The following is a 57,671-nucleotide window of genomic DNA, read 5'->3' as shown; positions in this document are numbered from 1 at the left end:
AAAAATAAGCTTCCACTTTGGTATATCTTTTAATATATCAAATGCTTCATTTCTCAATTTTATATCCTACTCCCCAAACCGTATGAATTAGTTTTTCACCATTCATTACGGTTTCAAGTTTATCGCGTAAATTACTAATATGGACCATTACCGTTTTATTAGAACCATAACCGTCTTCATTCCAAACTCGTTCGAATATCTCTTCAGAGCTAAATACTCTTCCAGTATTACTCGCTAGTAAATATAAAATATCAAATTCGATAGAGGTGAGTTTAATATATTCTCCATTTACTTTAACAGTATGATTATGTTTATGTATTTCAACAGAACGAATACGAATAATACCATCTTCATTCTTTTGGGAAGTAGCATTTTGGAAAGAGGATCTTCGTAATAAAGCTTTCACTCTAGCCACTAATTCTAGTGGATTAAACGGTTTAATCATATAATCATCTGCGCCGGTCATAAGTCCTAAAATTTTATCCATATCTTCAGCCTTTGCACTAAGCATAAGGATAGGTACAGTATTATTTTCACGCACTTCTTGACAAACTTCCAATCCGTTTCGTTTTGGCATCATAATATCTAAAAGCATAAGGTCAACTTCATATGTACATATCATTTGTAATGCTTCATCACCATCATAAGCTTTATAAATGTTATAGCCTTCATTTCGTAAATAAACAGCCAGTAATTCTACAATATCTTTATCATCATCAATAATTAATATGTTTTTATTCATTTTATAGTTAGTTCCTTTCCTTACAATTAATCAACATTACTATAATATCAAACATTTATGTATTTTGTAGTAATGTTTCTACATAAAATTTCATGTATCGTATTAAAAAGGAATTAAAACATTCATAACGAATATAAAATAAGAAGGATATTTAAACTCCACATTATACTGAAAGATAGTTATAAGGGGGACTTGCTATGTTATATAATGATATATATTCATTTACTTCAACTGGAAAAATAGAAAATGATATTAAAGCTTTTCTATTAAAATACAATAAAGAATTTACATATAAACATTCAATTCGTGTGGCAAATGAGGCGAGAAAAATTGCAAAAATATTTTATGAAGATGAAGAAAAAGCAGCGATTGCAGGGTGTTTACATGATATTAGTGCAATCTTTCCGAATGAGGAGCGGATTGCAGTTGCTGAAGAATTTGGCATAGAAATATTACAAGAAGAACGAGAATTTCCAATGATTATTCATCAAAAATTATCGAGAGTAATTGCAAAAGAGGTATTTAAAGTAGAAGATAAAGAAGTTTTAAATGCTATCTGTTGCCACACTACGTTGCATAAACATGCAACGAAGATGGATTTAGTATTATTTATTGCTGATAAATTAGAATGGGATCAAATAGGGACACCGTCATATTTAATTGAGGTAAAAAAAGGATTGGAAAAATCTTTGGAACATGCTGCTTTTGTATATATTTCATATTTGTGGGAAAGAAAAGATACATTAAAAGTCATACATCCGTGGCTAGAAGAAGCATATTGGCATTTAAAAGAAATTGTAGAGTAGAAAGGGTATGAAAATGCAATTTAAAGAATATATGAATCAAACATTTCCAGGAGTTACGTTAGTACCGTACATATACTCTCAGTGGGAAAATCATCTTCATTTTGATTTTGGGAAAGATAAATATCAATTCAAAGAAGATGGTAACACGTATAATATGGAATATTTCACACAACTATATAGGTATAATAAAAATCTATTTAAAGATATATTTTCAAAAGAAGATACCGTCTTTTTAATCACAAATGTTTATCGATTTAAACAGGAAAATATAAAAAATCTGCAGAAAATAAATGTATACAATAGATTTATTAAAAAGAGCGGTTTAAAGTTTCATATTAGACAAGAAACATTACCTTTTCTATTTGAAGATGAAGAAGCTGACTTATATTGTACATATCAATTTTCTTTAAAATGTCTTGCTGAAGATATTAAATATGAACCGCTTATTCAAGCAGCTAATCATGAAGATTTCCCTGACCTATGTCCACGTCTAGGGCGAAAAAAAGAAATTTCATATCCAGATGTATTTTTTATAAATGTAACAAAGGATATTATCATGTTTATTTATGGTGATAGAGGATGTGAAGTAATTGCGAAGAATAAAGAAAAGATACGGGATTTATATGAGAAGTATAAAGAGTGGATACCAGAATATGAACGAGAGAGTATAGATGACTTATTTACATGAAAATAGGAGGAAGTGAAGTGTGTAATGAAAAGGATCGCAATTGTATCTGCATGGGAACCAGAGCTTACGTATTTGCATCAACATTATCCAAGTGAGCGTGTAGAAAAAATAGCAGCTTGGGAATTTCATTTTCATTCTATTAATGAATTAGAAGTTATTTCAGTTGTAACTGGTGTCGGTAAAGTAAGTTGTGCTAGTTGTGTACAACTATTAATAAGTGAATTCCAGCCAGACCAGTTATTTATGACAGGGATTTGCGGGAGTTTATCAGATAAGGTGAAAAATGGACACATCGTTGTAGCTCTTAATACTTTGCAGCATGATGTTACTGCGGCTGGTTCAGGAGAAGATAGTTTTAATCTATATGATGGTAGAACAGCACCTATTGAAACAACTAAATCACTCGTAAAACGAATGAAGAAATTGCGTTCGTATGACCCGGTCCATTTTGGTACATTTCTATCTGGAGATCAACGTATTCGAAGTTCAGAAATGAGGTATTTACTTCATACTGTATACGGTGCTTTAGCCGTTGATCAAGAAGTGGCAGCATTTGCTTATGTATGTCGTGTAAATAACAAACCATTTCTATGTTTAAAAGCTGCCTCAGATCAAGCGAATGACAAAACGAAAGAAGAACAAAAGGTTTTTAAAATGTTAGCATGTGAACGAGCGTGTGAGCATTTAATTACTTTTTTACGTGTTTATGAGATTACTGTAGTTAACAATGTATAGTAAGAGGAGTATAGTGATGAAAGCTACAAATAAAATAGCGATTCTTGGTGCGAATGGAAAAGTCGGAAAATACCTCGTAAATCAAGCGTTAGAAAAGGGCTATCAAGTACGAATATTAACGAGAAATTCTAAAAATATGACGATAACTAATGAAAATATAGAGACTATCCGTGGGGATGCCCGCGATTTTTCAGTCATACAGGAATTACTTCAAGGGTGTAAAGCTGTGATTAATGCGGTGGGTCAGCCGAAAAATGAACCTTATATTTTTAGTACAGTTACGAAGCATATTTTAAAAGTAATGAAGGAATATGAAATGAAGCGCTATATTCTTATTTCTGGAGGCTCCTTAAATGTAAAAGGAGATCAGAAGGGAATTGCAAATAAAATAGGGGCTAATTTGTTTCGATTATTTCTTCCAAAGATGATGCAGGATAAATATAAAGAATTGCAAATTATACAAAGTAGTGAAATAGATTGGACAATTGTTAGATTACCATTTGTTATAGAGAGAAATGGGATTGGTGATATTAAAGAGAGTTTAGTAGATATGCCAGGAATCAAAATTCAAAATGGGGATATTGCACCGTTTGTAGTAAAACAAATTAATAGTGAAAGATATATAGGAAAGTGTCCGCTCATTTCAAATTAAGAGATATCGTTAAAAATTAAAGAATAATGGATATAATGGATATAATGGATATAATGGATATAGTGGTAATAGTTTATTTCATGTGTTTGAATGTTGAGTTTAATACAAGTAAGTGGAGGATAATTCTATATGATTCAATATAAAAGGTGTAATGAAGTAAATATTGATTTAGTATATGAAGCGTTTAAAGATGGTTTTTCTGATTATATTATTAAAATGGAAGTTTCAAAAGAGGATTTTGTACAACGGTTTTTGGGACCAGAAGGTAACTCGCTAGAACACTCCTTTATTGCGTTAGACGGTGACAAATGTGTTGGTGTAATACTTGGTGGTATTAAGGTATATGAAAGTATAAAAACAATGCGCTGCGGAACATTAGCTGTTCATCCAGAATTTCGAGGCATTGGTGTAAGTCAAAAGTTATTTGAGTTACATAAAGAAGAAGCGACACAAAATAAATGTAAGCAGCTTTTTCTTGAAGTTATTGTAGGAAACGATCGGGCGATTCATTTTTATAACAAATTAGGTTATGAAAAAGTATATGATCTTTCTTATTATAATTTAAATGATTTAACTAAAATAATGAATAAAGATAATAAAAAGATTGAAGTAAAACAATTAGAATTTCCAACATTTAAAGTTGAGATTCAGAAATGGCTAAACTTCCATATAAATTGGCAAAATGATATTGATTATATCGAAAAAACAAATCATACATTTTACGGTGCATATGTTGATAGTGATATAAAAGGTTCTGTATGTGTAAATGAACAAGGAAAAATTAGTTTTATTTTCATAGACAAAGACTATAGAAATATTGGTGTTGGGACGAAATTATTACAGGTAGCAAGTGAAGAATTAAAGTTATCAAGTTTATCAATTGGGTTTCCAAACAACAATTTACTGAAAGGGTTTTTAAAGAAATCTGGATTTGAAAAGAATTCTTTAGCACAATATGAAATGTATTTATTGCTATAAAAAGCGGAAGGAATTATTCTTTTCGCTTTTTATTTTGTACTATAAACGTTTTTGCTGTATGTGGGAGGATAAGTAAAAATAACAGAAGTTTTGTTACCTATCTTATTAAGCTAACTGGCACTTTAGTTGAAGAAGGAAAAAATATAATAAACATAGAATATATTAATACATTAAAAGCTTTATGAGGTGAAAGTGATGGGAATTAAGCAAGACGAAATTAAAGTAGTAGTCGGAGCTGGAGTATTTAATAATAATCCAGGTTGGGTTCAAACTAGAGAAGATGAACTTAACTTGCTAGATAAAACTACTTGGGAAGAGCGATTTGAATATAATTCTATTTCAGCTATTTTAGCAGAGCATGTATGGGAACACCTTACGTTTGAAGAAGGTGTAAAAGCAGCTGAAATTTGTTATAAATTTTTAAAGCCAGCAGGGCATATTCGGTGCGGTGTTCCTGATGCGTTTTTCCGAGATGAAGCATATCAAAATATAGTTCAAATAGGCGGGCCTGGTCCGAAAGACCACCCAGCAGCAAGTCATAAAATTGTTCATAATTATAAAACATTAAAGAAAATGTTTGAAACTGCTGGATTTGAGGTAGTTTTACTTGAATATTGTGATGAAAATGGTCAATTTTATTACAATGAATGGGATGCAAACGATGGTGTTATTTTCCGTTCGAAAAAGTATGATTCTAGAAATAGAGGCGATAAACTTGGTTTTCCATCGCTAATTATTGATGCAATTAAAAGTTAAGTCATTCAACTAAAGCAGGTGCTGGTACTATAATTTCATGAGTCGCAAATGCGGCTTTTTTATTTGTGCTGTAATCCTAAGTTTAACATGGAAGCAAACATACATAATATGTGATTTTGAACATTACATAACTTGATTTGAATACTATATTAGCTCTTATTCACACCATTTATCTTAAAGGAAATTGCTTTTAAATATTTAATGGAAATATTATGTAAAATAAATAAATTAACGTTTTCTCATGTTGAATTTTTTGTGGAAATGTTGAGGTACGCCTATTGTAATAAACATATGGAGAGAATATATAATAAATCAATGTTCAAATTACCATTCACACATTAAATTAATATTTCATTGCCATAGAGATTTCTTTTATACATAAATTCGTGTAAAATAAGAACATACATTCTATATGCAAGTAGGAGGCAATAAATATGTTGGCTGAAATAGAGAAACAAACTGACGGCTATATTGTGAAATTTGAACGCCAATTTTCTTATACTATAGAGGAAGTTTGGTCTGTTTTAACTGAAAACGGCAAGCTTAAAAAATGGATGTCTAATTTACAGATTGAAAATCTTAAAACAGGTGGAATTATAAAGTTCGACATGATGGATGGTCCATTTTTAAATATTGATATTTTAGAGTGCCAACTAAATTCAGTACTTGAATTCACATGGGATAAAGATCGTGTCCGATTTGAAATACATAAAGAGGAAAATGGTTCTCTTTTACTTCTTAAAGAATACATTCAGGAATTAACTGATCATACACCGAAAGATATAGCTGGTTGGCATATTTGTTTAGATCTTTTTTCTTCCGTTTTAGAAGGAGAAGAGAAGGTGTTTTCAAAAGATGAGTGGAAATATTGGTTTGATAATTATRAGGTTAAGGTTGATGAGTTGAAAGATTAGGGATTAAATTCATGGTATTTATTATATAATTATTATCTTATAAAAATGATTTTTAAAAACAATAAGAATAGAGGTTAATATGAAAGTAAATCAATTAATTGCTAATAACATAAATAAACTTGATACTGTTATTCCGTTTAATAAATCACTTGGTATTGCTGGTTTATCTGGATCTGGAAAAACAACTCTTTGTCAAACAATTGGTGAAGAATCAAAGAAGCGTCTAGTTTCCTTATTGCCAAAGGCTGAATATCAATATTTATTTCCTAATATTATGGAAACTAATTTTAGTGCAATTAAAATGGAAGAAATGCCTTTAGTACTTTTTTTAGGGAAATCATCAATTTCTTCCAATCCGCGTTCGACGATTGGTACTCATACAGGTGTTTTTAAAGAGATTCGTGAAAAATTAGCGGAAGAATTTAATCTTTCTCCTGAAGTCTTTTCATTTAATAATCAATTAGGTTGGTGTGCTGGCTGTAAAGGGCGTGGTACTACTAAAAATATTGAGTGTAAAAAATGTAAGGGGAAACGTTATAGTGAAGAAGTTGAACAACGTACTATTGAGTTATTTGCTGAATCACATACAATTTCGGATATTAACGATTTAAGTGTTGAATCTATTCTTTCACTAGCAGAAGAATTAAATATTAGTGAAGCAAAACAACATATACTGCAAAATATTATCAATATGAACATTGGTTATTTAACATTAAATCGAATTATGGGTACGTTGTCAGGTGGAGAATTAACACGACTTTACTTAGCTGAATTCATGGCAGTAAGTGAAAATGCTGTAATTATTATTGATGAGATTTCCGTGGGGCTTGATCACGAAACATTATTACAAATATTAGAAGAGATCGAAAAATTAGGGTGCAAAAATCAAATTTGGCTCATTGATCATTCAGATACAGTACTGGATACAACGGATGAGCAAATGTTCTTCGGACCTGGTAGTGGAAAATATGGTGGAAAAATCGTAAAAGAATCACCAAGGCCAAAGCCAATACTATCGGAACGAAATTACGAAATGCCAACAGAATATTATACATTCCATGAATTATATTGCCGAAATATCCAAATGACTGAGTTTCAGATTCCTAAAAATAGACTTGTAACTGTTACAGGAGAGTCTGGATGCGGGAAATCTACACTTGTCAATGAGTGTTTAGCTACAGATTTCTTGAAACGATATCCAAAAGATAAACTAGTTATGGTAGGGCAAGATCGAAACCAATCGATTACAAGTCGATCAACTGTAGCAACTTTCTTAGATATTAAAAAGAAACTGACAAAGTATAGTGAAGAAATTGATGATATTTTTGAGCGCTCAATTGAGGATATTATTGAGGAAATTCCAAACGAAGATATTGCGTATAAACGCTTGAGCCTACTAATCAAATTAGGACTGGGCTATTTAACATTAGAACGAAAAACACAAACATTATCAACGGGTGAGTTTCAATGTGTTCATTTAGTTTCTGAGTTATTTGCAAAAACAAGAAATCCACATACATTGTTTATTTTTGATGAGCCTTCAAAAGGTTTATCGCAAAATATTTTAAATCAATTTATAGATAGTGTTAGAGGGATATTACAAGATGAATCAGTCTCTATCATAATGATTGAGCATAACAGTTACATGCTAGAAAGTTCTGATTATATTGTTGATTTTGGAAAAAGACAGGTTGAATCTATAGAGCATCTTGATGTAGTAAGTCATGAGGATTATTATCGTCAAAAAAGAAGTGTGAATAATGCTGAACAAGTACACATTTCTTCAACGCTTAAGCGTAAAGAAGGAGTTCACTATTTAAAAGAAAATCATATTAACTATTTTAAAAATGCTGAAAACGTTTATAAGGGTGGTATTTTAAAAAGCTTATCATCAATGGCACGATTAATTTATGGTGAATATGAATCTGATACAATGGCACCTGTTGTTGCTATTGATCTCGAAAGACATTTGTATAGTCAATATAGTTTCTTATATGAAATTGGTGGATTGATCAATCATATTGTAGCTGCTCATCCGACTAATAAAGATACGAGAATCTTCGATTTCTATTCTCAGGATAATCATTGCCCATCATGTTCTGGACGTCTTCAAATTGAAGTTTTTGATAAAGAAATTACAATTCAAGATAAAAATGTTCCATTTTGGGATGGTCTATTCGATCTGGAAATCATGAAAGTATTAAAATTTTATCAATATGAAAAAATAGAATTTCTATTTGAAGAAATTAAAAATGAGCTTGGTCATGATTTGTCAAAGAGCTATAATGATATGTCTGAGGAAGAAAAACATACATTTTGGTACGGCTATTTTGATAAGTCCTTTTATGATAAGAAAGGAAAGACACGTAGAACATGGGTAGGATTTAATACGATTATTGGCGGGTATATTGTTATTTCAAAAGCAGCTATTAAAGAAGATATTAAGACTTCTAAAGAAATGATGAAATGTCCAATTTGTAAGGGGACTTTATTAAATCACCACAAACCACTTAATTTTGGAGATACAGATATTCGTGAAATTATTAATCAGCCGCTTAACGAAGTATTAAAAATTGTAGGAGATTTGCCTGTACTCGTCAAATTGAAATCTATCGTAGGTGACGATATGATTATGACAGAAGATGTTTCTTTATTACCTAGAAATATACAAGTCGCACTGAAAATGTTTGAATTAGAACAAGCAAGCTTTTCAAATTATGAAATGGTGTTACAAAATGTTTTACCATTCTGGGATGAAATAAAAGGAAATATAGAATCCATTTGCTTCAACAATCAAGTAACTATTTGTGATTTCCCTAATGTTTATGAAACAAGAGAAACCATTATAGATAAGTATTTCACAAATGGTAAATATAAAAAACTAACATATGTATACGAAGCATTTGGTTACAAAAAATTAGTTACCCAAATTAATAAAATTAAAAAAAGCAACCCGTGTTCATTCTGTAACGGAAAAAAAGTTATAACCGAAGATAATCTACATGATGGCGTGTTTAAATTAATAATTCCATGTATAACTTGTAATGCAAGTGGTATTAACGATGAAGGACTTAAAGAAATCGTTGATGGAATAGATGTGCAAACATGGTTAACCGGAAAAGTTAGTGATGTTGTGGATGAAAGCTTACGAACTGAGGATGTTGCAGACATTCTAATATTTAATCGAATTCGTGAGTTGAATAAGCGAGAAATGATGGCAGTTTATGAATGTCTTGAGAAAAATAATTAAATTAAGAAGAATAAAAAATAGTGGTCAGTTAGGGATTAAAAACTCATTTGCAATAATCTGCAAATGAGTTTTTATGTTGAAGAAGAGTTTCTTTAAACGTGTTAAGGTAGATAAATAATAGAGCAAGAAAAATCTATTTGTAATACCAATATAAATTATTCTTAAATTTTAAACTGAAAGGTATTACAGGTTGGCATTTATGTTTAAGTTTTGTTAGTCTTTCTAAGATGTAAATAAATTTATCTGTGAGAGTTAGTTTTAAATCGTTAATTATGATCATTTATTATATAATTATTGACGTATAAAAATGTTTTTTGGGGATAATAATTTAGGTTATTTGGATAATATAACAATATAACAAAAGGAATATGCTACTTTTTTAGTGATTGTGTAATTATTAGAATTTTTAAATTTAACAGAAATATATACTTGAATGAAGTATATATTTCTGTTAAATTTATCCTATGGACAAAACAAGTTTAATTAAAGGTCATTTAGAAATGTGTGTGTTATCTATTTTGTCGAAAAAGAAAAGTTATGGTTATGAAATTATGAAAGAACTTGAAGTACACAATTTAAAATTGAAAGGAGTAGGAAGTATTTACCCTATTTTAACTAAGTTAAAAAATCAAGAGTGGGTAAATACTTATCAAGAAGTAACAGACAGTGGTAAAGTTAGAATCTATTATGAAATTAATGAAAACGGGAAAATACGTCTTGAGAAGAAAATTAATGAGTGGTTAGAATTGCAATCTGATATTAAAATATTATTAAAGAGTGGTTTGAAAGGAGACCTTCTGAAATGAGGAGTGAATTAAAAGGTAAAGAACAGCAATTTTTAACTGGCGTACTTAAGGAATTAAAGCAATACGATATAAGTTTAGAAGAAAGGGAAAATATTAAACAACAAATTTTAGAGCATATCCAAGAATGTCGTGAACATGGTGAAGAAAGTATAAATGACCTAGGAACGCCTCAATTATTTGTTCAAGACTTTTTGGAGATAAATGAAATTGATCTGCGAGTGAAAATGAAACAACTTCAAAATGAAAAGGGAAATTCGAGCACATTTATCTTAGGTGGCATATTCATCGCAGTTATTACTTACCTCATCTCACAAACTACACTTTCACTATTTTTAACTGAATCATTTAACGGAACTAATAGCAAAAATACATTTAATTATAATCTTTTATATCGTATAGCAGAGAATCAATGGTGGAACTATGTATTAATAATGTTTAGTTTTACGCTCTCTATATTAGTATTTATTAGCCTAATAAGTTATAAAAAAAGAAAGCTATCTAAAGTATAATGAAGAAAACTATCTATAAACTATTTCAAATTTGTATTCTTTGTAATGTATTAATATTATGTATCGTACATCCAAAAGTTTATGCTCAGCAAAATATTAAAGTTACATTAGATAAGTATATTGAAAAATTTATAAAGGAACAGAACATTCCTGGAGCTTCCGTTGCAATTGTACATCATAAAGATGTATTCTTTACAAAAACATGGGGGATTACTGGGGAGTCTGAAAAAAAGGTAACTAGTAAAACCCCATTTGCGATTGGCTCAATAAGTAAATCTTTAACAGCTTTAGCTATAGTCAAGTTAATAGAAGATAAAAAAATAAAATTAGAGGATTCAGTTCAACAACATCTTCCTTGGTTTAAAGTAAAAGATAATCAATCGACCTCAAATATAACAATCCAGCATCTATTAACACATTCAAGTGGAATGAGTACCTATGAAGGTTTAGCATTATCAGATAAGCAATCAAAGACTACTACGGCTATAAAAGAAAATGTAATGAAACTGTCGAATGTAACATTAACTGCTCCCCCAGGACAAAAATATCAATATAGTAATGCAAATTATCTCGTTCTTGGTGCACTTATTGAGGAAGTTTCAAAAGAGACATACTCTACTTATATGGAGAAGCAAATTTTTCAGCCATTAAGAATGAATGGTGCAGCAGCAAATAGTGAAGATTCTTATAAAAAGGGTTATTTAACAGGTTATCAATCATGGTTTGGAATACCAAGAAAAAGTACGGTGTCGTATGATAATGGTGGGACACCATATGGATATATTACAGCAAATCTAGAAGATATGATTCAATACATTAAGTTTTTGAATCATCAAGAGCATACACAATTTTTAAATAAAGATAGTATGGATCTTTATTTATCTCCATTATATAAAATAGATTCAGCGAAATATTATGGTTTTGGACTGAGGACAACAAATATAAATGGAAACGAAAAGATGGTTTGGCATTCAGGCTCAACTCCTGATTCACATGCAGAAATATTTATTTTAAATGAAACTGGCTGGGGTGGTGTGATTTTAACGAATAAAAATCATGTTTTAGAAGAAGCATCACTACCAGAATTTAAAAAAGGGATTATTAATATTTTGAATGGTGAAGAACCGGTTGATATACCAAAAAATATACCAATAGTTCAAATTGTTATGTCAATATTAATATTCGCACTTTTTATTACAGCAATTATGTTAATAATAAAGTATAAACGTAAGAAAATTTGTAAAAAAATGACCTGGCTTTTTCTAGGGAGTTTATTTCTAATATTATCTATTACTTTAATTCCACTTCTTATTTATAGTACAAATTCACCGTGGCAGACGATTAAAATGTTTTCTGCAGATGTAGCGTTGCTCATTAGTATTATAGTTACTTTATTGAATGTAAATGGATTAATATCAATATCTATTGCGTTGAAAAGCGAATTGGTAAATAAGTCGTAAGAGCTTTTAATTATATAAATATAATACATTAAATAATCGTTTAAACTGTTATAAATAGTTGACTCTCACACAATGTCATTGTTTAAGCTTAAGTTGAGCTTCGAATAATTGTAATAAATAGGAGGAACTAATGTTCAAAATAGGAGATTTTTCAAAACTTTCTTCCATTAGCATACGTATGTTGAGACATTACGATAAAGTGGAATTATTACAACCAGTAAAAGTCGATGAGCAAAGTGGTTATCGATTTTATTCAGCAGCCCAATTAAAGAAAGTAAATCAAATTCAAGTGTTAAAAGATATGGGATTTAATATTGTCACTATTAAAGAATTAGTAGCGAGTGAAAATATTGAAGTAATAAAGTCACAATTTGAAAATCGTAGTGCTCAAGTAAAGGAAGAAATGGACAATCTCAAAAAACAATTACGTCTCCTCGAAGACTCAATGAAAACGATGAGAGAGGATGTTATTGAAATGAACTATCATGTTTCATTAAAAGAAATTCCAGAAAGAAATGTAGCAAGTGTTAGAAAAGTTATTCCATCGTATAATTGCGAAGGGGATTTATGGAGTATATTGATGCAAGAAATTAATGTTAAAAATATTAGTATAGCTAATCCGAGTTATAGTATTGCTGTCTTCCATGATCAAGAATATAAAGAAAATGATGTAGATGTAGAAATACAGCTAAATATTTTAGGGGAGCATGAAAATACAAAAGATGTTAATTTCAAAAAGATAGATCCATCCTATGTAGCTTCAATAACAGTTAACGGAAGTTATGAACAAATGACAGCTGTAAATGAGGCGGCAGCAAAATGGATTGAAACGGAAGGTTATGAATTAGCTGGACCGATGTTTAATATTTATCACGTTAGTCCAGCGATGGAATCAGATCCTAATAAGTGGGTTACAGAGGTTTGTTATCTGATAAACAAATAAGCAATAAAGTAAAAAAGGCATCGTATATGCCTTTTTTACTTTATTTCTATCTGGAAATATTTAGCACAAAGGACTCGTTGATTAACCATAATAGCCTCCTTAATACTAGTTAATCTAAGGAGGCATTGAATTGTTATAAATTAATGATATGTGTATCCTCCATCAGGAAATAATACATTACCTGTAGTAAAACCATTTTGCATTAAATACAGGACAGTATGTGCAATTTCATCATTATACCCAGGTCTCTGTACAAGAGAAAGAGATTTATAATCTTCATAAGCAGCTAGTCTTTTCTCATTTTGTTCATTCTCTCTTCGTATCGTTCCAGGAGAAACAACGTTAACTCTAATAGGAGCTAATTCAACAGCTAAAGCTTTCCCTAAGCTTTCAATAGCACCATTACAAGCTCCGTAAGCAGGCGCTCCTTTAAGTGGCCGTTGACTAAATGCACCGGACATTAATACGATAGATCCAGAGTTTGAGAGAAAAGGAATTGCATATTTTACGGCATAATATTGTGGCCAAAACTTTCCGATAAAGCTGCTTTCGGCGATATCATCTGTAGCAGTTATTGATCCAAGTGTGTAAGAGGCTCCTGGTGTGAATAAATGATTAAAATTCCCAACCTTCTTGAAAAAATCTTGTAATTGCTCTTTATTTTGATTATCCAATACATAAGTTTGAAGATGGTTGTTATTTATTATTTCTCGAGCAGCCTTTAATTTTTCTTCCGAGCGCCCTGCAATAATAACATGTGCTCCTTGTTCAAGTGCTTGTTTTGCTGTTGCTAATCCAATACCAGAACTCCCGCCGATGATAACGATATGTTTATCTTTTAATACAGGAATAGACATGATTAAACATCTCCCTTAATATAAGATTTAAAATAAGTTGTGTTAATTTTATTATTCGTTAAAAAATGACTACTGAAAAGTACGCACTTTATGTGTACTTAGTCGCGAATTTCGTACTAATCGCTTGTTATATGGATACATAATATAAAAAATTATTCATTATAATTTATGATTTGAGGGGAGGGGTGAGGAAAATGAATTTAGAGGAACCGAAATTAAAAGGAGTAATAGCGACATTACAAATAATCGGTGGGAAATGGAAGCCACTCATTTTATTTATATTATTAACAGATGGAACGAAACGGTTTGGTGAATTAAAGCGATTAATACCAGGCATTTCTCAAGGAACATTAGCGAAGCAGCTTCGTGAATTAGAGCACGATCAACTAATAAAACGTGAAATTTATCAAGAAATACCACCTAAAGTGGAATATAGCTTAACTGAGCATGGAAAAACAGTCAGTATTGTTTTGGATAGTATGTGTGGTTGGGGAAGAGGACATTTAGAATATATCGATAAAAACAAACTATAATATTATTATGTAAACTAAATGTGATGTGTCGAAACATATCGTTTTAATAATTTGTATTTTATAATATATAATTAAATAGTACTACAGGTTATTATATAGGCAGTCTTCCGGATGAGGTGATATAGATGAAATGCTGTATCGTTCGAAGTAACTAGTTGTTCGGTGCTGAAAAAATACGTAGCAGATATAAAAGGAGACATAGGCCCTTTTACGATAAAATCAACTATGAGTCTATTTCAAGGATCATCATAATTAAACATTTGATGCATTTTTGCAAAGGGGAAATAATAAAATGAACGAATTAGAGTACAAAAACTTTTATGATAAAGTAGGCAGATTAAATGGATGGGATTTTAGTAAAATAAAATGTGAAACTGTAGGAGATTCATGGGACTTTTATGGCGAGGTAAAAGAAAGGTGCAAGTCATCACATATTTTACTTGATGTTGGTACAGGTGGAGGAGAAAATGTACTTAACATAGCATCTTCAGCTGCATCACTGATTGGAATAGATAATTCTAATGGAATGATCAAAACAGCACATTTTAATTTGAATAAAGCAGGTGTACAAAACGTTGAATTTCTCCAAATGGATTCTGAAGTTTTAACGTTTCCGCATGCTCATTTTGATATTGCTTCAAGTTGTCATGCGCCGTTTGTAGCATCTGAATTGGCAAAAGTAATGAAAAAAGGTGCTTTTTTCTTAACACAACAAGTTAGCGAATATGATAAATTAAATCTTAAAGAAGCATTTGGTAGAGGGCAATGCTTAGGTGAAAGAGATGGTACGTTAAAAGATAAGTATATGGGTGAACTTATTAGTGCAGGATTTGAACTCGTGCAAGTACGTGAATATGATGTAACCGATTATTACAGTACTCCTGAGGATCTCATTTTTTTATTAAAACATACGCCTATTATTCCTAGATTTGGAGAAAAAGAAGAGGACTTTAATATTTTACAAAAGTTCATTGACGCTAATAGTTCCGAAAAAGGTATTCGTACGAATTCAAAAAGGTTTATGATTATTGCTGTTAAATCATAGTGTATTTTAACGTAAAAGCTGATTTTCTTTAAAAGAAAATCAGCTTTTTTTGTGGGAAAGAATGCAGGGAAAACTTAAAAATCATAGAAATAGGTAAAGTGGTAATCTAAAAATTGAAATATAGGGGATAATTATTTTGAAACGTTACTATATTAACAACGAAAAAATAAACGCACATATTACTGAGTGGGGAAATAATGAAAAACCCGTTATCTTTTGTTTACATGGGTTAGGTAGTACGAGTTTAAGTTTTATAGAAATTGCAGAAGAATTAAAGGAAGAGTATAGATTTATCTCCATTGATGCACCTGGGCATGGTAAAACACCGCCCTTTGAAAGAATGGAAGATTATGAGATGCTGAATTTAGCAAACTGGTTAAATGAAATAATAAATGAACTGAGAATTGAACATTTCTATTTTTTATCACATTCGTGGGGAAGTTTTGTAGCACTATTTTATTTATTAAATAATCCAGAAAAAGTACTAGGAAGCATTCTTATTGATGGAGGATATCAAACAAAAAGGCTTCAAGAAGAAACGCTTGAAGAGGAAATCGCGTATTACGAAAAGGATTTTGAAGAATATATTTTTAATAATTGGGATGGATTTTTCAAAAGTGAAAAAGAAGCATATACTAGGTGGTCTCCATTGTTGGAAATTGCTGTAAAAGACCTAGGGATTGAAATGGATAATGAATTATGTTGGCATGCGAGAGGTACAACAGCTGGTAATATAATAAGAGGTATGCATAAAGATGAAACGATAGATATTTACGAGAAGTTACCGGCTAATATTATATTGCTTCGAGCTACAGTTCCACAAATATGGGATGAATATAGAGATAAAACAGTGAAAATTTTCAAGTTAAAAACTGGCGCGAAAGTAAAATTAATCTCTGATACTACACATTTGTTACACTGGGATAAACCAGAAGTTGTTATAGAGGAAATAAAAAGTAATTGGAGCTAACATATTCATACTAAAGTTGTAGTTTTTACACGAAAAATCCACCCTTCGGTTTGATTTTATCTATTTATAAGTGTAATACAATAAGAATAGATAATAAGAAACAAGGGGGAATGTAAAGTGATTACACATATATCAGATATAAAACTACAAACGGTTTCTATAGAAGGGGTAAAACAAGTTTATAAAGACATATTATCTTTTCAAATAAAAAAAGAAACCACATCATATATTCAATTTGAAGTAACACCGTATACAACAATTAGTTTTCAAGAAGTATATGAACCAATTGCACCTGCGCATTTCGCTTTTGGGATCCCATATTCAAAGTTTCATGAAACGGCAAAATGGCTTAAAGAGTCTAGATTACTCATTGTGAAATGGAAAGATGGTCATACAATTGGTGAGGAGAATGGTCTATTCAATTTATACTTTAAAGATGGTGATGGAAATCTTCTCGAAATTATTGCACATAGTTATGTTAAAGAAGATGTATTAGTCCCGCATTCACCGTTAAACATTTTATACGTAAGGGAAATTGGTCTTCCGGTTAAAAGTGTACCTGTATTTACGGAATGGTTGAAATCAAATCTAGACATGAAAACGAAGGAAGATGGGGATATTTTTAACTTTGTAATAGGTGGCACTGCATATATCGTTGCAACCTGGTGGCAGCGACCGTGGATTCCAATCGCGATGAAAGCTTTACCACCGAAAGTACATGTTTCATTTGGAACACCGGATCATGCGTTTTTACAACAAATCCAAAATAACTTTAAGAAAAATGGTGTTCCATTTGAAAGTAAACATACTGAAGTATTGTTTATTCAACAAGGGTATTCATTTTCTGTTTTGCATACACCAGAGTTTCATTCCGATATTCCTAGAAAATTAAACTTACCACTTTCTATATAATTATAGGGAGGGGTAAGTTTTTTTCATTTTCATGAAGAAGGGTTTCAATATAATTACACTGAATTTATAGAGGACTATAAGGCGTTATTTTAATTTACTGTAAGGAGAGAAATGAATTGAATCTAGGAAATCCGATAGCCAAAGGAAATACGGCTGAAATTTATCTTTGTGATAATAAAGTTGTGAAATTGTTTAAAGAATACCTCCCTAATACAGAATCTCTATACGAAGCACGAAAACAAAAGTATGCATATTCATGTGGTTTATACGTTCCTAAAGTATTTGAAGTTACAGAGATACAAGGTAGACAAGCTATTATTATGGAATATGTAGAAGGGGAAAGTGTTGGTGAGCTTTTGCTTAATAATTTGAGTAAAGCGGAGCATTTCATAAGTATTTGTGTAAGTATACAACAAAAAATTCATGCTATATCTGTGAGCTCGGATGAAATAGAACCGATGGAAGAAAGGCTTTATCGTCAAATTAACTCCGTACATGATCTGGATGAAAAACAAAAGGGAAATATATTAAAAAAGTTAGATTCAATCACATTTGAACCTAGATTATGTCATGGTGATTTACATCCGTTTAATTTAATTATGAGTAATGGTGATGTGAAAATTATAGATTGGGTTGATGCTAGTTCAGGTGATATTCGTGCAGATGTGTTTCGGACATACTTATTGTATTCACAGAATTCAGTGGAATTAGCTGAAATGTATTTACATATATATTGCAAAAAACAGGTTTATTAAGAGATGAAATTTTCCAGTGGGCTCCTATAATTAGTGCAGCTAGACTGGCAGAGACTAAACCTCTGTAAATAAAAGATGTTTTTCATGTATTTATTCTGATTCTTGTAAGGATGGTGTATCATTTGTTTTTTACTCATTGATATTCCCTGTTATTTTTTTCTTGCTAATTCTTTTCGGTTTGTCATATACTTAAAAGAGACCAAACGTTTTCTTTTAGGAGGACACAATGCGTAAAGGTGAATTAACAAAAAKAATGATTCTTGATCGTTCCTCTGCTCTGTTTAATGTAAAGGGCTATAGTGGTTCTTCAATTTCTGATATTATGCGAGAGACTGGGCTGGAGAAGGGTGGTATTTATCGTCACTTTAAAAATAAAGATGACTTGGCTGTTCAAGCCTTTCAGCACGCAACTTCACAAATGGGAGTGCGTTATGTCGAAGAGATAAAAAAAGCATCCAATACGTTGGATAAGTTAAAAACTTTTATTTCAGTTTTTACATCTCTCATTAATAATGATCCTCTTCCTGGAGGGTGTCCAATCATGAACGTAACGTTAGAAGCAGATGATTCCCATCCTCTCATGGCAGTACAAGCACAGATAGCGATGAATCAATTACTTGGAATAATTGAAAAGATTATTACGTATGGAATTGAGCAAGGAGAGTTAAAACCAGATACTCAAGCAAAGCAGATTGCTATCATCTGGATTTCTTCTCTTGAAGGAGCACTTGCCTTGTCACGCTTATACCAAGATACAGTCTATATTGATACAGTATCGTCACGACTTTTAGATGAATTGGAAAAACAAATTACGGCCAAGTAAGCCGTAATTTTTATCGCTAAAAAGAGACTGTTCGGTTTCTTTTTTGAGGGGGTGATCACTTAATAGAAATTCCATGATGGAACTATGAAAAAACGGATGAGAGAAGAATGGTACTAATACAAAATAGTAAATTGAAAAATGTGTAGAGTATGAACAATTTCGGCCTACCTGTTTCTAATTTTTGGAGGAGTGTGAAAAAGGATATGAGAGAAATAGAAACAATCTTAATTGGCTCTGGACCTGGAGGATATGTTGCTGCAATAAGAGCTTCACAATTAGGGAAACAAGTGGCAATTATTGAAAGAGAGAATCTTGGTGGCGTATGTGCTAACGTCGGCTGCATTCCATCTAAGGCACTTATTTCTGTAGGTCATCGTTTTGAGGAAACAAAGCATTCAGAAAATATGGGTATTTTTTCTTCTGGTGTAAATGTTGATTTTGCAAAAGTACAAGAATTTAAAAACAACGTTGTAAAGAAATTAGTAGGTGGTGTAGAAGGGTTATTAAAAAGCAATAAAGTAGAAGTGATAAAAGGTGAAGCTTATTTCATGGATGCTAATACTATACGAGTAACCAATAAAGATGCAGCTCAAACATATACATTTAAAAATGCAATTATAGCTACTGGATCACGCCCAGTTGAAATTCCAGCATTTAAATTTACAAAACGTGTGATTAACTCTACAGGTGCACTTAGTTTAACTGAAGTTCCAAGTAAATTGGTTGTAATCGGTGGTGGTTACATTGGTACTGAATTGGGCTCTGCTTACGCTTCCCTCGGTTCTATAGTAACAATTATTGAAGGAGGTAAAGATATTTTAACTGGCTTCGATAAACAAATGACTCAAATTGTGAAAGAAGACCTTATAAACAAAGGTGTTACAGTAATAGTAGATGCATCCGCTAAAGGTGTTGAAGAAGTTGAAAATGGTGTAATTGTTACCTACGAAATTGGTGGTGAAAAAAAGAAAGTTGACGCTGATTACGTATTAGTAACGGTTGGCCGTCGTCCTAATACTGAAAATATGGGTTTTGAAAAAATCGGTATTGAGTTTTCTGACCGCGGTTTATTAAAAGTTGATCAACAATGTCGTACTAACCTTCCGAACATTTTTGCTATAGGAGATATCATTGCTGGTCCACAGCTTGCACATAAAGCATTTTACGAAGGAAAAGTAGCTGCTGAAGCTATCTCTGGTGAACTATCATTTGTTGATTACTTGGCAATTCCAGCAGTTTGTTTCACAAATCCTGAATTAGCTACAGTTGGTTATACTGAAGAGCGAGCAAAGGCAGAAGGCATGGAAGTAAAAGTGATTCAATCCCGATTTTCAGCAAACGGTCGTGCACTTGTATCAAATGAAGGTAAAGGGTTCTTGAGGCTATTGGTGCGTAAAGAAGATGGTGTATTAGTAGGTGCTCAAATCGTGGGTAATGGTGCATCAGAAATAATTGCCGAAATGGGTTTAGCAATTGAATCAGGCATGACAGTTGAAGATATTGCATTAACACCACATGCTCAACTAACTTTAAGTGAGATTGTGATGGAAGCGGCTGAGGCCTTAATTTACAATTTTAAATAAATATTAATTAATAAAAATTGGATTTCTTCGTTTTTTAGAAATTCTAAATAAAATAAATGTAGAGATAAATAAATATGTAAAAAACAATCTTTACTAATAAACTTCTTAATAACATATTATGGCTAATTGAGCCGTTTTTTTACCGTAAAAAAGAGACTATTCGGTTTCTTTTTGTGAGAGGATTTATTCATTTATTAGAGAATAAAAAGTGAAATTATGGAAAATAAATATGAGAGGAGAATATAAATGAGTCAATTTGTTAATTCAACAATGGAAGGTAAAAATTTTAGTGCTGTTCAAGTAGGAAAGTGGGAGAATCTGCTTCAATATAAAAATGGAAATCCATTTAAAGCTCCTGGAAAGGTATTTCTTAAAGATGACTTACAATGTACAGGAATGGAAGTTTCACTAAATGTTTTCCCTCCAGGCATTTCGATGCCCTTTTATCATAAGCATAGAGAAAATGAAGAGCTGTATATCTTCGTCAAAGGACAAGGGGAATTCAAGATTGATGATGAAATCCTTGAAATCAAAGAGGGTACTGTCATAAGGGTGGCACAAAAGGGGGAAAGAATTTGGCGTAACAATTCAAGTGAACCTCTCTATTTTATTTGTATTCAAGCTAGGGCAAATACTTTGGAAGAAAGTAATATCGAGGATGGTATTAAGCTAGATAAATCCGTTGAATGGATTGAAAAATAGGTGCCACTGTACGATTAAATATCGTTTCGCTCCTTGTATTTTGTCTTTTGAAGAAAACTTATCTATAGAAAAGTACACCCAATTGTTAAACTGAATGTAACAATTGGGTGTACTTCATAGGAAACCAACTGTGTTTAAAGAATGGCTTTTTTCAATCTTTATTCTATAAAGGTTCATTATCCGTACTTGTTCCTCAGTTAACTCTTCTTTATTCCAATACATATGCATTAAACTATATTCGAATATCTCCTTTAATTTAATAAACAATGGAAGCTGCTCTATCATTTCTTTAGGTAGATCATTTTCCTCCTGGTATCCGTCGATTATTGCTTTTGTAATAGAATTCTCATAGTCGACTATGTTGCCATTCCCAACGAAAGAATATTCTATCGCACTATAGACTGGAACAGCTAAATCGAATATGTAAAAATGTTTTTCACAGTCTTGAAAATCAATCATTGTTAAATTTAAATCATTGTCCACTAATATGTTTTCTAACCATAAATCTCCATGAATTAAGCCGTAATTTGAAGTGGACTTTGGCAGCTCCTTTATAGAAGTTAAAACGTCAGATGCAATTTCTCTTATAGTAGTCTCTTCTTTTGGGATATAGTTAAGAAAATTATACTCTTCATTTTCATACCAGTCGTTTATATGTTTTACTGGTTCAATACTTTCAAAATTTTTAGATGCACGATGTAATTTACCAATTTGTTGACCAAGCCTTTTAAATACATTAGAATTCCATTCGTTTCTTGGTAAATGTATACCAGGAGCAGCTTTATATAATACAGCAAAAACTTCTTTGTCTAAGGTTATTTTCTCTACTAAATTCGCCTTTAAAGAAGGTATTATTGGCGGGACTCCTAAGCCCTTTTGATATAAAAAGTTCGTATATGTAACTTCTTCTAATTGCTCTTCATATGTTTTATAGTTTGTAATTCTAACGAAGTAAGTACCTTGTGCTGTGAGACATTGATACATTTCATTTGTTATTGGTGTCATTTCAATAAAATCCAATGGATATAGTTTATTAATTAGTTTAAGTATCTCTTTTTCTATATTATTCATTTTAACTTCCTTTCCAAACATAAATTTTCCACTCACAAAACTACTAGTTCATTAACTTACAAATTTCGTGTTTTATTTGGTAGAATCCTTTAAAAAAGATTTATCCCGTAAAAGTCCGATTAGTATGGGATAATAATCAGTGGGGAGGAACAAACTCCCCACTGATTAAAGTTTCACTTTATTGGAAAGTTAAGTAAATGTATGACAAAATAAGATAGCTGAAAAAATATGAAATGAGTAATTACATATGATATTTAAAGGTTCTAGAGGGTGGTTAATGTTATAAACCACAAGAAATATCAAAAGAAAGAAGAGGATACTTCTTATAATATTTAGTGAGGAGGGAGATAAATGAATGAACATATACAGCTAATGATTGAATGGATTGAGGACAATTTAAAAAAGGAGTTTTCATTAGATGAATTATCTGATTATATGGGGTATTCTCCTTACTTCTGTTCGTTTAAATTTCATCAAGTAACAGGGATAAGTATTAGACGATATATTCTTCTTAGAAGATTGTATTTATCAACGGAAGATTTGACGAATGATAGAAAGATAATTGATATCGCATTTGATTACGATTACTCTTCGCAAGAGGCTTATAGTAGAGCATTTAAAACTGTTTTTGGTATAACCCCAGGAAAATTCCAACTTAACAAAATACCGGTTCAATCATTTATTAAACTCTCAATCAATGATGGAAAGGAGTGGGATAGAATGAATTTTTCTAGAAAAATTGAAGTTAATCAGTTACGAAATGCGAAGAGTGAGCTGTTTGATAAAGATGTACTAAACATATTAAATGGTCAATTTATGTATGAAGAATTTAAAAGTGAAAGACTAATGGGAGAGTCTGATTACGCTCCATTTAATGAAGCTATGTGTGTAAATGCGACTACTGCACAGATTTTTGATGATGAGTTTATTAAAACAAGGGCAGAAGGACACCATGGTACTGTAGAAAATTATATGAAAAAGGTTATTCATCCTTTAGAGAATCTTTTTAAAAAAGAGTATAAATGTATCGTTTTATGGTTTGGTGAGGATATGTTTTGCCAAATGAATCTACTTACCGTACTTTCTTACCTTGAACAGTCTGATTATAAGGGAAAAGTATACTTAAATAGCTTCAGAGAGGATGAATTTAAAGTAAGTCAAATTGAACTTGAATTAGGGAACTATTTTTCTGTTTACAATGAAGTTCTAGTAAATCATAAAAAGCCATCTCATGAGATACTACCTGTAATGTATCAGGCGATAGATTTATATTTAGAGATGCTAAAAGAAAATAATGTAGTAGTAAAGTATATCTCCAAAAATAAAGATTTACCAACACAAGAGTTACTAAAAAGGTTGTTTAATCTTTTTCCAACAATAGGATATGGGGACCTACAATATATAGAGCTTATTAATAAAGCGAGATGAAAATTGAAACTAATTAGAAGAGAATACAGTAAAAAAGATGCACCTAAAAGTATAGGTGCATCTTTTTTACTTATATTTGTTCAAGTAAATTTAATTCCTCTTCTACAAATGCCATTAATTCTTTTATTGTCTCACTAGAAAAATCAAAACGAATTCCAGCTGCTTCATATACCTCTGGTAAGGATTCAGAGCTACCTAGAGATAATGCTTTTTTGTAATTTTGTAGTGCTTGTTTAGGATTCTCTTTATATTGTTTATACATTTGCAATGCACCAAGTTGCGCGATTGCATATTCGATATAATAGAATGGTATTTCGAATATGTGTAGTACAGGTAACCAGCCAGTTGCTATCCAGTTTTCATAACCTTCAATATTTACCACATTCGATTGGTAAGTGTTATGTAATTCTAAATATTTTTCATTTCTTTCTTTAGCAGTATGATTTGGATTTTCATACATCCAATGTTGGAATTGATCAACGATAAGCATTTGTGGTAAATACTTAACAATATCTTTAAAGAAATCTAATTTTGCTTTTATAAATTCTTCTGTATTCTCATAAAATGTATCCCAATACTCCATCGAAAACAATTCCATTGTCATGCTGGCTAGCTCAGCTGATTCTGAAGGGATTTCTAAATATTTTTGTAGCTTTAGCTGCTTCATACATTCATTATGAATACTATGGCCCATTTCATGGAGGAAAGTAGTAACATCATAATGTGTATGATTGAGATTCATAAAGATAAAAGATAATTGAGAAGCAGGTAAGTGTTCGCAAAATCCTCCAGGTGCTTTTCCTTTACGACTTTCTAAATCTAAGCAATCATTTTTATGCATACGGCTCAATAATGCAGAAAATTCTGGGTCTAGTTTTTGTAAAATATGAGAACTTTTTTCGATTAAATCACCCTCGTCTTCAATGGGTTTTAATACTTTTTGATTTGGTGCGGCTGCTTTTAGATCCCACGGACGAAGTGTATCTACTTGAAGTTCAGCTTTTTTCTCATTAAATATATTATCAATAAGTGGCACAACGTATTTACGAACGGATTCTGCAAGTTCATAGCAATCATCAGCCGTATAATCAAAACGTTCATGTTTTTTAAACATATAATCACGATAATTATCTAATTGAATGTTTTTTGCCTTTTGGTGACGGATTGCAATTAATTCATTTAAAATATGTTGTAAATTATTTTCAACAGATAAAAATTTTTCAGAAATGAGCGTTTTTGCTTTTTTTCGTATATCACGATTCGGATTTTGTAAGTAAGACTGTAGTTCAGTAATTGTTTTTTCTTCGCCATCCCATAGTGCAGTCAAACTGCCTGTAATTTCGAAGTACTCGGTTACTAATTTGTCTTCTTTTACTTCTAAATCAATGTTCTTTTCACAAAATAATGTTTGCGCATTTTTTATTTTTTTATCTAGTAAGCTATAAGTTTTTGGATCAAGTTGCATTCGAAATGGTGACTCTAAATATTTATTATCAAAGGAATTTTGATAACGTTTCAAAAGAGGCCTTACATATTGTTGATCATATTCAAACGTATCTTTTATTTCTTTGTTATCTGTATTACATTGAAAGTCAATATAGTGTGATCTCAATTGTTCTTCGATTTCCCATATTAATTGCGACTGTATTTTCAGCCAATTTTCTAAATCTTCTCCTGAAGAAATGGGTTTACTTAATAAAGTAGATAATTCGTTCTCTAGCTCATGTATATTACGGATATCGATCGTATTAGAGTTCTGCATTATTTACCCCTCACTTTTTATTTACTCAAGGAGGTATTCTTCTTTTTCGCTATGATTCCTTTTTTTTCAGAAAATTTGTGCCTATTACTCCAAGAACAATCATAAGTGTACCGACAATATGATAGTAGGCAATTTGCTCGTGTAAGAATACAACGCCTGCGATAATGGTAATAAGTGTAGATAAGTTGCTAAAAACACTTATTTTGGCTGCTTCAATATAAGATAATGAATAGTTTAATAATAATGCTGTCAGTAAGGAAGAAAGTAATCCTAAATATAAAATGGAGATAAGGAATGTTCCATTCGTAAATGGCTTAAAGTATACAGTTATTGTACCTTTGTTCATATGGTCAATGATTGCGATGAAATTAAAACTAATAAAACCGATTGCTGTCATTGTGTATGTTAAATCCATCAGCTTGAATTTCTTTGTCATTTTTCGAGTTAATACATTGTAGCAAGCAGATGATAATGCCGATAATAAAATGAGAATAACACCGATAAAGCTCGTTTCATGAGCCCCTATACCATTCATAACAAATATATAAATGACACCTATGACAGAAATACATACTGATGTTTTTTGCCATGTATTCGTATATTCTTTTAAAAAATAGGAAGCTAGTATCATCGTAAATATAGGGATCGTTGCTTGTATAATTCCAGCCTCAGATGAACTTGTATATACTAAGCCAAATGCTTGGAAAGCAAAGAACAATGCTGGATAAAATATTGCGAGTGGTAAAAGTGTAAGTATGTTTTTAAATGATATATTTAACTTTACAAAACCGAAAATAACCGGAATGGTTGCTACTATGAAGGCAACTGTAAAACGGTGAGCCAGAGTATCAAGAGGACTCGTAATGGTTAGTGCTAGTTTCACAAACATAAATGAAAACCCAATAATAAATGAATAGAGTAATGCTGATATATATGCTTTTGTTGTATTTGTCATAATTCCACCTCATAGTAGTTGATTTCTTACTGGCCAGTATAAGTACATAGTAATCCTTCTGATCTAGTGCTACAATGTGAACAAATAAAAACTGTACCGGTACAAAAAATAGGAGGTGTAATGATGTATAAATATTTACATGTTTTGAACGACTTAGAAAGTATGATTCAAAATGGTGAGATAAAAGAAGGAAAGAAATTACCGTCTATACGGTCGCTTGTTACACAATATGAATKTAATAAAGCGACTGTAATACGAGCGCTGCATGAATTGGAAAAGCGTCATATTATTTATTCTGTACCTCAAAGTGGATACTACGTTGTTAAGAAATCTGGAAGTTACGTAGAAAGTAACGAGATTATTGATTTCGCTTCTTCGGCCCCAGATCCAGATGTTTTTCCATACTTAGATTTTCAGCATTGCATTAATAAAGCGATTGATACCTATAAGAATGATTTGTTTATATACGGAACACCGAAAGGGTTACCATCTTTAATTTCGGTTGTGCAAAAACAGTTAGCAAACTATCAAGTTTTCACGAAGGAAGATAATATATTTATAACGTCAGGTGTGCAGCAAGCACTTGCTATATTAACTTCAATACCATTTCCGAATGAAAACGAAACGATATTAATTGAACAGCCAACATATCATTTATATATTGAATATCTAGAAATAAATAAAATTCCTGTAATCGGCATTAAACGTACGAATGAAGGCATCGACTTGAATGAATTAGAACGTATATTTCGAACAGGAAAAATAAAATTCTTTTATACGATACCGAGATATCATCATCCACTTGGAACGTCTTATTCTAAAGATGAGAAAGAAAAAATCGTGCTATTGGCCAAGAAGTATAATGTATTTATAGTGGAAGACGACTATTTAGCAGATTTAGAAACTGATTCAAAAGTAGATCCGTTTTACAGCCAAGATAATTGTAATCATGTTATATATTTAAAAAGTTATTCGAAAATCATCTTTCCTGGTTTGCGAGTCGGTGTTGCAGTCATCCCGCAATCCATTGCAGATGCCTTTTATAAGTATAAAAAGATTTTAGATATCGATAGTCCTATGATTTCGCAAGCTGCTTTAGAAATTTACATAAAGAGCGGAATGTTTGATCGGCATAAACATAAAATAAAAGCATCTTACTACAATAGGTCAAAAAAACTAGCGGCAGTAGTAGAAGGTGTTCAAAATGAAAATCCACATTTGTTTACTTCTAGAACAGTAGATCCAATTGGAATACACACTTGTTTACAGTTGAAAAAAAATATAGTCACGGACACATTTATTAAAAATTTAAGCAAGAGTCAAATAAGTATAGATTCTATTGATAAAAATTATTTAAGTAACTTTCATAAAGAGAGATTGTTAAAGTTAAATGTATCTAATGTAAAAGAAGAAAAGATTGAAGAAGGGATTGGCAAAGTAATTGGGGAAATAAAACGAACGAACCGTGTGGATTTTCAGTTTAAAAAAGAATAAAAATTATGAGGGGGCGTGTTTTGAATAGAATAGCCTTGTTTGTATGTATTGCTCTTATTGATTCACAATATTATTGTTTAATTACAAAAAAATCGTTACGTTCATGATCTTCCATTAAAAGGGCATTTTCTTGAATGTGGATAAGAGAATGGGTTATTTATATGTGAATTAAAGGTAATTCAGAAGATGTTATTTCGTTTTAGTATGTGGAAATATTACTCAACATTATGGAGGAGATCGATTATGAGCAATACACAGACATTACGAGGGCTAACCACAGTTAGTTTTTGGACAGATAATCTAGCAGCCGCAAAGAAATGGTACGCTGACATATTAGGAAGTGAACCATACTTTGAACGTCCAGGATATGCCGAATTTCGCATTGGCGACTACCAACACGAGCTAGGTTTAATCGATAGCCGTTATGCGCCAGCTGATTCAGTGACCGGCCCATCTGGCTCTATAGTGTACTGGCATGTTGATGATGTAACAGCAACTTTCAATAAGCTACTGTCTATGGGAGCAAAAGAATATGAGGCACCTACAGAGCGCGGCGTGGGATTCATCACGGCTTCCGTAGTTGATCCCTTCGGAAACATATTAGGCGTTATGTACAATCAGCACTATTTAGATGTGCTGATTTCGAACAGAAAAGCATGAACTTCGCTGCTGCACAACGAAGCATAGGGTGCAATGCTAATCAAATTTAATTAATATTATTTTAACCCCTTCTTAAAATCAGAACGGGGTACCGAAAATAATTATACTTGATTATAAAGAGTAAGGAGAATCACATGAAACCATTACAAGGTAAAGTAGCAGTTGTGGCCGGAGCAACACGAGGCGCCGGAAGAGGTATTGCGATGATGCTTGGTGAAGCTGGTGCAACTGTATATGTAACAGGAAGAAGTACAAAAGGGAATTTATCCTGTATGGGAAGAACTGAAACGATTGAAGAAACGGCAGAGCTTGTTACAAAGCAAGGCGGAAAAGGAATCGCAGTTCGTGTTGATCATACGGTAGAAGAAGATATTAAAGCATTATTTACAAAGATTCAAGACGAACAAAATGGACAGCTTGATATTTTAGTAAACGATGTTTGGGGCGGCGATCCTTTAACGGAATGGGAGAAACCTTTCTGGGAACACAATCTACATAACGGACTACTTATGCAACAAAGAGCTGTTCATTCTCATATAATGACAAGCCATTACGGTGTACCATTAATGGTGAAAAATAAAATGGGACTTGTTATTGAAATTACAGATGGAGTCGATTATCAATATCGAGGTAATTTGTACTATAGTTTAGCAAAAGTCTCAACAATTCATTTAGCAGAAGCTATTGCGAAAGATTTAGAACAACACAATATTACAGCTGTCGCAGTTAGTCCAGGATTCCTTCGTTCAGAAGTGATGCTAGATATATTTGGTGTAACAGAGGAGAATTGGCGAGAAGGAGCTAAACAAGACCCTCATTTTATCGCATCAGAAACTCCTTTCTTTGTTGGAAGAGCAGTAGCAGCTTTAGCAAGTGATCCAAATGTTCATGAAAAAACGGGACGAGCGTTAAGTTCATGGGAATTAGGAAGAGAGTATGGATTTACAGATATGGATGGAAGACGCCCAGATTGGGGGGGATATTTTGAGGAGAATGTTTTGAATCAAAATTAATGTTTTTAGAGCACTCAATAGCTGAGTGCTCTTGTTCTTTATACAATACGCAAATAATAAAGTCCTTTTAAAAATAAAATGGTTATTTAAAAAGCATTGGTACAAATGAAATACAGTCAAAAATAAAGTGACAAATCCAACTGACCCAAATACTTTTTGAATTTTTCCATATATAATTTAGTGCTAATCTAATTGGGATTATAGTTATTAATAACTGCATTGGCACAAAACCATAAGCTGGAATATGCCACAAAGCGAACAACAAACTACATATTAATGATGCCGTGCCAAATTTTAATCCTAATTTTTGTAATGCGATAATTATATTAGTGCAAATCAACTCTTCACCCATTAACATAAAGGGTACACGGAATAAAATCATAGAAATACTTATTACTTCAGCAACGGAATTTTTGGTTGCAGGTTCAAAAATGTAACTGAATATTAAGTTGGAAGCCATACCGACGATAATTGTTAAAGGCAAACCCCAAAGTAATGTCTTAATATTAAAATGTTTAAATTGTTCTAATGATATTTTTCCTAAAAAATAGTAGCCTATAATTCCACATAATACAAGATTCCATAAAGCTTCAAGAATCATCCCCAATACTTCAGGTATATTATCTCCTAACACTGCGAAAAGTTGATATACAATCCCGGAAATAATTAATAAGCCCAAAGCCAAAAGGGATTTCGAATCAATTTTCTTCTCTGTTTCTATAATCTTTGTTTCCACAACAACCCCTTCTTTCTTATTATTTCATTGATTACGAATATATAATAGCACATTGTTCTCCAAAATAATGGTAATTGAGACGATCATAATAATTTTATTTTTCCAAATCAGTAAGTCCAAGATTAGGAGATTCCTTGCAAGAATCATTTAGACCAAAACCTATTATTAATGTCGTGATTGAAATAAAGCAATTATTAAACAAAAATAATAATCGCCCATCAAATTTATGAGTAGGCGATTAATGTATTTCTAAGAACAAAATTAAACAACTTTATTATCTTTACACATATATCGCATAAAACATTTTTTAACTTCATTAAATATATAGGGAATCATTACCAAAAAAATGATATCCTTAAAGTATAGTCTATATTTTGTATAGGAGGGTGATGGAGTCTATGGCGGTACGTATAGTCGATGATTTACAACAATTCTCTTTATTACTTATGTTTTTGAGTACATTAATATTTTACAGATACTTAAAGAAGATTAAACGAGAGAGAAAACTGACTTCTTTCGAATGGACAATGTATTTTGTCACTCAATTCGCGACTTCTATTTGGGCAATTACTTATTTTATTAAATTCTTGTCTGAATCGTAAGTTACATTAAACCATTTTAGTTTACTGGGTTATTGTTATCTATTAGGGATATAAATATAGTCCGTATCTAAGTCAATGACGACATCGGTCTTAATATCTTCTTGTAATGACTTTGGAATGTTTTCAGAAGGTCATACTGTGTATGCAATGATTCGTAACGAATCACAAGTAGAAGCAATGAAGAAAATTGATGCTTTACCAGTACTAGCTGGGAGAGAGGTGCCTCAAAGAATAAGGCACGTAAAGAGCATGGATACTTTAAAATATCATAAAAATCCTTTAATGGGAATACTAGTAACATTCACTATTAAAGGATTGGGCTGTAATGAATATACTTTTTGAAAGCATTATTTTAATCCTCACTGGAATTATTGTTTTAAAATTGACAGGTAGTAAATCTGTTAGCCAAATGACGAGAGCTGAAATTATTATTGTGGTTTCTATAGGACGTATTATTGTAGAACCTATATTAAGTAGGAAAGTAGGCCCATCTATTTTTGCTGCGTTTATTTTTGCGGGTGTTTTACTTATTATTCATTTTTTTGAATTGAAATCACGAAAAGTAGAAAAGTTTCTAAATGGAAATAGCATTATTGTTATAGAAAACGGAGAAATCTTAAAAAAGAATTTATTACGCGCGAAAATGTCAGAACAACAATTATTTATGCATCTGAGAGAAAAAGGTATACATGAAATCAAGAATTTACAACAAGCAACTGTAGAAACGAATGGACGGATTGGGTATCAACTAACTACTAAGGCACAACCAGTTACTTTGGAAATGCTAGAAAAGCTTCTAGAGCAATGCAATCTGAAAAAATAGTTTTAGACTGAAAAGTGCTTATACATAAAGGTACTTTTTGCAAATATGTAAAAGTCCCTTCAGTAATTCTGAAGGGACTTTCGTGTTATCTTTTGTGTTTATTAAGACTGGAAGGTATGATTTTTAACGGTCTCATCATATCATGGTCTTCATGCTCTAAACGATGACAGTGCCATACATAATCTCCAGAATAGGGCTCAAACTTCATTATGATTCGGACGGTTTGTTCACCTGCTACTAGAACGGTATCTTTTAATCCGAAATCAGCTGGGAGAGGATTTAATAAGTTTCCATTCAAATCATGACGATCAAGAACTTGAAAATTAACTAGATGTATATGAATAGGATGAATCCCAACGGTCAAATTTACTAACTCCCATATTTCAACAGAATTTAATAAAGGTGTTTCTGTCACTGGATCGTCCCATTCTTTATTATCTAATAAAAGCATGAGACGTCCAAATTCATCCTCTGAGTCATTTAATGTTAATCGTCTTACTTTCTTTACTTTTTCTACGGGAATAAAGTCAATGTTACTTAATTTGCATGGGATTTTACTTTTATCTGGGCAGGATAATGGTTTCGTTACTTGGAACTCCATTATCTCACCAGTTGGATTATCTAAATCAATTCCATTTTGTAAAACTACTTTTTTTCCTTCAAACCTTGAAAAATCAATAATAATGTCAATACGCTCTGCTGGTGAAACATCTAAACTTTGTACTTTAATCGGCCGTTTAAGAAGGCCTCCATCAGTGCCTATTAAAAAGAATGAGCTAAGGTCACTTAATTGGAACTTGTATGTGCGAGTATTAGAAGCGTTTAATAAACGAAATCTATATTTGCGGGGCTCAACTTTTAAAAATGGCCATACTTTCCCGTTAACTGCAATTGTATTTCCTAAAAATAGAGGAACAATAGAAGGGTATGGTAAACCTGGTGGTGGGTCTTCTGGTTGAGCAGGATAAAATAGGGAACCATCCGGATTAAAGGATTTATCTTGAACGATAAGAGGTATTTCGTATTTCCCCTTAGGAAGAGGTAGTGATTTTTCTTCTTTATCACGAATCAAGTAAAGTCCTGCAAGACCCGCATATACATTTAAACGAGTAATCCCAAGTGCATGATCATGATACCAAAGGGTGGTTGCTCGTTCTCGATTCGTATAATGATAAATCTCTTTTACGAAACTAGGTCCTGTTTGTTGAAAGTTTTTCGTAAACCATGCTTCAGGATGACCATCGCTATCTGGTTCACTTGGGCTTCCATGTAAATGTACAACAGTTCGTACTTCTGGGTTATCATGCGCCCCGTGAACAGTTGTATCAACAGGTAAGAAGTGTTTTTCAGGTAAATCGTTTGACCATCTCACATATACAGGATGATCTTTTTTTACCTCAAACGTTGGACCAGGTACCATTCCATTATAACCCCATACTTTCGTCTTTGGTAAATCACTATGAAACTTGTGTAGCGTTTCAATCATACGTACATCATAAAACGGCTTACCTTTATATGTTCCTATAGGTTTTATTGCAGAGGGAATCGGAAGGGGATCAATAAATTTTTTTAATTCCAAATATCGCTATCTCCTTTCGTGTAATATAGTATATTCTATTACGTGAATGTTATATTGTTTGTATACTTGACCAACAAAATCATTGATATATCCCTTATACATGTGAATCTAATATGACTTAAAATAATATACAGGAAAATTTAGTGGTCTAACTGCTTATTCAAGGGTTTTAGGCTGTGGACCATCCAAATTTTCTTGAAATTTGCAGAGGAAGATATTTTACTGGGCAAAACAGAAAATCTATTTGATTTAGTATGTGCTTGTATTTTATCAAGGGTGATGACGATCAATATTACGATTAACAACATTAAAGTTCATAAAAATAAACAGAATGAATAATTGACAAAAAATGAGAATAGTAGTAATCTAACGTAAAACATACGCTACCGTATTTTATTGGAGAGATAATATGCAATTAACGAGGGAAGACTGGATAAAAGTAGGATTACAACAATTAGCTAATGAAGGTATACATAAAGTTCGCATTGAAGCACTTGCTCGATTGCTAAAAATAAGCAAAGGAAGCTTCTATCACTATTTTCGTGACCATCAAGAGCTTTTAGATTCTATGCTCGACTTTTGGGAAGTGCATGCAACAAAGCTGATTGTTCAAAGTATGGAGCAACAGGATGCCTCTTTAGAACAGCTATTACAGATTAGTTTTAATCGAGATAAAAAAATTGAGAATGGTATTTATGCTTGGGCTAAATACGATCCTGTTGTGGCAACACGTTTAGTAGATATAGAAGAACAAAGAATTTCTTGTGTTGCAAAATTGTATCAAAAAATGGGCGTAGACGAAACTGAATCAATTGATCGAGCGAGACTTGCCTATTTAACGTATGTAGGATGGATGACAAGGTTTGAAGCAAATCTTAATTTTGATATTGATAAAATGGTTGAGCTTTTAACTTCTTTCAGCGGGTGTCCAAACATCCACTGAAAGAAGTGGAAGCCTCCGGCGGATGTCACGGAATTATGCTGAGGCATAATTGATTATTCGATAATAAATGTCCCTAATATGGTTATAAAACCTGAAGGGACAATACTTTCACTATAACATACGGTAGTGTATGTTATCTTTGAAGTTACGAAATTGGGGGCGAATAAATGAAATTACTATTAATAGTAGTAGCTGTGGGGCTTCTGTGGTTTATCAGTTTTTTGCATATTTATTGGGCTTTTGGAGGTCGATGGGGTTCTGCTGCTGTTATCCCAGTAAAAGAGGGAGAACATAAGCCTGCTTTTACTCCGAGAATATGGGGAACATTATTCGTAGCCATTCTTATTCTATTAGCTAGTGTCATTATTGTTGTTCAAGTAGGTTATTTACAGGGGTTCGAAGCAAATAGTTTATCTAAAATCGGAAGTATTGTCTGTGCTTTAGTTTTCATTGTTAGAGCAATTGGTGATTTTAAGTTTGTTGGATTTTTCAAAAAAATTAAACATTCTCAGTTTGCTAGATATGACACTTGGTTCTATAGTCCATTATGTTTATTCTTTGGTTTTGTCTATATCATGTTGTTGTTTTAATAAGTATAATGAATCCCCTATAAAATAAATTTCATGCAGGAAGAAAACACCTCTTATTGAACAAGTAGTAATAAAAAGAAGTTTGAGCATAGCAATAGAGCAATACAGGTTCTGGTGACAGCGAAGTCCGCTATGATTAGTCATTTGTGTTTAAAAAGAGGATAGATAGGGCGAATTTATTCAAGCTCTTCTATCCTTTTAATTTTTATACATATAAAATGTATGACATTAGATAAGAATTCACTATTAATAATAGGTTCAGCTTATATCTTGACTTTTAATAAAATTTTAAAGTGTTGGTTTTTTATTGTGTGAATAAGAGGTTAGTTGTTGTTTTAGAGTTTAAATCATTGATTTAAACTTGGCAATTGTATCATGTAATCTTTCTAATCCAATCAACATATCTTTTTCATTTAACATTGAATAACTAATTCGCAAATGATTATATTGATTTTCATGGTTTATCAGACAAGCTGTGCCGGGTAAAAAAGAAACATCTACTTCATTCGCTTTTTGTAATAATGTAAAAGGATCGATTGACTGAGGGAGTGTAACCCATAAGTTAAATCCTCCATTAGGTATTTCAAATTCTAATTCTTTTAATGGAGATAATATATCAATTGTTAAATCGCGTCTAATTTGTAAAGCAGTCCGTAATTTTTCTAAATGATTTTTCATTCGTTCCGCGCGTAAAAAAGGAAGTAGTGCTTTTTGTGTCAATAAGGGACTACCAATATCCATCGAAGCCTTAACGGCGTATAACCATTCAAAGATAGGACCTTCAGCTGCAAGTGCCGCGATGCGAAGACCTGGTGCTAACGTTTTACTAAATCCTTTTAAATATATAACATGACCATTTGTATCAAAGCTTTTTATTGGAGGGGGAATTTTAAAATCCTCAAAATATATCTCTCCGAAAGAATCATCCTCTAAAATGAAAAATTGATAAAGCTCTGCTAGTTCTACAAGTTCCATTCTTCTTTCTTTACTCATTACTGTGCCCGTTGGATTCTGAAAAGTAGGATTCACATATAACAAAACAGGATTCTTTCTTTGACAAATATCATCGATTAAATCTGAGCGAATGCCGTTGTTATCAAGACTAACAGGGATAATTTGAACTCCTTTATTAACAAATACATCAAGCGCCGCTCCGTAACACGGACTTTCTACTAACACTATGTCTCCAGGTTTTAATAATGTTTGGGCGATTAAATCAATTCCTTGCTGGGCACCACTTGTAATTAATAATTGAGATGGATCTGTAACTACTTGTTGGTGTTCTTTTAAGTAGTTTGTTATTTCCACTCTAAGTTCTTTGTCACCTTGAACAGGTCCATATGTTGCCAGTATCATTTGATCCTTATTAAGTAATTTGTGCATTTCATCTGAAAGAAACGGATTTGGTAATAAACGTGGATAAAGGACAGCCTGTGAAAAATCAAAATATTTACGATGTTGGTTCATTACATATTGAGAACGCATAACATTAATGGATTTCGTTTGTTGCCATTGATATGGAATTGGTTTGAAATCTTTGTTCACACGTTTATGTATATAGGCACCTTTTCCTTGTTCAATTCGTATATAACCTTTCGTTTCTAACTGTTTATAAGCTTTACGAACAGTTAATAAACTAATTTGCAAATCATCGGCCATAGCACGTAAAGAAGGGAGGTAATCGCCATGCGAAAGCATCCCGCTTTGAATTCTCTCAACAATTTGCATATATATTTGTTGGTAATATGGTATGTTGGATTCTTTACGTAGTACTATCTTCATAGAATCACCTGTTTTTCTTTTTAATTTAATTAAAGCGAAAAATAGTCTGACAATCAACTATATTTTCATTCAACTGTTATATGCTCGGATACACTGTTATACACCATATCCTCTATACTCATTTCAAGAGTAAAAAGGAGGAAGGAAAATGGTCATTTTAAATTATATTTTAGTATGTATCATCTTTGGAACAACATTTTTAACGATAAAAATCGGAATTGAGGCAGGTGCACCGCCGTTATTTTCAGCTGGAATTCGCTTCTTTTTGGCCGGTCTTATTCTCATTACTATTTTTAAGTTAAAGAAAAAGCGTGTTATGCCTTATTTATTATCAAAGCGTATTATGGGCGCTGGCTTTTGTTTAACATTTATGACATTCGCAACGTTATATTGGGCAGAACAGCATATTTCTTCTGGATTAGCAGCAGTGCTTTCTGCAACAGCCCCAATGATGATTTTATTGCTACAATCAAAGAAAAATAAAACAAAATTACAACGAGAACAGTTTTTGGCTTTATTCATAGCACTTACAGGAGTTTTATTTATATCTTTACCTGGCATGCATCAAGAACTTACTTTCATATGGAGTATTGCATGCCTTGTCATAATAGTTGGGCAACTATTTTACGGAATAGGTTCTATTTATTCAAAAGAAATACTTTCAAATTCGCCTGACGTATCACCTTTTCTGATTAACGGTATTCAAATGTTTTATGGGGGAATCTTGTTATTAATTGTATCTATTATAATGGAACAGCCTAATCTAACAGTCTTAACATCTTGGAATGTACAATGGCCAATTTTATATCTCATATTTGTAGGATCAATCGGTGGGCACGGTTTATATTATTGGCTCTTATCAAAAACAAATCCAATATTTCCATCAACATGGTTGTATGTATCTCCATTAATCGCTGTTATTGTAGGTTATTTTGTATTAGGAGAACCATTAAATCCTGCAATGGGAATTGGAGCTTGTTTAATCTTGATTGGTGTATTTTTAGCGAATCGTTCTACACTTGGAGTTTATTTTAAGCAAGGAAGGTTGTTAAAAAAAGAGATGTAGTTAAAGTTTAATGATGTAGAAAACAGCGAAAAACGTATTCAAACTTTAGAAGGAAAAATAGTTAATTTAGAGAAAGTGATTAACACATTAGAATATAGATTAGGGATAGTAGAATCAAAAACACAGTTGGAGAAATAACCAACTGTGTTTTTATATAGGGTGTATTTTATTTTACACTTAACTAAATCGGTCGAATATTGTTTGGTGGATAAGTGTTATTTTTTTATTACGGTATTGCCCATCGCGATAGAAATTCGATTCCAATTGTTTATTTGATTAATGATTAACACAAGGTCAACATATTGTTTTTCGTCAAAGTGTTCACGTACTCGGTTATATAGATTTTCAGGAACTCTTTTAGTAGGAATGAGAGTAATATGCTCCGATAGTTCCAAAGCAACTTTTTCTTCAGGAGTATAAAAATCACAATCATCCCAAGCATTTAAGCAATAAATTCTTTGCTCAGTTTCACCCAATTTTCGGGCGTCAGAAGTATGCATATCGATACAATAAGCACAGCCATTAATTTGAGAGACTCTAATTTTTATAAGCTCTCTAACAGCTCGATTAATTGAAGATTTCTTCGTGTATTTCTCCATATCCATCATAATTTTCATACCATCAGGCGAAATATCATAATAAGACATTCTTTGACTCATAAGACAAAACCTCCGTTATTATAAGTTTTTATAATAAAAACACACTAGGCCGCTATTGTGACTTCTAGTGTGTTTTTGTAATTAATTCACTTTTTTTATAAAACCTTTATAATGACGCTTCACAAGTTGACTTTCTAACGTCTTCATCGTTTCTAATKCAACACCTACGATGATTAGTAAACTCGTACCACCGATTTGAGCAGATGGTGGTAATGTTGCGATTTTCGTGAATACGAGCGGTAATATTGAAATTGCTCCTAAGAAAATCGCACCGATAAATGTTAAACGGTATAAAATTTTTGTTACATACTGTTCTGTAGATTTACCTGGGCGAATACCCGGGACATATCCGTTTTGCTTTTTCAAATTCTCAGCCATTTGTTCAGGGTTTACTTGAATAAATGCATAGAAGTATGTGAAAGCAACGATAAGACCAACATAAAGCGCCATTCCAAACGGATGTGCAAAATCAAGATTCGCAATTAGCCATTTAGATACGCTCGAGTCAGGGAAGAGCTGCGCAATTGTACGCGGCGTCATTAAAAAGGCTGAAGCAAAGATAACAGGAATTACACCTGCACTATTTACTTTAAGAGGTAAATGAGTATTTTTTGCTCCTTGATATTGATTGTTTCCTGAAACAGCTTTTGCATATTGAATCGGTATTTTTCGAACAGCTTGTTGAATGTAAATAACACCAACAACTATCGCTAAAATTACGAGTCCAATTAAAACCATTTTTATTATGTGCATAAATAACTGATCGCCTGCGTTTTGGAATTGTTGCAAATAAATTTGATTAGCGACATTCGGGATCGCCGCAACAAGTCCTGCGAAGATAATCATTGAGATTCCATTACCAACGCCATTAGCGGTAATTTGTTCACCTAACCAAAGTAAAAATGCAGTACCAGCAGTTAAAACTGTCGCAATAAATAAGTATGTAGTCCAGCTTTGATCTGTAATTAATTGTCCACCTGCTATATTATTAAAACCATAAGACATCCCAATGGATTGTATGAATGCGAGAATGATTGTAAAGTAGCGAGTAAATTGAGCTGATTTCTTACGGCCCATTTCTCCTTGCTTTGCCCATTCTGTAAATTTAGGTACAACGTCCATTTGTAGTAATTGTACAATGATAGAAGCTGTAATATATGGTGTGATACCTACAGCAAAGATTGAGAAGTGTTGCAGTGCTCCTCCGCCAAATACGTTTAGCATACCTAAAACGTTGGCTTGATCTTGTACTTTTAATACCTCTGCGTTAGTATGAGGAACTGGAATAAACGTGCCAATTCGAAAAACAATTAGCATCGCTAGTGTAAAAAGAATTTTGTTTCTTATCTCAGCTACTCTCATGAAATTTGAAATCGTACGAAACATTATGTCGCCTCCTATATTTTTATCAGTTCAAAACTGATTATTATATCCCGATGAAGTAACCACAAACCTCCTTCCGCATTAAATTCATTTGACAAATGGAATTTTATACATTTTGTAGTTTTCACGGATATAAAAATATAAGGTGTTTATACAAGCGATTTATTAACTTTTCGTAATCATTCAATACCCATAATATAACTAATAAATTAACAAATGTACATACATAAGCATTAAAAATGAATGAATAGAGTGATTTTTTACATATATTTAATGCTAGATTGATAATTAGGAACGTTTTATGTAGTTATATTGAAAGGATTCCGTGGAAAGTATTATGATGTAGCTGTAGCACATAATAACCTCAAGGAAATCTTCAAGGATGTTGAGAGAACTCATACATTTCAGCATGAATTAGAGAACCTACTAAAGAAAGAAAAGATTGGATTGGAATAATAGTGAAGGAAAATCTTTTTTCCATAGAGAATATTTCTAGCGTAGGAATTTAAGTCTGTAGGTTCTAGCGAAAGGAGAATTCACATGAATACATTTGTAAATGACAAGTTTTATGAAACTAGAAATCAATTATTTGAGGAAATTACTTTGTTAAGTGATGCTCAATTTAATAGGAAACCAGATAAGGATAAATGGAGTATAGCACAAGTTTGTCATCACTTAGTTTTATTAGATGAGAGAGTTATAACAGTTATTTCATCGGGATTAAAAAAGGTGGATAGTATCTTAAATGAGCGTAAAGAAATTCACACTATTTTATTAGATAGATCKATAAAATTTATAGCCCCAGAAATGATTGAACCAAGTATAKAACCATTTGAAGTACAGCAAATGGTTGATTTGTTAAACGACTCTAGAAAAGAATTGATGCGTTTCCTGAGTACAATAGAAGATGAATCTATATTAGCGAAAAAATCAGTGACGCATCCAGCTCTTGGAGAATTACTTCTTGATCAGTGGATAGAACTGATCTATTTGCATGAACAGCGTCATATAGAACAAATTAAAGAGATAAAATTGCTTTGTGGAGTTGAAAAGTAAAATCATTGTCTATTTATTGAGCGATTTGGGATAGCATCAAGGATTCGAGTGATAAAATACAAGTCCTGATTAAAATTATGATGAATTTAGTTGAAAGCAACCAATAAGCAGAAAAAAATACGAAACTAGCAGATTTTACTCCTGAAGAGGAAACGAACATTTGAAAAAAATCTGAATCCGATTTGCTGTATAAGTGTAACCCCGTCTTAAATGAAGAGCGGGGTTATTATTTTTGGAAGTGATCTCAGCATTTTCATATAGAAGGAAAAAATTAGAAATAAAATCCGAAAATGAGTTATATGTCCAAAATTTTGAAAGTACATATACATCTACCGTTGGTTTAGCGCTCTTCACACGTTGGAGGAAGAAGTATTTTATTAGAAAACGATAAAATACTATTCTGTTAGGGGATATATGCATTTTATTCTCTATATTTTCACAGCAAAACCACCTCCAAAATTATCTTTTGTAGTTGAATTTCTCTGAATAATAAGTTACATTTTTAAAGTTCAAGCAACTTTATGACAGTACAAAAAGGGGAGAAATATTGATATTATGCAAAAAACGAAATGGAAGAACTATGTATGCTATTTTATTATTCTTATGCTTCTTGTAACAGCAGTAACAGTCAAACCAGCTATTTCTAAGGCTGAGGAATCTAATGTTAATATTACATTGTTAGGTACTGCAGATATTCATGGTAGATTTATGCCTTGGGATTATGCGCTTGATGGAGCAAATATGAGTGGAAGTTTGACGCAGCTTTATACGGTTATAAAGAAGGTACGTCAAGAAAATCCAAATACCATATTAGTAGATGCCGGGGATACAATTCAAGGAAACTCAGTAGAATTATTCAACGATAAGCCACAATCGCCAATGATGGTAGCAATGAATACAATGGGATATGACGCCTGGGCATTTGGAAATCATGAATTCAACTTTGGATTAGATACATTGAAAAAAGTTAGTGAGCAATACAAGGGAAAGACGTTAGCAGGAAATATTTATAAGGAAAATGGAGAGCGTTTTCTTCMTGCATATACGATTGTTGAAAAAGGTGRAATTAAAGTCGGGATTATTGGTATGAATACACCAATGATTAGTGATTTTGAAAAAGGGACAGATCATTTGGATGGTTTAGTAGTGAAAAATCCAGTAGAAGAGACAAAAAAGGCTATTAAAGAATTAGAAGATAAAGTAGATGTAATGGTAGGGGTTATGCATATGGGATTAGAAAATGAGAATGGAATCTCAGGTACTGGTGTTCAAGATATTGCGAATGCTTGTCCGGAACTAAGCGCTATTTTTGCGGCTCATATGCATAAACTTGTAAAAAAAGAAGTTGTAAATGGCGTAATTATTACAGAACCAGATAAATACGGAACGCATATTTCACGTATTGACCTTACTTTTACAAAGCAAGATGGGAAGCTTGTTTTAAAAGATAAAACAGCTACCGCTATACCTGTAAAAAATGCTGATGGAACTACAGTATTATCTGATTCTACACTTGAAGAAACACTTACACCTTTTCATGAGTATGCGAGAGGAGATGCAAATGTTGTAGTCGCTCAATTAAAGGGTAGAAACCTTGTTCCTGAAAATGAAATAAAGGGTATTCCAAGTGTGCAGATTCAAGAGACACCTTTATCAGATTTCTTTCATGAAGTCATGCTCCATTACAGCAAGGCGGATGTAGTAGCCCATCAAATTGATAATGATTATGCCCGTTTGGATATAGGTCCTATAAAGAAGAAAGATATTGCTTATAATTATCAATATGCTTTGGGAGAAATTACAGTATATAAGATAACTGGAAAAGATTTAAAAGACTATATGGAATGGGCAGCAGGATATTTTAACTCATCTCGTGCCGGAGATGTAACAGTTAGCTTTGATAAAAACCGTCGTGCGTCTAAATACAGTACGAACGATTTCTTTGGAGGCGTAAAATACGAAATTGACTTAACAAAACCATATGGTAGTAGAATTACAAATTTACGCTCTATTCGTACAAATAAACCAATCAAAATGAGCGATGTTATGACGCTAGGAATGAATGCGTATAGAATGGAGGCTCTTCAGGCAAAAGGGGGAGCTTTAGAGGGACGTAAATTTGAACAAACTTGGTCATCTAAACAAGAGAATGCATTCGGAGAAACAGGTGGAACCATTCGTAACCTTGCTATTACATATTTAAAAGAGGTAAAGAACGGTGTATACACGCCAAAAGTTATGCATAATTGGAAAATTACTGGTGTAGATACACATTCTTCAGAGCATAAGGCTGTAGTTGATCTTATAAATAAAGGGATTTTAGAAATCCCAAAAACAGAAGATGGAAAATATACAAATATAGCATCTATAAATACTAAAGATTCAATTACAAAAGAAGAGATTGTAGCACTCTCACAAAAAGCTAATATTAATCCAAATCAGTTTAATCATGTAAAAAGAAAAGGTGAATTTTACAAAAAACTTAGTAGGATAATTAAATAAATATAAAAAAGATGGCTCTCGTGCAAAAAACTATTAAACTTGGACATACCATTAACCTAAAAAAGTTTGTGATCGGTATGGAAATATAGAGAATCATCGGTAAAAAATCCCCTGAATCGCTTTGAAGATTTAGGGGATTTTTCATTTAAATAATTATTGTTTCATTTCTCACTATGTATATTTATAATATGCTTTAAAAGAACATACCTTAAGTTAATAACATGCAATAGATATGTCCTTTTCTATATTTAAATGGGGAGACAAATTTATCTTTGAAAGATATTTTTGACAAGATGAAACTCATATAAGACTTCAGCAGTCTCAAAACGTTACAATCCATGCAGCTATAGACATAAATAACAAAATTATATTGAAAAATCTAACTTGTATATGCGTTGCCTCACCTCACTAAAATATTTAACTACAATTCTTAAAATAGTAAAGAGTGGTTTTTTATGTTGTTAATAAGATATAAGTGTACTTTGATTAGAATGAATATAGATAATTAACGACTAACCAATTGGATGAGCACCTAAAAGGGCTCATTTTTTATTTTATCGACCACATATATGTAATTTTGCATAATATTACATAAATTTTGTATTTTCTCTTTTTTTCGACATAAATAGACAGTATACTTTGTACAAGCTTTCTATTTCAAAAATTATACGAGGTGAAAAAATGAAAAACACAAAGACATTAACTAAAGTAGCATTAACAACAGGATTAGCTTTAACAGCTGTGGCACCATACGGAATAGGTCATGCAGAGGAAACAGATCAACTTCAAGTTCAAATTCAGGAGGACTCATTCCGTTCAGGTGAACTTACACAACCGTCACAAAAAACACCAGAGAATGTAGTAAAAGATGCTCTTAAGGAGAAAGCTGAACAAGCTCTTTCTCCAAATCAAGTCAATGGAGAAACAGGAGTAGATTATAAAGTTCTTCAAAAACGTGGTTCGTATGATGGAACAACACTTGTGCGTATGCAGCAAACATACGAAGGAAAAGAAGTATATGGCCATCAATTAACTGCACACGTAGATAATAACGGTGTTATTAAAAGTGTTTCAGGCGATAGCGCGCAAAATTTAAAACAAGAAGAATTGAAAAAGCCTATTAATCTATCAAAAGATGAAGCGAAACAATATATTTATACGAAATACGGGAACGATATCAAGTTTATTTCTGAGCCAGAAGTTAAGGAAGTTATTTTTGTTGATGAAAATAATGGACAAGCTAGCAATGCATATCAAGTTACATTTGAAGCGGCAACACCAAACTATGTTTCTGGAACTTATTTAGTAAATGCACAAAATGGTGATATGTTAAAAAATATGGTACAAGAATCTAACTTAAAAGCAAGTGAAAAACTAGTTGGAGCTTTAAAGGAAAGTAAAAAAAGTAGTCTTACATCATTAACTGGAACAGGAAAAGATGATTTAGGTATATCTCGTTCATTTGGTATTTCTAAACAAAGTAATGGCAAATATGCACTTGCTGATTATACAAGAGGGCAAGGAATTGAAACATATGATGTGAATTACAGAGATATTACTAAAGAAGAAAGCTATTATCCTGGTACACTAGCAACCAGCACTTCAACAACATTTAACGATCCAAAAGCAGTAAGTGCTCATTACTTAGCAACAAAGGTATTTGATTTTTATAAAGATAAATATAAGCGTAATAGTTTTGATAATAAGGGACAAAAGGTAGTTTCAGTTGTACATGCTTGGGATTCTGAAGATACGAACGATCCGAAAAATTGGCAAAATGCATTAAGTGCTAATAATGGAAGTATGCTTGTATATGGCGATCCTATTGTCAAGGCATATGACGTAGCTGGACATGAATTTACACATGCTGTTACTTCTAGCGAATCTAATCTTGAATATTACGGTGAATCTGGTGCGATTAATGAGGCGCTATCTGATATTATGGGAACATCTATTGAGAAATACGTAAATAATGGAAGCTTTAACTGGACAATGGGCGAACAAACTGGATCTGTTTTCCGTGATATGGAAAACCCAGCTTCTGTTCCATCTTCACTTGGAGTACCGTATCCAGATGATTACAGTGAATTTAACGATTTTAATGGATGGGATCAAGGTGGTGTTCATTTTAATTCAAGTATTATTAATAAAGTTGCGTATCTCATTGCAAAAGGTGGAACTCATAACGGAGTAACTGTTAAAGGAATTGGTGAAGATAAAATGTTTGATATTTTCTATTATGCAAATACAGATGAGTTAAACATGACATCTAATTTCAAAGAATTGAAATCAGCATGTATTCGAGTGGCAACTAATAAATATGGTGCGAATACAGCTGAAGTTCAAGCAGTGCAAAAAGCATTTGATGCAGCAAAAATTAAGTAAGTTAGAAATATAGTTTTCATTCATATATTAATACATTATGAAAATCAGCTAATGTCATTTTAAGGATATTAGCTGATTTTTTACGTAGCAATGTATTAGTGAAAATAAAATTACTAAGCAATAATCAGGCATCTATCTTCAATAAGTTACGACAAATATATAAGATTTCAAGGATATAAAAACAGAAAATTAATAATATATTGACCTTTTAATAGTAAGTGCTATAAAATGAAAGCGATAACAAACGATTGCTTTAAAATGATTTCCCTGATCTTTTAGTATTTACAACTATATTAAGGCAAAAAAAATCTATTTTTTTAAGCATTAATGCAAACGTTTTCGTATTAAAAGATCATTGAAATACATACGTGAAAATAGTCAATATGGGGGTGAAGTAAAAGAGATTTCTACATTAATTTAAGCAGTGTAATTTAGTATGAGCATAATAAATAGCTCGTACTATTTAAAGAAAGGGTGTATGTGGTGCAAATTACAAAAAAATTAATTAACAAATCGTTTTTATTACTTACCATAATCGTTATGTTATCATCTGTTTTCTCTTTTCAGAGTGTGAAGGCAGTTTCAAATTCGAAAACAACTGAAATTATCATTCATTACAAAGAGAAATCTGGAAATACAAAAGACTGGAATCTTTGGGTATGGGGAGAAAATGCAAACGGTAAATCTTATGAATTTACTGGTGAAGATGAATTTGGAAAATACGCTAAGATAAAAATAGATGGTGACTATAATCGTGTAGGGTTTATAGTTCGTACCAATGAATGGGAAAAAGATGGAGGTGATCACTGGGTTGAAAATATAAGGGATGGTCGTGCTGAAGTATGGATCCTTTCGGGTGATGAAAAAGTATATGATTCTAAGCCTTCTTCTGATCTCTCTATTCAAAAAGCTACTATTGATAGTTTTAATGAAATCACTATAAATACTAATATTCCGTTTAATATTAAGGAACAGAAAATTGAAATTGAAGGCGTTAAAATTAAGGGAATTAGTCCTTATGATAAAAATAGTGGAGATATTACTAATAAGGTTAAAATAATTACGGAACAGAAAATTGATTTAAAACAAACATACAAAGTTAAAATAGCAAACTTAGCTGATGCGAATACTGAAATCGGTAAAGTCATTCGTAGCGAGGAATTTAATAATTTATTTTATTATGGTGGTAATGATTTAGGGAATATATATACTCCGCAACATACAAAGTTCCGCTTATGGGCTCCTACTTCGAGTGAAACGAAGTTAGTTACATATAAAAAATGGAGCGATAAAATAGGTACTGAAATAAACATGCAACAAGGTGAAAAGGGAACTTGGAAAGCAGAACTTAAAGGGAACCAAAAAGGTCTCTTTTATACGTATAAGGTGAAAATTGGGGATAAGTGGACTGAAGCGGTTGATCCGTATGTGCGTGCTGCTTCTGTAAATGGAGATAAAGGTGCAGTTGTTGATTTAGAAGAAACAAATCCGAAAAAATGGAAAGCAAACAAAAAGCCAAAATTTAAAAATCCGGAAGATGCTATTATTTATGAATTGCATGTACGCGATCTTTCCATTCAACCTGAAAGTGGTATTAAGCAAAAAGGAAAATATTTAGGTGTAACAGAAAAAGGAACAAAAGGGCCTGAAGGTGTAAAAACAGGACTTGATCATATGAAAGATCTTGGTGTTACTCACGTTCAGTTTTTACCGATATTTGATTATGCTTCAGTAAATGAAGAGAATTTAAATGAACCACAATATAACTGGGGATATGACCCGAAAAATTTCAACGTCCCAGAGGGCTCCTATTCTACAAATCCTTTTGAGCCAACTGTTCGAATAACTGAATTAAAGCAAATGATTCAAACATTGCATGATAATAATCTTCGTGTTGTGATGGACGTAGTATATAACCATATGTATAATGCCGCTGAATCAAATTTTCATAAGTTAGTTCCAGGTTACTATTATCGTTACAATGAAGACGGAACATTAGCAAATGGAACTGGAGTAGGGAATGATACCGCTTCAGAACGAAAGATGATGAGAAAATTTATGGTAGATTCCGTCACATACTGGGCAAAAGAATACAATTTAGATGGGTTCCGTTTTGATTTAATGGGTATTCATGATTATGAAACGATGAATGAGATACGTAAAGCTGTTAATCAAATTGATCCTTCTATTATTCTGCATGGAGAAGGCTGGGATTTAAATACACCTCTTGCAGCTGAATTGAAAGCAAATCAAAAAAATGCGGAGAAAATGAAAGGGATTGCTCATTTTAACGATAATATTCGTGATGGATTGAAAGGTAGTGTATTTGAGGAGAAAGAAAATGGTTTTGTAAATGGAAAGCAAAACATGGAAGACCGTATTAAAAAAGGCATTACAGCCGGTATTGACTATGATACAAATTCGTCTACTTATCAAGATCCGGAGCAGGTGCTAACTTATGTGGAAGCACATGACAATCATACTTTATGGGATAAACTTGAGTTGACTAATTCAGGTGACAGTGAAGAAATGCGAAAACAAATGCATAAATTATCTTCTTCTATTTTATTAACATCACAAGGTATTCCATTCTTACATGCAGGACAAGAGTTTATGCGCACAAAATATGGTGATCATAATAGTTACAAATCTCCTGATTCTATTAACCAGATGGATTGGTTACGCCGTGCAGCATTTAATAATGAAGTAGAGTATATGAAGGGCTTAATAGATTTACGCAAAAAATACCCAGCTTTTCGTATGACTTCTGCAGAGCAAATTAAAAAGTATGTAGCTTTTATCGATGTTCCCAAAAATGTTGTAGCTTATACAATAGATGGAAAGGGAAGTGGGAATAAAAGTGAATACTTTATGGTGGCTCACAATGCAAATAGGGAAGCCGTTGACATAACACTTCCATCGAAAGGTCCATGGAAAGTGCTAGTAAACGAGAATCAGGCGGGAAGTAAAACACTTTACGTTGTCCATGACAATAAAATTAAAGTTCCTGCATTAAGTTCACTAGTTTTAAAAACAGAAAAACCGATTAAATAAAAGCAAATAATGTGAAAGTATATACTGAATTAAGCAAATTGAATAGGGATTGCAAATGAAAAAAGCGAAGTGAAGGTTGTTTTCACTTCGCTTTTAAAGTTAAAGTAATATAATTTCACATACTGTAATTATATTACAATTTAATAAAAACAATAAACAAAAGGAGAAGAACTTATCGAGGTTCTTCTCCTTTTTAATCTGTAATTAAAGTATCCATAGTTGCAGGTATAGGTAGTGTAAATGAACTTTTCTTATTTAATTAACAGAGGATAGGTGTCTGCAAATAAATTATATCAATCAGAAGTTGTTTACAAAGAAATATGCGATTCTAAAATTGTTGCGGAACTAGCCGTTGCATACCGAAAGACCGATATAAACCGAGAGTTACAAGAGTTTTTGAAAATAGCGAAAGGCAAGACGATGAATCCATTTACAAAATGACGAGAAAATGACAAAACTGTAAGAAAGCACGAATGTTTGTAAGAGAGTTCGATGTTTTCCTTTTTCTTTTTTTATTATAGTGAAAAAGAAGAAAGTGATGTCATAAGAGGTTGATATTTTTAGATGAGTACAATAATCAAAACTATTCATGTAATGAAAGTATATGGCAATCAGTTAAACACCTTACTTTAAAGGAGGGATTGGAAAATGTCTTTTTCTCAATTCAATATTGATATTTTTCGAGCAATTAATGATTTAGGTAAACAATATTCATTTCTAAACTCAGCCATGGTATTTTTGGCAAAATATATGGTATATATTTTTGGTTTAATTATTATAGCTTATTGGTTTACCGGGTCCAGAAAAAGTAGGATGATGGTTATTCAAGCGATGGCTGCTTTTATGATTGCAGAGGTGATTGGAAAAATAGCAGGGGAATTTCATTTGAATTATCAACCGTTTGCAGTATTGCCTGATATTAATAAACTTGTTGACCATGCTGTAGATAATTCGTTTCCTAGTGACCATACGATTATCTTTTTTTCGATTTGTTTTTCATTTTGGCTTGTTCGTAAAAAGACTGGATGGTTATGGCTTATACTTGCATTTTGTGTAGCGATTTCTCGTATTTGGGTAGGGGTTCATTATCCTTTTGATGTTGCAATAGGGGCTTTAATAGGATGTGTTGCAGCGTTATTTTCGTATTGGTTAGTACCGAAATTTTCTTTTATCAAGCAATTGCTTACTCTATATGAAAGAGTAGAGAAACATGTTTTACCATCCAAAAACAAATCAAAGGGATTTTGAGTATAGCCCTTTCTCATCCTCATTATTATTCTACACAAGTTGAATGGGTCGATACATTCAATGCACCTATTTACATCCACGAAGACGAAAAAGAATGGGTAGTACGTCCAGGTAACAAAAAAAAAATTTGGTCGGGCGAGTCTTTTGAATTAACAAATGGCATTACTTTAAATCGTATTGGAGGTCATTTTAAAGGAGGAACTGTTTTACACTGGAAAGGTAGAAATCATAAAAAAGGTATCACAGTTATCCAAATCTGATTCTACTTCCTGCTAGTAAAGTAAGAGAGATGATGGATAAAGTAAAAGGGCTACCATTCAACCGTATTTATAATGCTTTTCATCGAGTCGTGTCAAAGCATGCGGACCTTGCTGTTCAGAAGTCAGCAGATCGATACATAAAAGCACTGCAGGAAACACTTTTTAATACATGAGATGTTTCAATATTACCTGTAGACATCTTTAAGAAATTAAAATAAATAGATAAGTTTAGAGCATGTTATTATCATTTTTTAAAACATGCTCTTTGTATTTAAAATAACACCAACATTACCGACACGTACAAGTTATCAATAATCTTTATGTTGAAAGAATCTTAGCGTACGAATGTTGGTACTACCCCCTACTTAGTAATCTCACAATTTAAGGCATGTCTTTGGGGAAGTGTGAGGAGTTCAATCGATTCTGAATAAAATTGATAGTATCAGTTGCAATTTTTTTACGTTTAAGAACAATCCCGGCATGTCCACATGTATAAATATATCGCGTAGGTCTTTCCCAGGATTCCCACAAATAGTCCGTATCCTCAGAGTGCACATATAGATCGTGCTTACCTGAAATTAATAAAATATTTTCTTTTTTTACTTTTGGTAACGCTTGACTCGGTTCAGTGATTTTCCAATAAGCTATTAAATCATCATACGTAACACCATGATGTTCCAAGTCTTCTCTAATAAATTTACCTGGATTTGTCTTCCAAATTGAATAAGAGAGTCGATTCGCGTAGAAAATGGATGCTAACACATCAATTTCTGGTTCAACAAGAGATGTTAAGTTAGTAATAACTCCACCTAAACTGATTCCTATTAAAATCAAGGGACCATTTTTATTTGCTTTAATCCATTTGATCAAAGTTCGTAAATCAGCTACCGCTTGTTTAGTTGCTTCTACAGTTCGTTCAACATTGGCACTTACCATGTACTCTCCACTGTATAGGGATTGGTTCGGTTTTCTGTCAAAATGATATGGTAAAGTGAAATAATACATATTCCACTTCAAGTTGGTCATATGGTCGTGGAATATTTTTTTTACACGTTCGTTAGAATCCATTCTCCAACCGTGAACAAAGATGACATGAGGTGCATCTTCATTTTTATGTAAAAATAATTCCCCAGTGACAGAATCGTTGCGTGAATCACCAGATTGAACCGAGCTTTTATATTTGAATTGTCCAACCATGTATTCCTTTTCTTGTTTTAAATGCTTAATGTTAAAATGAATATGAGATGGTTTTACTTTATAAAAAAATTCTATGTCCTTTATATATAGTGAGGTGTTAGAAAGAGAAGTATACTGGAACTTTACACTTCTTTTTTTGTGCAAATCATACAAGGCGTATCGATCAATGAGTTTTGAAAAAATCAAATTAACCTCCTCCAAAATACATATCGTCTAAAAGATGGACAAAATTTATGCTGTAAATTAATTGTAAAATATTATCTTTTCCTAATAGTAGATGCTTGAATTATAAAACAGGTGGGGAATTTGTATATTATATTATAAAGCTATCAATAAAATAAAACTATAAATATCTTTTACAAAAACCTAAAAAGCAAGTTAATATTCTCATTCATAAAAGAGAACATTAACTTGCTTATTTTCGTATCAAAAGGTACACCTTTTGAAGTGACGTAATTTATATGAAAGACAATGTGTCAATTTGTATATTTAATACAGTGATAGTTACCATAATTTTCGAAGCCTATAGTTAATTAACCTTACAATATACGTCTTTTAGGTATATAAATAGCTATATTCATTAGAGAAAGAGTTTTAATCCTTCATGAGAATCTTTAAAACCTAATTTCTTATAAAAGTGTAAAGCTTCTTGTCGTTCTTTATCTGTTGTTAACTGTACTAAATGACATCCCCGTAATTTAGCACGTTGAATAGCCCATTTAATAAGTTTACTTCCTATACCTTTACCACGTTTTGATGAGGCTGTCCGTACACCCTCAATTGTAGCTCTCCAACCCCCTTGACGTACAATGTAAGGCGTAAATGTAATTTGTTGAATACCGACAATCTCCGTCCCATCACACGCTACAATCAACTCGTTATTTGGATCACAATCAATAGCATGAAATGCTCTTATATAACTATCAGGGAGTGGTGTTTCATAGCGCTCTCTTTTATTTCCTAAAACATCATCAGCAAGCATTTTTACAATTTCATCTAAATCATCTGCCGTTGCAATCCTAAATGTTATAGTTTCTGTCACTATCAAAAAACCTCCTTAATATATGCACTTGTTGCTTTTATTTTACTTGTTTAAATACAAAAGGTTAAATTATAAAATATTATGAGTCTCTATAACTTTTTCTTATAGATAGCATAAAAGCCTAACTTATAAAATTATAAGTTAGGCTTTTTAACACAATATTATTATTAGAGAATCCGACCAACTTCAATAAACCTCCATATTCTTTAATGAAGTTTCATATTTAACAAGCACACATATAACCATCCAAATAGGGTGGTTTTTATTTGTTGTATAGAAATTACGAAATAAGCATGGATTTGTATGCTCTCATTCAATGCTATCTAAAGCCATAACTTCCTTGCCAATATTCAAAACGATTACGTTTTTGAATATGTGTTCCGGTCTTTCTTGACCAGGTCAATGAATAACTACACATAAACTCCTTATATCTCTAGATAAACTACCGATTAGCTCCATATAGACTCTAGATAACCTATATAGAATACAAGTTATCAAGGAGGTAAGAAAAAATGAACTTTATGAAACGAGCAATTCTCAGTATGAAAAAAAGAGTAGGAACATCATTAATTTTGATGGCAGTTTTCCTAATTGTTACAAATTTAGTGTTGGCAGGATTCACAATCCAAAATGCATCAAAAAAAGCTGCTGATGCAGCAAGAAAAAAACTCGGTGCAGATGTTACTTTAAGTCTTGATTTTGACAAATTAGGTCAACAAGCTAGGGAAACTGGAGAGATGCCTAATCCACCGAAGCTTAATACAAAAGAAGCAGATCAATTAGCGAAGTCAAAGTATGTAAAAGACTATAATTACATAACTAGCACTCTCGGAATTTCTGACGGACTTAAACTAGTAGGAGCTTCAGAAGGAGAAGAAGAAGGAAAAGGTAAGGCGGGAATGGCGGCTGTACGAGGCGGTTCAGGCTCCGGTACAGAAATAGATATGAATTCTTCTTTTATGATTGAGGGAGTTCGCAAAACTGCATTACAAGAAAGCTTTAAGAATGGAAAAAGTAAAATCATTGATGGGAAACCAATTACAGAACAGATGAAAGATCAGAATGTAGCTTTAATGGAAAAACGATTAGCGGAATTAAACAATTTGAAAGTAGGAGACAAAGTTAAAGTGCAATCAGGGGATAAGAAGGAAACCCTCGAGGTTGAAATTATCGGCATTTACGAAACGGATGAGCAAGCAATGGGTCAACAGGCCCCTCCTATAATGGATCCAGCTAATAAACTTTATATGCCGCATTCAACTATGAAAAAATTAGAAATAGATCAAGGTATAAGTAGCATTCAAGTCGTGTATTTCTTGAAAGATCCACAAAACATTGAAGCATTTAAAGAAGAAGCAAAAAAATCTGATATTGATTTTAATTATTATAAATTAGATGCACATGATTCGTTGTACAAACAAATGATTGGGCCTATCGAAAATATCTCATCTACTTCTCAAATGATTATTTATATTGTATCAATTGCAGGTGCGATTATTTTAGGGTTAATCATTATGTTATCGATTAAAGCACGTCGTAAGGAAATGGGGATTCTATTGTCCATTGGAGAGAAAAAGTGGAAACTGATGGCGCAGTTCGTAGTAGAAGTAGTATGTATCGCTATTTTAGCATTTGGATTATCCATAACAACAGGAGCAAAAATTTCTCAATTCATAGGGAATAATTTACTTTCGAGTGAAATTGCTACAGCAGGAGAAGAAACAAACACACCACAAAATGGAACTGTAATGGTAGCTGGACCTGGTGGAACTGTACAAAATCAAAAAGAGGATCCAATTGATAAAATTAATGTAAGTGTAACTGGAGAAGATGTAGGGAAAATGGGGGGGATTGGACTAGCTATTGCTATATTAGCAACGCTTCTTCCAGCATTATCTATTCTACGCCTGAATCCAAAACAAATTCTTTTAAAAGATGAATAAGGAGGCTCGATATGGAGACGATTTTACAATTTAAAAACTTAGATTATTATTATGAAAGTAACGGAAAAAAAGTAGCGATACTAGAAAATGTTAACTTTTCTTTTCAAAAAGGACATTTCTACACGATTCTAGGACCATCCGGATCTGGTAAAACCACTACGCTTAGCTTAGGTTGTGGGCTAGATATACCTAAAAATGGTTATGTACTATTTAATGGAAAGGATATTCGGAAAATTGGTTTGGATCGGTACCGTAATCAAAATGTATCGGTAATTTTCCAATCTTATAATTTGATTACCTATATGACTGCTCTTCAAAATGTCTTAACAGCAATGGAAATTACAGGTGTTAAAGTGCAAAATAAAACGGCAAGGGCGTTAGAATTATTAGAGAAAGTAGGACTTACAGAAGTAGAAGCGAAACGAAATGTTCTGCAACTAAGTGGCGGGCAACAGCAGCGTGTTGCAATCGCTCGAGCGTTATCTTGTAATGTTGATTTACTGATTGCGGATGAGCCGACAGGAAACCTCGACGAAGAAACGGCAATGGATATAATAGAACTGTTTCAAGAACTTGCACATAAAGAAAATAAATGTATTATTGTTGTGACGCACTCACAGGAAGTTGCTAAAAAATCAGACCGTGCAGTCTATTTAAGTAAGAAGAAGTTGGTAGTAAACGAAATTTAATATAAACACCCTAGTTTTTTAATTCACATAATTTTCGAAATCAGTTTCTTCAAATATTTATATTTGATATACAATATAACCAAGCCATAATCAAAATGGTCTCCCTGTATTGAATGTTAAGATAGTTTGTTATTCCCTTTTTAACAATTTTTGAAAAAGAACTTGTAGTATATTCTACAGGTTCTTTTTGTTATGATCGGTTTACTATATCATTGAAGAATTGCATATAAAAAACGGGACAGTATTTAGGTGTATGATCTAAATACTGTCCCGTTTAATTATTTATCTGTAAAAAGGAACTAGCTTACATCTCATGTGATAGATTTTATAAATAAGAGCGTTTAATTGTCCATGGCTCTAAGCACTAACCATTTGGAATAAAGATGCAATGTATCAGTTATACTATGTAATATTTATTCATTACAAAATATGGTGGTATGTATGACTAAGCAAACAATTACTTTATTTCAAGTTTCTATGATACTCATTGGTAGTATTGGGATAATTAATCATGTCATTATGATTCCTATGTTATTAGATACCTCGGGTAGAGATTCGTGGATCTCTATCATATTAGTAAGCATTATATACTTGATTTGGATTTCATTAATATTCATCATATATAGAAACATAAAAAATGAACACTTGTTTTCGTGGTTAAAAAATAATTTTGGGAAACTCAGTGTATATCCAATCATATTCATAGTTGTGATTTATTTAATAACAATTGGTGTCGTTGCACTAAAAGAAACATTAACTTTTTTCTCTTTTTATTTACCAGAAACACCTCACTTTGTATTAGGAATACTTTTTTCAATGATTTGTCTCTATAATGCTACAAGAGGAATTCAATCTATTGCACTTACAACAGGTGTTTTGTTACCTATTGTATTTCTACTTGGTTTTTTTGTAATGTTTGCAAATGTTCCGCATAAAGATTATTCTTTACTTCAGCCAATGATGGAAAATGGAATGAAGCCAGTATTTAAGGGAATGGTTTATCCTGCAGCGGGATTTTTAGAGTTAATTTTTATTCTTTTCTTACAGCATCACATTTGTTCAAAAGTCAAATTATATCAACTGATTGCTTTGGGAATGGTTATTATCGGTATCACAATAGGCCCAGTTATGGCAGCTATTATAGAATTTGGACCTTTCGTAGCAGCAAACCAACGATATCCAGCATTTGAAGAATGGAGACTTGTGTCAATAGGAAGGTATATTGAAAATTTAGACTTTCTCTCCGTGTATCAGTGGCTTGTAGGGATCTTTATTCGTCTATCACTTGTTGTTTTTCTTATACCAGATTTGTTATCAATTACAAATCGAAAAACGAGAAATGGGATTATGTTTGCAATACTTTCATGTATTTTATTAATAAGTATACTACCCATCAGTGACTCTAGTTTCTATTGGTTTGTATCTCAAATTATTTTACCAGTTTCAGCTTTAGGGCTATTTTTGTTTTCTATCTTACTAATAGTGTTTGTATGGGTTGCTAAATTTAAGAAAAGCTCTTAAAAGAGTATGGGGATGTATTTTATATAAGGTTGCTGAGTTTGAAGGAGACAACGTAGATGAACAAACGAGTAGAAATAAATGAGAAGATAATACTAGAGTGGTTTGAAGGATGCAACGATGTAAAAGTAATAAAGCGTGAATTGGATGAGAAAGAAAAAAGGAATTCAGTATTGTTTATGTATTGTCAAAACTTAATTGACAATACAAAATTAAAACAAGCCACATCATCCCATGTTTGCAAAGAGCTTTCAAGTAATTCAATAGAAGAGTTTAACCTCTCAACATTAATTCCCCAGTTATCAGTAAAGAAATTAGATATGGTAAATTCGAATGAAACTATCTCTCAGATTATATTTGAAGGTAACCTCCTTATTATTTTTGAAGAATCTAAACATGGATATATAGTTGATATTGCCCAAATACCTACCAGATCGGTTGAACAAACAAATACAGAGATGACCATTCGTGGTGGACGTGATGGATTTGTTGAAGAGTTAAACACAAATATAGGATTAATTAGAAAAAGACTAAAAACGAGTTCTCTTAGTTATGAAGAATTTATTATTGGAGAAAGAACACAAACTAAAGTAGCACTCCTGTATTTAAAAGATGTCGCATCCCAAGATATCATTAATCAAGTTCGATTAAAATTAAGACAAATTAAAATAGACGGGGTTGTTTCAAGTGCGCAAATTGAAGAGTTAATCACAAACAATCAATTTAGTGTATTTCCTTTAGTTGAATATACAGGGCGCCCTGATTATGCTGTGAATTGTTTGCTATATGGGCGTTTTATTTTACTGGTTGAA

The 57,671-nt window shown here is 32.2% G+C and carries 52 protein-coding genes and 3 pseudogenes (2 of these 55 running past the window's edge); 42 read left to right on the top strand and 13 right to left on the bottom strand.

Annotated elements, in window-relative coordinates; genetic code table 11:
* Both AC1DS7_RS00845 and AC1DS7_RS00840 read right to left on the bottom strand, forming a co-directional pair.
* Window positions 1-57, bottom strand: partial view of a sensor histidine kinase gene (locus tag AC1DS7_RS00845; protein ID WP_002085430.1) — the 5' end (the start) only. Its footprint begins 1,101 nt before the window's first position; 57 of the gene's 1,158 nt are visible here — the first part of the coding sequence; its start codon is at window positions 55-57; its stop codon lies beyond the left edge, outside the window.
* Window positions 47-742 carry a response regulator transcription factor gene (locus AC1DS7_RS00840; protein WP_002016575.1) on the bottom strand — a complete coding sequence of 232 codons (696 nt, stop codon included), beginning with the start codon at window positions 740-742 and terminating at the stop codon, window positions 47-49. Before AC1DS7_RS00840 ends, AC1DS7_RS00845 begins: the two co-directional genes overlap by 11 nt.
* Window positions 743-939: 197 nt before the next feature.
* Here AC1DS7_RS00840 and yqeK point away from each other — a divergent pair, with 197 nt between their 5' ends.
* From yqeK to AC1DS7_RS00780, 12 genes are all read left to right on the top strand, one after another.
* The gene (gene yqeK / locus AC1DS7_RS00835) at window positions 940-1,548 is read left to right on the top strand and encodes a bis(5'-nucleosyl)-tetraphosphatase (symmetrical) YqeK (RefSeq protein ID WP_476998693.1); all 609 of its coding nucleotides are present in this window, start codon (window positions 940-942) and stop codon (window positions 1,546-1,548) included.
* A 13-nt stretch (window positions 1,549-1,561) separates the two neighbouring features.
* Window positions 1,562-2,236: a DUF3885 domain-containing protein gene (locus tag AC1DS7_RS00830; RefSeq protein ID WP_002141856.1), complete on the top strand. Its 675-nt coding sequence runs from the start codon at window positions 1,562-1,564 to the stop codon at window positions 2,234-2,236.
* Between the two features lie 24 nt (window positions 2,237-2,260).
* A complete protein-coding gene (mtnN, locus tag AC1DS7_RS00825) occupies window positions 2,261-2,971 on the top strand; it encodes a 5'-methylthioadenosine/S-adenosylhomocysteine nucleosidase (RefSeq protein ID WP_002032255.1) in 711 nt (236 codons plus the stop codon).
* A 16-nt stretch (window positions 2,972-2,987) separates the two neighbouring features.
* A complete protein-coding gene (locus AC1DS7_RS00820) occupies window positions 2,988-3,623 on the top strand; it encodes an SDR family oxidoreductase (protein ID WP_476998692.1) in 636 nt (211 codons plus the stop codon).
* Window positions 3,624-3,752: 129 nt separating this feature from the next.
* On the top strand, window positions 3,753-4,601 hold the full coding sequence (locus AC1DS7_RS00815) for a GNAT family N-acetyltransferase (RefSeq protein ID WP_002032259.1): 849 nt from the start codon (window positions 3,753-3,755) through the stop codon (window positions 4,599-4,601).
* A 195-nt stretch (window positions 4,602-4,796) separates the two neighbouring features.
* On the top strand, window positions 4,797-5,357 hold the full coding sequence (locus AC1DS7_RS00810) for a class I SAM-dependent methyltransferase (protein ID WP_002141859.1): 561 nt from the start codon (window positions 4,797-4,799) through the stop codon (window positions 5,355-5,357).
* 434 nt (window positions 5,358-5,791) lie between these two features.
* The gene (locus AC1DS7_RS00805) at window positions 5,792-6,271 is read left to right on the top strand and encodes an SRPBCC family protein (RefSeq protein WP_476998691.1); all 480 of its coding nucleotides are present in this window, start codon (window positions 5,792-5,794) and stop codon (window positions 6,269-6,271) included.
* A 79-nt stretch (window positions 6,272-6,350) separates the two neighbouring features.
* Window positions 6,351-9,521, top strand: a complete 3,171-nt coding sequence (locus tag AC1DS7_RS00800) for an ATP-binding cassette domain-containing protein (protein ID WP_476998690.1) — start codon at window positions 6,351-6,353, stop codon at window positions 9,519-9,521.
* A gap of 464 nt (window positions 9,522-9,985) precedes the next feature.
* Entirely contained in the window at window positions 9,986-10,327 is a 342-nt protein-coding gene (locus tag AC1DS7_RS00795) for a PadR family transcriptional regulator (protein WP_002141863.1), read from the top strand.
* Window positions 10,324-10,836: a DUF1129 domain-containing protein gene (locus AC1DS7_RS00790; RefSeq protein ID WP_002141864.1), complete on the top strand. Its 513-nt coding sequence runs from the start codon at window positions 10,324-10,326 to the stop codon at window positions 10,834-10,836. Before AC1DS7_RS00795 ends, AC1DS7_RS00790 begins: the two co-directional genes overlap by 4 nt.
* Window positions 10,836-12,296 (top strand): serine hydrolase domain-containing protein, encoded by a 1,461-nt coding sequence (locus AC1DS7_RS00785; RefSeq protein WP_215589045.1) that lies wholly within the window; start codon window positions 10,836-10,838, stop codon window positions 12,294-12,296. Before AC1DS7_RS00790 ends, AC1DS7_RS00785 begins: the two co-directional genes overlap by 1 nt.
* Window positions 12,297-12,426: 130 nt before the next feature.
* Window positions 12,427-13,239 carry a MerR family transcriptional regulator gene (locus AC1DS7_RS00780; RefSeq protein WP_215589046.1) on the top strand — a complete coding sequence of 271 codons (813 nt, stop codon included), beginning with the start codon at window positions 12,427-12,429 and terminating at the stop codon, window positions 13,237-13,239.
* 140 nt (window positions 13,240-13,379) lie between these two features.
* Here the strand turns inward: AC1DS7_RS00780 and AC1DS7_RS00775 are convergent, their stop codons facing one another.
* Window positions 13,380-14,096, bottom strand: a complete 717-nt coding sequence (locus tag AC1DS7_RS00775) for an SDR family oxidoreductase (RefSeq protein ID WP_476998689.1) — start codon at window positions 14,094-14,096, stop codon at window positions 13,380-13,382.
* A 194-nt stretch (window positions 14,097-14,290) separates the two neighbouring features.
* Between AC1DS7_RS00775 and AC1DS7_RS00770 the strand changes: the two genes are divergently transcribed.
* The 8 genes and pseudogenes from AC1DS7_RS00770 to AC1DS7_RS00735 all read left to right on the top strand — a co-directional run bounded on the left by AC1DS7_RS00770 (window position 14,291) and on the right by AC1DS7_RS00735 (window position 21,419).
* The gene (locus AC1DS7_RS00770) at window positions 14,291-14,629 is read left to right on the top strand and encodes a winged helix-turn-helix transcriptional regulator (protein WP_002013343.1); all 339 of its coding nucleotides are present in this window, start codon (window positions 14,291-14,293) and stop codon (window positions 14,627-14,629) included.
* Window positions 14,630-14,921: 292 nt separating this feature from the next.
* A complete protein-coding gene (locus AC1DS7_RS00765) occupies window positions 14,922-15,674 on the top strand; it encodes a class I SAM-dependent methyltransferase (RefSeq protein ID WP_215589048.1) in 753 nt (250 codons plus the stop codon).
* 136 nt (window positions 15,675-15,810) lie between these two features.
* The gene (locus AC1DS7_RS00760) at window positions 15,811-16,644 is read left to right on the top strand and encodes an alpha/beta hydrolase (RefSeq protein ID WP_476998688.1); all 834 of its coding nucleotides are present in this window, start codon (window positions 15,811-15,813) and stop codon (window positions 16,642-16,644) included.
* 117 nt (window positions 16,645-16,761) lie between these two features.
* Complete coding sequence (locus AC1DS7_RS00755; RefSeq protein ID WP_476998687.1) at window positions 16,762-17,556, top strand: VOC family protein; 795 nt, start codon at window positions 16,762-16,764, stop codon at window positions 17,554-17,556.
* A gap of 116 nt (window positions 17,557-17,672) precedes the next feature.
* Window positions 17,673-18,379, top strand: a pseudogene (locus AC1DS7_RS00750) (phosphotransferase family protein).
* Between the two features lie 158 nt (window positions 18,380-18,537).
* Entirely contained in the window at window positions 18,538-19,134 is a 597-nt protein-coding gene (locus AC1DS7_RS00745; protein ID WP_476998686.1) for a TetR/AcrR family transcriptional regulator, read from the top strand.
* A 203-nt stretch (window positions 19,135-19,337) separates the two neighbouring features.
* Complete coding sequence (gene lpdA, locus AC1DS7_RS00740) at window positions 19,338-20,717, top strand: dihydrolipoyl dehydrogenase (protein ID WP_476998685.1); 1,380 nt, start codon at window positions 19,338-19,340, stop codon at window positions 20,715-20,717.
* 246 nt (window positions 20,718-20,963) lie between these two features.
* On the top strand, window positions 20,964-21,419 hold the full coding sequence (locus tag AC1DS7_RS00735) for a cupin domain-containing protein (RefSeq protein ID WP_033715802.1): 456 nt from the start codon (window positions 20,964-20,966) through the stop codon (window positions 21,417-21,419).
* 114 nt (window positions 21,420-21,533) lie between these two features.
* On the opposite strand, the gene AC1DS7_RS00730 is transcribed toward AC1DS7_RS00735, so the two are convergent.
* On the bottom strand, window positions 21,534-22,511 hold the full coding sequence (locus tag AC1DS7_RS00730; RefSeq protein WP_215589051.1) for a phosphotransferase enzyme family protein: 978 nt from the start codon (window positions 22,509-22,511) through the stop codon (window positions 21,534-21,536).
* Between the two features lie 330 nt (window positions 22,512-22,841).
* Here AC1DS7_RS00730 and AC1DS7_RS00725 point away from each other — a divergent pair, with 330 nt between their 5' ends.
* Window positions 22,842-23,918: a helix-turn-helix domain-containing protein gene (locus AC1DS7_RS00725; RefSeq protein ID WP_215589052.1), complete on the top strand. Its 1,077-nt coding sequence runs from the start codon at window positions 22,842-22,844 to the stop codon at window positions 23,916-23,918.
* A 70-nt stretch (window positions 23,919-23,988) separates the two neighbouring features.
* On the opposite strand, the gene AC1DS7_RS00720 is transcribed toward AC1DS7_RS00725, so the two are convergent.
* Both AC1DS7_RS00720 and AC1DS7_RS00715 read right to left on the bottom strand, forming a co-directional pair.
* A complete protein-coding gene (locus AC1DS7_RS00720) occupies window positions 23,989-25,680 on the bottom strand; it encodes a M3 family oligoendopeptidase (protein WP_476998684.1) in 1,692 nt (563 codons plus the stop codon).
* Between the two features lie 17 nt (window positions 25,681-25,697).
* Window positions 25,698-26,635 (bottom strand): annotated as a pseudogene (locus AC1DS7_RS00715) (DMT family transporter).
* A 123-nt stretch (window positions 26,636-26,758) separates the two neighbouring features.
* On the opposite strand from AC1DS7_RS00715, the gene AC1DS7_RS00710 reads away from it, so the two are divergent.
* The 3 genes from AC1DS7_RS00710 (at window position 26,759) to AC1DS7_RS00700 (ending at window position 29,802) form a co-directional block, all read left to right on the top strand.
* Complete coding sequence (locus AC1DS7_RS00710) at window positions 26,759-28,129, top strand: aminotransferase-like domain-containing protein (RefSeq protein WP_476998683.1); 1,371 nt, start codon at window positions 26,759-26,761, stop codon at window positions 28,127-28,129.
* A gap of 243 nt (window positions 28,130-28,372) precedes the next feature.
* Window positions 28,373-28,789 carry a VOC family protein gene (locus AC1DS7_RS00705; RefSeq protein WP_002141876.1) on the top strand — a complete coding sequence of 139 codons (417 nt, stop codon included), beginning with the start codon at window positions 28,373-28,375 and terminating at the stop codon, window positions 28,787-28,789.
* Between the two features lie 134 nt (window positions 28,790-28,923).
* On the top strand, window positions 28,924-29,802 hold the full coding sequence (locus tag AC1DS7_RS00700; RefSeq protein WP_476998682.1) for an SDR family oxidoreductase: 879 nt from the start codon (window positions 28,924-28,926) through the stop codon (window positions 29,800-29,802).
* A gap of 82 nt (window positions 29,803-29,884) precedes the next feature.
* On the opposite strand, the gene AC1DS7_RS00695 is transcribed toward AC1DS7_RS00700, so the two are convergent.
* Entirely contained in the window at window positions 29,885-30,538 is a 654-nt protein-coding gene (locus AC1DS7_RS00695; RefSeq protein WP_002013319.1) for a CPBP family intramembrane glutamic endopeptidase, read from the bottom strand.
* Between the two features lie 398 nt (window positions 30,539-30,936).
* On the opposite strand from AC1DS7_RS00695, the gene AC1DS7_RS00690 reads away from it, so the two are divergent.
* The 3 genes from AC1DS7_RS00690 (at window position 30,937) to AC1DS7_RS00680 (ending at window position 31,963) form a co-directional block, all read left to right on the top strand.
* On the top strand, window positions 30,937-31,140 hold the full coding sequence (locus AC1DS7_RS00690; protein WP_000290880.1) for a hypothetical protein: 204 nt from the start codon (window positions 30,937-30,939) through the stop codon (window positions 31,138-31,140).
* Window positions 31,141-31,215: 75 nt separating this feature from the next.
* Complete coding sequence (locus AC1DS7_RS00685; RefSeq protein WP_476998681.1) at window positions 31,216-31,482, top strand: hypothetical protein; 267 nt, start codon at window positions 31,216-31,218, stop codon at window positions 31,480-31,482.
* Window positions 31,466-31,963 carry a DUF421 domain-containing protein gene (locus tag AC1DS7_RS00680; protein ID WP_002085380.1) on the top strand — a complete coding sequence of 166 codons (498 nt, stop codon included), beginning with the start codon at window positions 31,466-31,468 and terminating at the stop codon, window positions 31,961-31,963. The genes AC1DS7_RS00685 and AC1DS7_RS00680 overlap by 17 nt, the downstream gene beginning before the upstream one ends.
* Window positions 31,964-32,048: 85 nt before the next feature.
* Here the strand turns inward: AC1DS7_RS00680 and AC1DS7_RS00675 are convergent, their stop codons facing one another.
* Window positions 32,049-33,542 (bottom strand): multicopper oxidase family protein, encoded by a 1,494-nt coding sequence (locus tag AC1DS7_RS00675; RefSeq protein ID WP_476998680.1) that lies wholly within the window; start codon window positions 33,540-33,542, stop codon window positions 32,049-32,051.
* 409 nt (window positions 33,543-33,951) lie between these two features.
* Here AC1DS7_RS00675 and AC1DS7_RS00670 point away from each other — a divergent pair, with 409 nt between their 5' ends.
* Both AC1DS7_RS00670 and AC1DS7_RS00665 read left to right on the top strand, forming a co-directional pair.
* The gene (locus AC1DS7_RS00670; protein WP_002013313.1) at window positions 33,952-34,485 is read left to right on the top strand and encodes a TetR/AcrR family transcriptional regulator; all 534 of its coding nucleotides are present in this window, start codon (window positions 33,952-33,954) and stop codon (window positions 34,483-34,485) included.
* 167 nt (window positions 34,486-34,652) lie between these two features.
* Entirely contained in the window at window positions 34,653-35,075 is a 423-nt protein-coding gene (locus AC1DS7_RS00665) for a DUF3995 domain-containing protein (RefSeq protein ID WP_002136501.1), read from the top strand.
* Window positions 35,076-35,417: 342 nt separating this feature from the next.
* Here the strand turns inward: AC1DS7_RS00665 and pdxR are convergent, their stop codons facing one another.
* Window positions 35,418-36,857, bottom strand: a complete 1,440-nt coding sequence (gene pdxR / locus AC1DS7_RS00660; protein WP_002141887.1) for a MocR-like pyridoxine biosynthesis transcription factor PdxR — start codon at window positions 36,855-36,857, stop codon at window positions 35,418-35,420.
* A gap of 148 nt (window positions 36,858-37,005) precedes the next feature.
* Here pdxR and AC1DS7_RS00655 point away from each other — a divergent pair, with 148 nt between their 5' ends.
* Complete coding sequence (locus tag AC1DS7_RS00655; protein ID WP_088039439.1) at window positions 37,006-37,923, top strand: DMT family transporter; 918 nt, start codon at window positions 37,006-37,008, stop codon at window positions 37,921-37,923.
* Between the two features lie 215 nt (window positions 37,924-38,138).
* Here AC1DS7_RS00655 and AC1DS7_RS00650 read toward each other — a convergent pair whose 3' ends face one another.
* Complete coding sequence (locus tag AC1DS7_RS00650; RefSeq protein WP_002189701.1) at window positions 38,139-38,582, bottom strand: carboxymuconolactone decarboxylase family protein; 444 nt, start codon at window positions 38,580-38,582, stop codon at window positions 38,139-38,141.
* Between the two features lie 81 nt (window positions 38,583-38,663).
* Window positions 38,664-39,968, bottom strand: a complete 1,305-nt coding sequence (gene secY, locus AC1DS7_RS00645; protein WP_476998679.1) for a preprotein translocase subunit SecY — start codon at window positions 39,966-39,968, stop codon at window positions 38,664-38,666.
* A 309-nt stretch (window positions 39,969-40,277) separates the two neighbouring features.
* On the opposite strand from secY, the gene AC1DS7_RS00640 reads away from it, so the two are divergent.
* The 8 genes and pseudogenes from AC1DS7_RS00640 to AC1DS7_RS00605 all read left to right on the top strand — a co-directional run.
* Window positions 40,278-40,421, top strand: a complete 144-nt coding sequence (locus AC1DS7_RS00640) for a hypothetical protein (RefSeq protein ID WP_171904064.1) — start codon at window positions 40,278-40,280, stop codon at window positions 40,419-40,421.
* An 84-nt stretch (window positions 40,422-40,505) separates the two neighbouring features.
* The gene (locus tag AC1DS7_RS00635) at window positions 40,506-41,021 is read left to right on the top strand and encodes a DinB family protein (protein WP_476998678.1); all 516 of its coding nucleotides are present in this window, start codon (window positions 40,506-40,508) and stop codon (window positions 41,019-41,021) included.
* A 555-nt stretch (window positions 41,022-41,576) separates the two neighbouring features.
* The gene (locus tag AC1DS7_RS00630; RefSeq protein ID WP_476998677.1) at window positions 41,577-43,523 is read left to right on the top strand and encodes a bifunctional metallophosphatase/5'-nucleotidase; all 1,947 of its coding nucleotides are present in this window, start codon (window positions 41,577-41,579) and stop codon (window positions 43,521-43,523) included.
* A 681-nt stretch (window positions 43,524-44,204) separates the two neighbouring features.
* Window positions 44,205-45,908, top strand: a complete 1,704-nt coding sequence (locus AC1DS7_RS00625) for a M4 family metallopeptidase (RefSeq protein ID WP_002127556.1) — start codon at window positions 44,205-44,207, stop codon at window positions 45,906-45,908.
* Between the two features lie 483 nt (window positions 45,909-46,391).
* A complete protein-coding gene (pulA, locus tag AC1DS7_RS00620; RefSeq protein ID WP_476998676.1) occupies window positions 46,392-48,962 on the top strand; it encodes a type I pullulanase in 2,571 nt (856 codons plus the stop codon).
* A gap of 273 nt (window positions 48,963-49,235) precedes the next feature.
* On the top strand, window positions 49,236-49,403 hold the full coding sequence (locus tag AC1DS7_RS00615; RefSeq protein ID WP_002141895.1) for a type 2 periplasmic-binding domain-containing protein: 168 nt from the start codon (window positions 49,236-49,238) through the stop codon (window positions 49,401-49,403).
* Between the two features lie 207 nt (window positions 49,404-49,610).
* Window positions 49,611-50,210, top strand: a complete 600-nt coding sequence (locus AC1DS7_RS00610) for an undecaprenyl-diphosphatase (protein WP_476998675.1) — start codon at window positions 49,611-49,613, stop codon at window positions 50,208-50,210.
* Window positions 50,180-50,643: pseudogene (locus AC1DS7_RS00605) on the top strand (MBL fold metallo-hydrolase); the annotation flags it as partial. The gene AC1DS7_RS00610 and the pseudogene AC1DS7_RS00605, both read left to right, overlap by 31 nt.
* Window positions 50,644-50,851: 208 nt before the next feature.
* Here AC1DS7_RS00605 and AC1DS7_RS00600 read toward each other — a convergent pair.
* Together AC1DS7_RS00600 and AC1DS7_RS00595 are read right to left on the bottom strand one after the other, a co-directional pair.
* Entirely contained in the window at window positions 50,852-51,853 is a 1,002-nt protein-coding gene (locus tag AC1DS7_RS00600) for an alpha/beta hydrolase (protein ID WP_002141898.1), read from the bottom strand.
* A 394-nt stretch (window positions 51,854-52,247) separates the two neighbouring features.
* Window positions 52,248-52,709 (bottom strand): GNAT family N-acetyltransferase, encoded by a 462-nt coding sequence (locus tag AC1DS7_RS00595; RefSeq protein WP_002032325.1) that lies wholly within the window; start codon window positions 52,707-52,709, stop codon window positions 52,248-52,250.
* A 512-nt stretch (window positions 52,710-53,221) separates the two neighbouring features.
* Between AC1DS7_RS00595 and AC1DS7_RS00590 the strand changes: the two genes are divergently transcribed.
* The 4 genes from AC1DS7_RS00590 to gerXA all read left to right on the top strand — a co-directional run.
* A complete protein-coding gene (locus AC1DS7_RS00590) occupies window positions 53,222-54,652 on the top strand; it encodes an ABC transporter permease (protein WP_476998674.1) in 1,431 nt (476 codons plus the stop codon).
* 11 nt (window positions 54,653-54,663) lie between these two features.
* Window positions 54,664-55,341, top strand: coding sequence for an ABC transporter ATP-binding protein (locus tag AC1DS7_RS00585; RefSeq protein ID WP_000447830.1), 678 nt, complete (start codon window positions 54,664-54,666; stop codon window positions 55,339-55,341).
* Window positions 55,342-55,782: 441 nt separating this feature from the next.
* The gene (gene gerXB / locus AC1DS7_RS00580) at window positions 55,783-56,862 is read left to right on the top strand and encodes a spore germination protein GerXB (RefSeq protein WP_033706854.1); all 1,080 of its coding nucleotides are present in this window, start codon (window positions 55,783-55,785) and stop codon (window positions 56,860-56,862) included.
* 56 nt (window positions 56,863-56,918) lie between these two features.
* Window positions 56,919-57,671, top strand: the 5' portion of a protein-coding gene (gene gerXA, locus AC1DS7_RS00575) for a spore germination protein GerXA (RefSeq protein ID WP_063219038.1). The gene runs 726 nt beyond the window's last position; 753 of the gene's 1,479 nt are visible here — the first part of the coding sequence; its start codon is at window positions 56,919-56,921; the stop codon falls past the right edge of the window.

This window comes from Bacillus sp. P4_E1, from assembly GCF_056401715.1.
The sequence above is the reverse complement of the archived record's forward strand: the minus strand, read 5'-3'. Positions and strand labels throughout refer to the sequence as shown.

Coding starts and splice junctions, on each gene's coding strand:
- AC1DS7_RS00840 (WP_002016575.1), bottom strand. CDS start 742: ATGAATAAAAACATATTAATTATTGATGATGATAAAGATATTGTAGAA.
- yqeK (WP_476998693.1), top strand. CDS start 940: ATGTTATATAATGATATATATTCATTTACTTCAACTGGAAAAATAGAA.
- AC1DS7_RS00830 (WP_002141856.1), top strand. CDS start 1,562: ATGCAATTTAAAGAATATATGAATCAAACATTTCCAGGAGTTACGTTA.
- mtnN (WP_002032255.1), top strand. CDS start 2,261: ATGAAAAGGATCGCAATTGTATCTGCATGGGAACCAGAGCTTACGTAT.
- AC1DS7_RS00820 (WP_476998692.1), top strand. CDS start 2,988: ATGAAAGCTACAAATAAAATAGCGATTCTTGGTGCGAATGGAAAAGTC.
- AC1DS7_RS00815 (WP_002032259.1), top strand. CDS start 3,753: ATGATTCAATATAAAAGGTGTAATGAAGTAAATATTGATTTAGTATAT.
- AC1DS7_RS00810 (WP_002141859.1), top strand. CDS start 4,797: ATGGGAATTAAGCAAGACGAAATTAAAGTAGTAGTCGGAGCTGGAGTA.
- AC1DS7_RS00800 (WP_476998690.1), top strand. CDS start 6,351: ATGAAAGTAAATCAATTAATTGCTAATAACATAAATAAACTTGATACT.
- AC1DS7_RS00795 (WP_002141863.1), top strand. CDS start 9,986: ATGGACAAAACAAGTTTAATTAAAGGTCATTTAGAAATGTGTGTGTTA.
- AC1DS7_RS00790 (WP_002141864.1), top strand. CDS start 10,324: ATGAGGAGTGAATTAAAAGGTAAAGAACAGCAATTTTTAACTGGCGTA.
- AC1DS7_RS00785 (WP_215589045.1), top strand. CDS start 10,836: ATGAAGAAAACTATCTATAAACTATTTCAAATTTGTATTCTTTGTAAT.
- AC1DS7_RS00780 (WP_215589046.1), top strand. CDS start 12,427: ATGTTCAAAATAGGAGATTTTTCAAAACTTTCTTCCATTAGCATACGT.
- AC1DS7_RS00775 (WP_476998689.1), bottom strand. CDS start 14,096: ATGTCTATTCCTGTATTAAAAGATAAACATATCGTTATCATCGGCGGG.
- AC1DS7_RS00770 (WP_002013343.1), top strand. CDS start 14,291: ATGAATTTAGAGGAACCGAAATTAAAAGGAGTAATAGCGACATTACAA.
- AC1DS7_RS00765 (WP_215589048.1), top strand. CDS start 14,922: ATGAACGAATTAGAGTACAAAAACTTTTATGATAAAGTAGGCAGATTA.
- lpdA (WP_476998685.1), top strand. CDS start 19,338: ATGAGAGAAATAGAAACAATCTTAATTGGCTCTGGACCTGGAGGATAT.
- AC1DS7_RS00735 (WP_033715802.1), top strand. CDS start 20,964: ATGAGTCAATTTGTTAATTCAACAATGGAAGGTAAAAATTTTAGTGCT.
- AC1DS7_RS00730 (WP_215589051.1), bottom strand. CDS start 22,511: ATGTTTGGAAAGGAAGTTAAAATGAATAATATAGAAAAAGAGATACTT.
- AC1DS7_RS00725 (WP_215589052.1), top strand. CDS start 22,842: ATGAATGAACATATACAGCTAATGATTGAATGGATTGAGGACAATTTA.
- AC1DS7_RS00720 (WP_476998684.1), bottom strand. CDS start 25,680: ATGCAGAACTCTAATACGATCGATATCCGTAATATACATGAGCTAGAG.
- AC1DS7_RS00705 (WP_002141876.1), top strand. CDS start 28,373: ATGAGCAATACACAGACATTACGAGGGCTAACCACAGTTAGTTTTTGG.
- AC1DS7_RS00700 (WP_476998682.1), top strand. CDS start 28,924: ATGAAACCATTACAAGGTAAAGTAGCAGTTGTGGCCGGAGCAACACGA.
- AC1DS7_RS00690 (WP_000290880.1), top strand. CDS start 30,937: ATGGCGGTACGTATAGTCGATGATTTACAACAATTCTCTTTATTACTT.
- AC1DS7_RS00685 (WP_476998681.1), top strand. CDS start 31,216: ATGACGACATCGGTCTTAATATCTTCTTGTAATGACTTTGGAATGTTT.
- AC1DS7_RS00680 (WP_002085380.1), top strand. CDS start 31,466: ATGAATATACTTTTTGAAAGCATTATTTTAATCCTCACTGGAATTATT.
- AC1DS7_RS00670 (WP_002013313.1), top strand. CDS start 33,952: ATGCAATTAACGAGGGAAGACTGGATAAAAGTAGGATTACAACAATTA.
- AC1DS7_RS00665 (WP_002136501.1), top strand. CDS start 34,653: ATGAAATTACTATTAATAGTAGTAGCTGTGGGGCTTCTGTGGTTTATC.
- pdxR (WP_002141887.1), bottom strand. CDS start 36,857: ATGAAGATAGTACTACGTAAAGAATCCAACATACCATATTACCAACAA.
- AC1DS7_RS00655 (WP_088039439.1), top strand. CDS start 37,006: ATGGTCATTTTAAATTATATTTTAGTATGTATCATCTTTGGAACAACA.
- AC1DS7_RS00650 (WP_002189701.1), bottom strand. CDS start 38,582: ATGAGTCAAAGAATGTCTTATTATGATATTTCGCCTGATGGTATGAAA.
- AC1DS7_RS00625 (WP_002127556.1), top strand. CDS start 44,205: ATGAAAAACACAAAGACATTAACTAAAGTAGCATTAACAACAGGATTA.
- AC1DS7_RS00610 (WP_476998675.1), top strand. CDS start 49,611: ATGTCTTTTTCTCAATTCAATATTGATATTTTTCGAGCAATTAATGAT.
- AC1DS7_RS00590 (WP_476998674.1), top strand. CDS start 53,222: ATGAACTTTATGAAACGAGCAATTCTCAGTATGAAAAAAAGAGTAGGA.
- AC1DS7_RS00585 (WP_000447830.1), top strand. CDS start 54,664: ATGGAGACGATTTTACAATTTAAAAACTTAGATTATTATTATGAAAGT.
- gerXB (WP_033706854.1), top strand. CDS start 55,783: ATGACTAAGCAAACAATTACTTTATTTCAAGTTTCTATGATACTCATT.